We start from the raw sequence: 57,136 nt of genomic DNA on the forward strand, positions 1-57,136 counted from the left end.
GGTCGAGGAGCCCCGAGACGAACGCAGGGTGGATGCCAGGCGTCTGAGTGCGGCCTGCGGGGAGGCCCACCTCGGCCGCGGACTCGATGGCCTCGGTGTCGAGATCCCAGAGCACTTCCATGTGGTCGCTGACGAAGCCGAGAGGAACGATGACGACGGCCTTCGCGCCCGCGGCCGAGGTGGGCCTCCCCGCAGTCCGCACTCAGACGCCTGGCATCCACCCTGCGTTCGTCTCGGGGCTCATCGACCTCGTCCTCGAGCGCGTCGAGGGGACACCCGCTGCTGAGCGCCCGCACCTCACGGATCTCGGCCCCTGGTACGACGTCGCGCGCCCGGGCGACTGCGAGAACGTGCGGCTCGGATTCAAGCCCGCAGCCGCCGGGATCGCCCCCTGACGGGCGCGTCCGTCGGCGCTTCTAGGATGGTCAGCATGCGCATCCACATCGCCACAGATCACGCCGGCCTCGAATTCTCGACGCGGTTGCAGGAGCACCTGCGCTCGCTCGGGCACGCGGTCGTCGACCACGGACCCGTCGAGTACGACGCTCTCGACGATTACCCGGCGTTCTGCATCCGTGCGGCGCAGGCCGTCGTCGCCGATCAGTCGGCGGGTGTCGACGCTCTCGGCGTGGTCTTCGGCGGCTCGGGCAACGGCGAGCAGATCGCGGCGAACAAGGTCCAGGGCATCCGCGCCGCCCTCGTCTGGAACCTCTCGACGGCAGAGCTCGCCCGCGAGCACAACGACGCCAACGTGATCTCGATCGGCGCCCGTCAGCACAGCTTCGAGGAGGTCGTCTCGTTCATCGAGCGCTTCATCGGCACGCCGTTCTCCGGCGACGAGCGGCATGTCCGTCGCATCAGGCAGATCGCCGATTTCGAGCGCAACGGATCCCTGTTGCCCGACCCGCGAGCCTGACATGCCCGAGGGTCACTCCGTCCACCGGATCGCCCGGCAGTTCGACCGCAACTTCGTCGGCAGGACGATGCAGGCGTCGAGTCCGCAGGGGCGCTTCGCCGAGGGCGCCGCGGTTCTGGACGGACGCGAAGCGGTGAGCGTCAAGGCGGTCGGCAAGCAGATGTTCCTCGAAACCGAGGGCGACCTCTGGCTGCGCGTGCACCTCGGACTCTATGGAGCGTGGGACTTCGCCGGCGAGATCCTGCTCGATCCGACGATCGCCTCCGCCAACGGCCGCATGGGCCAGACGAACCAGCGCGGGACCGATCTGGATGCCGCGATCCTCGACGACGCCGGCGAGAACTCACTGGCATCCATCGGCGCACCGCGCCGCACCCGCGTGCACGTGCGCATGTCGGAGCAGACCAAGGGGCTCGCCGACGAGGGCGCCCAGTGGCCGCCCCCGGTCGTCGGCCAGGTACGGCTGCGGCTGATGACCGACATCACCGCCGCCGACCTGCGCGGGCCCACCGCCTGCGAGCTGCAGACGCCGGACGAGATGCTCGCCACGGTGGCGAAGCTCGGTCCGGATCCGCTCGTGGGCGATCCGGCTGAGAACGAGGAGCGCTTCGTGCGTGCCGTGCGGCGTCGCGGCGTGCCGATCGCCCTGCTGCTCATGGACCAGTCGGTGGTCAGCGGCATCGGAAACGTGTACCGCGCCGAGATGCTCTATCGCGCCCGGCTCAACCCGCACACCCCGGGCAAGCAGGTGCCGGAGGAGCTCGTCCGCGAGCTCTGGCGCGACTGGGCGCACCTGCTGCCTATCGGCGTCGAGACCGGCCAGATGATGACCATGGACGACCTGTCGCCGCAGGATTACCGCGCCGCGATGGCGAGCCGCGACGACCGCCACTGGGTGTATCACCGGGCAGGACTCCCGTGCCGGACCTGCGGCACGGAGATCGTGCTCGAAGAACTCGGCGCGCGCAAGCTGTACTGGTGTCCCCGCTGCCAGGCGTGATTAGGTGGAGCCGTTCTCTGCACCGCGGGACTGACAGGAGCCTCATGGATCTCACCGGACTTCAGCAAGCTCTGGAAACGCTCTCGGGCTGGATCTGGGGCCCGTGGCTCCTCATCCCGCTGCTGCTGGGGACCGGGCTGTATCTGACCATCCGCCTGGGCGGGTTGCAGTTCATCCGGCTCGGCGCCGCGCTCCGTCTCGGGCTGATCAAGCGCAAGGATCCGGGCTCGGACGGCGACATCTCGCAGTTCCAGGCGCTGACGACCGCCCTCGCAGCGACCGTCGGCACGGGCAACATCGTCGGAGTCGCGACGGCGATCGGCATCGGCGGCCCCGGCGCGCTGTTCTGGATGTGGATCACGGGACTGCTCGGCATGGCGTCGAAGTACTCGGAGGCGTTCCTCGGCGTCCGCTTCCGCAAGACGGACGACGCGGGCGAGAAGAGCGGTGGTCCGCAGTACTACCTCGAACGCGGCATCCCGAATCGCTTCGGCAAGGTCCTCGCCCTGTTCTTCGCGATCGCCGCCGTCTTCGCCTGCTTCGGGATCGGCAACATGACGCAGGGCAACTCCATCGCCACGAACATGGAGAACAGCTTCAGCGTGCCCACGTGGGTGACCGGGCTCGTGCTGACCGCGTTCGCGCTGATCGTGCTCGTCGGCGGCATCAAGTCCATCGGCCGGGTGACCGCAGGTCTCGTGCCGATCATGATCATCTTCTACGTCCTCGGCGCGCTGTACATCCTCATCGCCAACATCGGCGAGGTGCCTGCCGCGTTCGGCCTGATCTTCACCGACGCGTTCACGGGCACGGCGCCGATCGGCGGCTTCGCCGGCTCGGCGATCATCATCGCCGTCCAGTTCGGCGTCGCACGCGGAATCTTCTCGAACGAGTCGGGCATGGGCTCGGCAGCCATCGCGGCGGCGGCCGCCAAGACGAGCCACCCGGTCCGCCAGGGTCTCGTGTCGATGACGCAGACGTTCATCGACACGATCATCGTGGTCACGTGCACGGGTCTGGTGATCGTCACCACCGGCGTCTGGAACATGACCGACCCCGAGACGGGCAAGCAGATCAGTGCGGCGCTCATGACCGGTGAGGCCTTCTCACACGGGCTGCCCGGTGAATGGGGCCATTACATCGTCACGATCGGTCTCGTCATGTTCGCCGGTTCCACGATCCTCGGCTGGTCGTACTACGGCGAGCGGAACGTCGAGCGACTGTTCGGGCGTCGTGCGGTCGTGCCGTTCCGCATCGTGTTCTCCCTGGTCGTGTTCATCGGATGCACCGTCCAGCTCGGAGTGGTGTGGGCGTTCTCGGACGTCATGAACGGGCTGATGGCGCTGCCGAACCTCATCGGCCTGCTCGTGCTGTCGGGCCTGATCGCGCGCGAGACGAAGCAGTATCTGCGCAACGATCCGAAGCTCGAGGCATCGCAGGAGCAGATCGACGCGTTCATGGCCGGCACACCCGGCTGGGACGAATGGAAGACGCAGGCCATCCCGTTGCCGAAGCAGCGCTGAGCCCCGCTCGGCTCTCGCCCTCGCCTGGCGCTTAGGCTGGAGCCATGCGCCAGAATCCGAGCTTCGCGATGACCGATGTGGCCGAGCTGCGCCGTGTCATCGGCGAGAATCCGTGGGCCACGCTCGTCGGTCGGGATGCCGCCGGCATGACCGCGTCGCACTACGCGATCCTGCTCGACCCGGAGCGCGACGACCTCACGGTCGTCGGCCACGTCGGACGCCCGGATGACCTGGCGCTGGGCCTCGGCCGGCCCGAGCAGGAGCTCATGGTGATATTCCAGGGCCCGCACGGTTACATCTCTCCGGGCTGGTACGGAGACGTGGCGGCCGTCCCGACCTGGAACTACGTGGCCGTGCACCTGTCCGGGGTCCCCGAGGTGCTGGTTGCCGAGGAGAATCTCCGGGTCCTGGAACACCTCGTCGACCACTTCGAGAACCGCTTCCCGTCTCCGCGCGGCATGTGGACGCCGCCCAACGACGAGGCGTTCGTGCGCCGGCTCGAAGGCGGGACGATCGGGTTCCGCCTGACGCCCACGCGGGTGACGGCCAAGCGCAAGCTCAGCCAGAACAGGCCCGACGAGATCATCGAGAACGTGATCCTCGAGCTGTCGCGCGATGAGTCCCATCCGAATCCCGCGCTGGCGGCCGAGATGCGGCGCGCGCACGATGCTCGCCTGGCCGCACGGGCGCAGCAGGCATGACGGCATCCGACGGAGTGTCCGCGATCCGAAACGCGCGGATCGTCGGCCCGGGGCAGGAGCATCTGCCGAGCGATGAGCCCGTCGACATCCACCTGGCGGGGGAGCGCATCGTCGACATCGCTCCTGCCGGAGCGCTTCCGGTCGCAGGCGAGGCGATCGACGCACAGGGTTCCTGGGTCGTGCCCGGTCTGTGGGACAACCATGTGCACACGCTGCAGTGGGCACTCGCGTCCGAGCGCGTCGCGCTGCGGGAGACGGCGTCAGCGGCTGATGCCGCGGCGCGCATGGCGACGGCGGCACCGCTCGCGGACGGTCGCCGGATCGGCGTCGGATTCCGTGATGCGCTGTGGCCGGACGCGCCGTCGCTGCCGGTCCTGGATGCCGCGACAGGCGCTGCGCCGACGTACCTCATCAACGCCGACGTGCACAGCGTCTGGCTGAACTCGGCCGCCCTCGCGCGCGAAGGCTTCGACTCGCCGGACGGAATGCTGCGCGAGGACGATGCCTTCGAGATCTCGAAGCGGCTGAACGCCGTCGATCCAGCCCGCGGCGATCGGGCGGTGGCGGCGGCCGGCGACGTGGCGGCTTCGCGCGGCGTGACGGGTCTCGTGGACTTCGACCTGGCCTGGAACGCCGACGCGTGGCGGCGTCGCGTCGACGGCGGATTCGCTTCGCAGCGCGTCGAGTTCGCCGTGTACCCCGCGGACCTCTCGCGGGCGATCGCGGAGGGGCTCCGCACCGGTGAGGCCCTGGACGGATGCGACGGGCTCGTGCACGTCGGCTCGCTCAAGGTGATCACGGACGGATCGCTCGGCACGCGCACGGCGGCGTGCTCGCAGCCGTACCCGGGCGAGGAGGCCGACCACGGCGTGCTCAACGTCTCGCCGGACGAGCTCGTCGATCTGCTCACCCGCGCCACCGGGAACGGGCTCGGCGTCGCTCTGCACGCGATCGGAGACCGTGCCGTGTCTTCGGCGCTGGGCGCGGTGACGGCGACCGGGGCGACCGGCACCATCGAGCACGCGCAGCTCGTCCGCCACGCGGACGTCGCGCGCATCGCACGACTGGGGCTTTCGGCGAGCATCCAGCCCCAGCACGCCCTGGACGACCGCGATCTGGCCGGCGCCTACTGGGCGGAGCAGACGTCACTCGGTTATCCGATGGCCACTCTGCTCCGAGCGGGGGTTGAGCTGCGTCTGGGGTCTGACGCCCCCGTGGCGCCGCTCGATCCGTGGCAGGCGATCGCCGCGGCCGTGCACCGCACGGACGACGAGCGGGATGCCTGGCATGCCGAGGAGCGTCTCTCGTTCGACGAGGCGATCCGTGCGAGTGTCCGGAGCGCCGTCAGGCCGGGGGAGCGCGCCGATCTGGTGGTGTGCGCTGCGGATCCGCGCACGGCATCGGAGGGGACTGTGCGCCGAATGCCGGTGGTGGCGACTCTGCTCGGCGGGCGGGTCACGCACTCGGGGTGAACCGACTTCAACCTGAGGTTGAAGGTTGGAGTCGAATCTGTATTCAAATGTCGGTGGCCCCGAGTTGAATGGATGCATGGCCACCGAAGCGATGACGTCACCGGAGCTCAACGCTCTCCTTGACGACCTCGTCGGCACGATCGCGTCGGTCGATCAGACCATCAACCAATTGGTCGCGGTCAAGACTGCCATGCTCGCGACGGCCGCGCGGATCGCCGACGACGAGCCCTTCGACTCCGTCGATTCGCGTGAGCTGGCGCATCGGGCGGTGGCAGCCGAGATCGCCGCCGTCCTGCGCATCAGTGACCGCGTCGTCGAGGGCCAGATGGGCGATGCTGCGCTGCTGGCGACCGACTTCCCGCAGACGGCCGCCGCGTTCGGCCAGGGGCTCATATCGCAGGCTCATGTGCGGATCATTCTGGCTGCGGGCGCAGCCCTCGAGACCGCCGAACGCCGCAGCGCTTACGAGCGGGAGGTTCTGCCGCGAGCTGAGGGCGAGTCGCCGAACAGGCTTCGTCCCTTCGCGAAGCAGACAGCCGAACGACTACGGGCGGTGTCCTTCACCGAGCGCCATCGTGAAGCGCGCGAGCGTCGCGCTGTGTGGACGCGGGAGTGCGATGACGGCATGACTGAGCTCGTGCAATACGGGCCGAGCGCCATCATCCACGCCGAGCATGACCGACTGACGCAGATGGCGCGCACGGTGAAGCAGGAGAACGCGCGTCTGGCAGGCAGCGTGGCAGAAGACGACTTCACTGACGAGCGAACTCTGAATCAGCTCCGATTCGATCTTCTCGCCGATCTCGTGCTCACGGGCACGCCGACGGGGCACAGCACAGAAGACGGCCTGCTCGGCGAGATCACGGCGCATATCGACGTGACCGTGCCGGTGCTGACGCTGACGGATGCCGACGACCACGCGGCGGCAGCGCATCTCGAAGGCGTCGGTCCGATCGATCCTGCGACGGCGCGGATCCTCACGGGCAATGCGCCGGGCTTCGATCGCGTGCTCACCGATCCGGTCACAGGATCCGTTCTCGCCGTCGACCGGTACCGGCCGTCCGCCGAGATGCGGCGGTACCTGCGAGCGCGGGATCGTCGCTGCCGGTTCCCCGGGTGCCGGATGCTCGCGCGCCTGTGCGACGGCGACCACACCATCGACTACGCGCTGGGCGGTGCGACAGAGGTCGGCAATCTCTCCGACCTGTGCCGGCGACATCACGTCACGAAGCACTGCACCCCGTGGAAGGTCCGACAACTCGGCGGTGGGAGCCTGGAATGGACCAGCCCCACCGGCAGGATCCACGTCGACCGGCCACCCGGCATGGCGACGAGCGTCACCTTCGACGATGTGCAGGAACGCATCCCCGAACCTGCGCCGTTCTGAACACGGAGCTACGAGGCGGGGCGGTGTCATGGGTTCCGCGATGCACCAGGTACCGTCATAGGGTGACATCCGCTCCGCAGACCTCTCCGTCCTCCCGCGCCCAGCGCCGCCGCGACCGATCTGCGGAGCACGCCGCATCCAGCCGTTTCATCCCGCATGTCCAGGGCCTGCGCGCGATCGCGGTGCTCTTCGTGGTGCTCTACCACTTCTGGCCGGGGCGCCTCAGCGGCGGATACGTCGGGGTCGACATCTTCTTCGTCATCTCGGGCTTCCTGATCACGGCGCACCTCGCACGAGAGCTCACCTCTACGGGAACCGTCAACCTCGGCCAGTTCTGGGCGCGCCGCGCTCGGCGTCTGCTGCCGGCGTCGCTCCTGGTCCTGCTGTTCTGCGCTGTGGCCGCGGCCACTCCGCTGCTGACTCCGACGTCGGCGATGCCCGCCGAGGTGCGCGAGATCCTCGCCTCGACGTTCTACGTCGAGAACTGGTACCTGGCGTTCAACTCCGCCGACTACCTCGCCCTCACCGGCGAGCCCACGACCGTCCAGCACTACTGGTCGCTCTCGCTGGAAGAGCAGTTCTACGTCCTGTGGCCGCTCATCATGCTGCTCGCGGCATGGATCGCAGTGAAGTTCTTCCGCGGCTCCCGTCTGCGCGCGGCGATCATCGCGATCGGCGTGGTCTCGGCGGCATCGTTCATCTTCTGCGTGGTCTACACGATCACCGACCCAGCGCCGGCCTACTTCGTGACGTTCGGACGCATGTGGCAGTTCGGAGTGGGCGCACTGATCGCGCTCGTCCCGCGCCTGCGCGTCGACAACGCGGTCCTCAGCTTCGTGCTCGGCTGGGCGGGCATCCTCGTCCTGCTCTACACCGCTTTCACGTTCGACGGGCAGACGCCGTTCCCCGGTTACATGGCGCTGCTGCCGACGCTCGGCGCCGCCGCGATCATCGCGGCATCCAACACGGAGCGCTGGTGGTATCCCACCCGGCTCCTCGCGATCCGTCCCATGCGGTTCACCGGCGACATCTCGTACAGCCTGTATCTCTGGCACTGGCCGCTCATCATCATCGCGCCGTCCGTGCCGTTCTGGGGCCTGACGATCTACCACCGCGTCGCACTGCTGGTCATCTGCTTCGTGCTCGCCTGGCTGACCAAGCGGTTCGTGGAGGATCCCGTCCGCTCCTGGAAGCCGCTGACCTCCCGCAGGCCGCGCGTCACGCTCTGGGCCTCGCTGGGTGCGATGATCCTCGTCGCAGCCGTCGCCGCAGGCGGCTGGGCGGTGAATGCTCCCACGTACCAGCAGGGCGTGCAGGCGATCCAGGACGTGCGCGAGAACCCGCCGGCGTGCTTCGGGGCGGCGAGCGTCCTCGACGATTCCTGCACCACAGACGCGCCCGACACGATCCTGCCCGCACCCGGGTTCGCCGGCGCGGACCGCCCGGACGAACCGCAGTGCTTCATCCAGCTCAACGACTCGCGCCCCGTGTCGTGCGAATTCGGCTCCGACGCTGCCGATGCGCCGCGGATCGCGCTCGTCGGCGACAGCCACGCCTACCAGCTGCTGTCCACCTTCGAGAGCATCGCCGATCGTGAGGGCTGGCACCTGACGACGTACTTCAAGGGCGCGTGCCCCTGGAACACGACGCCGCTGTCGACCGCCGGATCGTTCGGCGCTGCCTGTGCGGACTGGCGCGCCGGCGTCGAGTCGGAACTCGCAGACAGCGAATTCGACGCGGTCTTCACAGCAGCGATCTCCAACACGCCGTACGCGGCCGCCGGCCACGACTCGGCGTTCGATGCCGCCGTCGCCGGGTATCGGGAGGCGTGGTCGACCATGACGGACCGTGGCATCCCGGTCGTCACAGTCGTCGACAATCCCGGATGGGAGACCGACCCGAACAAGTGCCTCCGGACACGTCCGCAGGCCGACTGCAACGGTGCGCGCTCCGACGTCCTCGTCGAGCACGACCCGATCCGGGATGCCGCCGACGGCGCCGAAGGCGTCACACTGCTCGACTTCACCGACGTGTACTGCGACGACGACACGTGCTTCCCGGTCGTGGGCGGCGCGAACCTCTACCGCGACCAGGACCACCTCACCGTGACGTTCGTCGACACACTCGCCCCGCAGTACACCGCAGCGCTGAAGGCAGCGATCGAGAACGGCGTCGGCTGAGCGACCACAGAAAACGGCACCGGAGAACCGGTGCCGTTTTCTGTTGACAGTGAAGCGCGGTGCTTACTCCGCGATGTGAGCGAGCAGGAACCAGCGGTCCTTCTCGAGGCCGCGCATGATCTCGATCGCGACGTCCTGGCTCGTGAGGTCGACCTCGTCGAGACCATCGATCGCGGCCTTCGTGTCGACGAGGATCGCATCGATGTCCGCGATGACGTTGCGGATCAGCTCTGCCGACTGCGTGAAGCCGGCGGGCACGGCGGAGGATGCGCCCTTCTCGGCGACGGCCTTCACCCGTGCGTCGATCGGGAGACCGAGGGCGACGATGCGCTCCGCGGCCGCGTCGGCGAAGCCGCCGGCGTTCGTGACGACCGAGTCGAGGAGTTCGTGGACGCCGATGAAGTTGGCGCCGCGGACGTGCCAGTGCGCCTGCTTTCCGCTGATGGTCAGCGCCTGGAGCCCGAGGACGACGGGGGTGAGGAACTGCGCCGCGGCGGTTGCCACGGTCGGGTCGCTCACGGTGGTGGAAACGGTCTGCGCCTTGCTCATTGTTCTTCCTCCAGTACGGCTTTTCGATGCCTGATGGATACAACGCTACTCAGCCTGGAGCATTCCGCAAGCAAGCAAAGGCTGGGCTTAGCGGCCCGAAAATCCGCGGAATCACGCGGAAGTCAGGATAGTCTCGCCTTATGAGCATCTCGTCGTCGGCATCCGTCCTCGCCCTTGCAGACCGAACGCCCGATGTCGCCGAAGACGCCTTCGTCGCTGACGGCGCTCGGATCGTCGGGGAGGTCAGGCTCGAGGCGGGATCGAGTGTCTGGTACAACGCGGTTCTCCGCGGCGATTCGGCGGGCATCGTCGTCGGGCGGGGGAGCAACGTCCAGGACAATGTCTCGGTGCACGTCGACAGCGGCCACGGCGTCGTGATCGGCGAGAACGTCTCGATCGGGCACAACGCGGTCGTTCACGGCTGCACGATCGGAGACGGGTCCCTCATCGGAATGGGCTCGGTCATCCTCAGCGGCGCGGTCAGCGGCAGCGGATGCCTGATCGCCGGCGGGGCCGTCGTCCTGGGTGGCACCGAGATCCCGGACGGCTCGCTCGTCGCCGGCGTGCCGGCGAAGGTCAGGCGGGAGCTGACCGAGGATGAGCGGGCTGATCTCGTCCGCAACGCCGAGATCTACCATGAGCACCTGCGCACGCACGCGCAGGCTGCACCGCTCGGATAGAGTGGATCCGCTAGGGCGGTGGCCAAGCTGGTCAAGGCAGCGGGCTCATAACCCGACGATCGTGGGTTCAAGTCCCACCCGCCCTACCGAACGTCCGCTACAGCGGCCGCGCCGTGATGGCTTCGTTCCCGAGGTCCTTGCGCGCGGTGCGCAGGCACTTGGTGCACAGCAGCTCGACCGTACGCGGATGGTCCTCGCCGCACGTGCAGTCGATCGTCACGCGCCACTTGGCCCGGCGCCCGCACGGAGCGTACGCCTCCTCGTCGCCGTGATCGCACTCGCACTCCACGGGCACGTCCTCGTCCCAGCCGAGAGCGAGGTCGGCGAACTCCAGGTCCATAGGAGCATCCTGCCGCATCACATCACGTTCCCGATATAGGAGTACTTCACGAACACCTCTGCGGCGATCCCGGATTCTTCGAGAACGCCCTGCAGCGCGTTCATCATGTAGTTCGAGTCCCACCCCATGTAGAGGAAGTGCGTCTCATCGAGCGCGTCCCAGTGGCCCTTCCATGCCGTGCCGGCGTAGATCGGCCCGCCATGGGCAGCGCTGTAGGCCAGGGCGGACTCCCGATCGTCCGTCCACGCCCGCCGGAACACCCGGTTGAACAGCGCACGGACATCCTTGACCTCCCAGTGCTCGCCCCGGTACTCGACGTAATCGAATTCGCGGTCCCATCCGGCGGGCCACCCGCGCCGGCGAACGGCATCCAGAACGGGCGTCAGGCCGTCGTCGTCGATCTCAGGCAGCGCGGGGCGCGCCCAGATCCGCAGGAGGGATGCCGCAAGCCGAACCGTGCGCTCCGTGATCGCCGCCGTGCCCCACGAGGCCGCATCGGCAAGAGCCCGCGTCTCGTCGACGGAGCTGCGGGCATAGGCGTCGCGCTGCTTGTCGGCGAACGACGCCCCGAACACGCGCTCGGCGAGGCCCTGTTCGAGCAGGGTCAGGTTCCCGAGTGTCGGTGCCAGCGCGCGGTGACTGTTCTGCTCGTCCTCGGAGTACTCGCTCCAACGGCGCTTGCCGTCGCCGGACCACGCCTCACTCGGCATGAGGGGGACGATGTGCTCGATGTCGACCTCGGACGTGTCATCGACGCCCTCGAGGCGCCCGAGCACGTACGCCGCGTGCGGCAGCTCGACGTATTTGAGCACCGCGCTCACGCGCTCGTCCGAGGGGGTGATGCGCGCGAAGGCGCGCATCAGGGCTCCGCGACCCTCCACCCGCGCGCGGCAGAGGCGGGCGATCAGGCGCTCGGGGGGCAGCCCGACGAGCGCTCGGCGCAGGTAGAGCGCCTGCGTCCACTCGAGCGTCTCGAGGAGCTCCTCGCGAGGGATCAGCCCTCGGACGTGGTCGCTGTAGGCGCTCATCGCGAGAGGGTAGGCGGCACGACCGAACGTGTTGATGTACCCGAGCTGCCGGCGGATCTCCTCGTCCTTCTCTCGCGAGGGATCGAGCAGGATGCCGTAGATCTCGGCGTAGTGGCGCCAGACCTCGGCATCCGCCTGGAGATGCGCGACGTCGACGCTCGGGAACGAGCGCCGGAACGCGGCATACACGCCGTGCTCGCCGTCCGCCGACACCTCCCGGCCGGTCGTCATGACGAGGTAGTGCCGCCAGAACGCGCCGATCATCTCTCCGGTGTGCTGCTCGATCGGCAGCCAGAACCGTTCCTCGACATCGAGCTGCTCCGCGTGCGTGAGCCCCATGAGGATGTAGTTGTGGATCAGCTCGTGATCGCGCAGCGGCTCGCCGGTGGAGTTCAGGCTCTCGAAGATCTGCTGGGCGTTCGCTTGCGCGCCCAGGGTGATCGAGACGTGCTCGAGCCGCTGCAGGCCGCGCCAGATGGCCGGCGCTTCGTCCGCGTGCACCTGGCTTCGGAAGAACGCGTAGTTGTCGTCGAAACGCGACTCCCGCTCGGCGTCGTCCCGGCGGTCGAGGACGACCGACTCGTAGAGGTCTGCCCAGGCGTCGTGCGGTCGCAGCTTCGTGCGGGTGCTGTCGTCGGCGCGCACGATCACGCGCTCGAGCGCGTGGGCCATCACCGGGTCGCTGTCCTGCACGGTGTGGTGGAGGGCTGCGACCAGCAGCATGATCGTCGTGAGGCGCTGCTGTCCGTCGATGAGGATGAGGTCGCTGTCGGCGTCGTCCTCGGCCGAGAGGATCGAGCCGATGAAGTGGCGATGCGCGTCGCCTGCTGCCGCCACGGCGCGGATGTCGGCGAGCAGCCGCTCGCATCCGCCGATGTCCCAGCGGTACTGGCGCTGATACACCGGCACGACGATCGTGGTGCCGGGAGCGGAGAGCCAATCGATGGTGTTCACCGCGTTCGCTTCGACATTCGTGGCGGTTGCCATGTTGTTCGCTTCAGCTCCTCACATCGGCGGCTGCGGACGCTCCGCCGTGAACGAGTCTAGTCGGGGGCGGATTTTCACGGCCGCGTCCAGGGGCGTCGGAGGAGCCCGATGTTAGGCTCGCCTTATCAGGGCCTGTTAAAACGTGCTGGCCCCCGATGAAAGGACATGACTCGATCATGGGATACATCAAGTCCGCAGCGCTCGAGGACAAGGGCTTCGTCGTCCTCGACAGCTACAACCAGGAGCTCGACCCCCAGGAGTGGCTCGACATCGAGTACAACGACTGGAAGTCCTCCGGTGACACCCGCTTCGCGCCGCTGGCCAGCGCCAAGGGCGACATCGAGTGCAACGGCTTCTGGAACCACAAGCCGCCGCGCACCGACAAGGACGGCGTCTGGATCCCCTCGCAGACCGAGAAGGCGCCCAACCTCACCCGTCGCGCGCAGGAGCCAGGCGCCAACGTCGGACGCTGCCGCGTGATCGAGCTGCAGCCGACGCCGTACGGCGAGTGCCTCTACAACCTCCACCAGGACGACAACAACCGTCTGAACCCCGACGGCACCGGCTGGGTGGTCCGCGGGTTCTTCAACCTCACCGACGACAAGGACAGCTTCTTCGTCCTCCGTGAGAACCGCACCGACCCGAGCATCGAGTACCGCATCGCTCTGCCCGCCGGGGCTCAGCTGATCGTCGACACCCAGCGCCTGTGGCACGCCGCCACGCACGTCGGCACCGAGCCGCGCTACTGCCTGATCACCTCGTGGACTTCCGGCCCCGAGCTGGACGCCTACATCGAGAAGTACAACGGCACCGATGACGTGCCGAACGTCGAGGTCCCGCAGGACGTCCTCGAGGCCGGCTACGCCGAGCAGGCCCGTAAGGATGCCGCACGAGCCGCGTACTACGCGGCGAAGGGCCAGCAGGCCAAGCTCGCCATGAGCGAGGCCTGACGCACTTCGAGGTCTGACACACCGCACGGAAACCGCCGAATCACACGCTTGTGATTCGGCGGTTTCTGCGTCATAATCGCCGTATAACCGCATAAGAACGCCACTCTCGTGGATCAGGTCGTAGGGGAAGACGCACCTGATGAAACGGAGAGATCATGGCGACGGCATACGCACGCGGAGTGGTGTTCATCCACTCCGCACCTCGCGCGCTCTGCCCGCACCTGGAATGGGCGGTCGGACGCGCCATCGGTCGTGCGGTGAACTTCGACTGGGCCGACCAGCCCGTGCTCGAGGGATCTCGTCGCGCCGAGTTCTACTGGGACGGCCCGGTCGGCACGGGCGCCGCTCTCGCGACCGCGATCCGCGGATGGGAGCACCTCCGGTTCGAGGTCACCGAGGACCCGACACCGCGCAGCGACGGCGGGCGCTGGCTGCACACGCCCGATCTCGGCATCCACTACGCGCAGACGGACGCCGCCGGCAACATCGTCGTCGGCGAAGACCGCATCCGCTACGCGATGGAGATCGCAGCGGGCAGCGCCATCGAACTGCAGCGCGAACTCGACGTCGCCCTCGGCTCCGCATGGGACGAGGAGCTCGAGCCGTTCCGGCACGCCAGCGACGACGCCAGCGTCGTCTGGCTGCACAAGGTCGGCTGACGCACAGCTCGGGGCGCGGGGAGGCGCAAGTATCGGCGGCCGGTGTTCATCCCGGCGGCTGAGAACGCGAATCCCGCGCCCCGCCATCAGTTCGGCCCGCGCCCCGCCATCAGTTCGGATGGACCAGCCGGAATCGCTCGCAGAGAACCGGCATGTCCGGCTCGAAACCGCGCGGGTTCCCGGAGTGCTCGCGCCAGAAGCGCTCGTGCACGGCGCGCCAATGTCGCAGCGTCCGATCGCCTTCCCCCTCGGCGTGCGCGTGAGATTCGGGCACCCGGTGAAACGGCACGGTCTGCAGGTCGGTCGTCTCGATCACGGCACGCGGAACACCAGAGCCGTCCAGGATGATGCTGAACTCGCCCACGACGGGCAGGGGGTCCCCGGTGGCCTCGTAGTCCCAGATCGACGACGCCGTCCCGGTCTTCGTTCCGGCGAGGACGAGCTCGAGGAGACCGTCGGCGTGCTCAGGGGTCGCACCGAACGCCCATGCCTCGGGGACGGGTTCAGGCAGGTCGGGACGAGCCCGCCGCAGTTTCTCCCAGAAGGCGTCGTGCGCGGGGACCGCGTCCATCAGCCTTCGTAGTCCGTGAACGCCACCACGGCGTTGTGGCCGCCGAAGCCGAAGGAGTTGCTGATCGCGAGCTGGGGGCCGTCGCCCAGCGGCTGCGCATCGCCGGAGACCCGCAGCGGGATCTCGGGGTCCTGCGTGGTGATGTTGATCGTCGGCGGAGCGACGCGGTCACGGATGGCGAGGATCGTGTAGATCGCCTCGAGAGCGCCCGTACCGCCGAGCAGGTGACCCGTCGACGCCTTGGTGGCCGACACCGGGATCTCGTGCACGCGATCGCCGATGACGTTCTTCAGCGCGATGTACTCGTTCGGGTCGCCGACCGGGGTCGAGGTCGCATGCGCGTTGACGTGGGTGATCTCGTCGGGAGTGCGACCGGCAACCTCGAGCGCCAGGCGCACGGCGCGCTCGGCGCCGCGGCCCTCCGGGTCGTTCGCGGTGATGTGGTACGAATCGGCGGTCACTCCACCGCCGACGAGCTCGGCGTAGATCTTCGCGCCACGCGCCTTGGCGTGCTCCTCGGTCTCGAGGATGAGCACTCCGGCGCCCTCGCCCATGACGAACCCGTCACGATCGACGGAGTAGGGGCGCGATGCGGTGGCCGGGTCGTCGTTGCGACGCGACAGTGCCTGCATGGACGCGAAGGACGCCACCGTGATGGGGTGGATGGCCGACTCGGTGCCGCCGGCGATGACGACGTCGGCGAGCCCGGACTGAAGGTGCTCGTAGGCGTTCACGAGCGATTCCGTGCTCGAGGCGCAGGCCGATGCGACCGTTCGTGCGAAGGCGCGCGCCTGGAAGTGCAGCGACAAGTTGCCCGCTGCCGCATTGGGCATGAGCATCGGCACCGTCATCGGCATGACGCGGCGCGGGCCCTTCTCGCGGAGGGTGTCCCACGCGTCCAGCAGGGTCCACACGCCGCCGATGCCTGTCGCGAAGTCGATGCCCAGGCGCTCCGGGTCGACGTCGGGGGAGCCCGCGTCCTCCCAGGCCTCCATGGCCGCGACCATCGCGAACTGCGACGACGGATCCAGACGCTTCGCCTGCGGGCGGGCCAGCACCGTCTCCGGGCGGACGATGGCCTCGGCGGCGAACGTGACGGGGAGGTCGTATTCGGCGACCCAGTCGTGCTCCAGCGAGCGGCCACCGGAGACTCCGGCGAGCAGGTTGGTCCAGTTCTCCGGCGCGGTGCCGCCGATGGCGGAGGTGGCGCCGATGCCCGTGACGACGATGCGCTTGGTCATGTGCGTGTGGTTCCTTAGGTGAGGGGGCAGGAGGATGCCACGCCCCGCGGGTGCGGGGGTGGCATCCGTCAGGTGTTACTCCTGGCCGGCGACGATGAAGTCGACCGCGTCCTTGACGGTCTTGAGGTTCTTGACCTCGTCGTCCGGGATCGTGACGCCGAACTTCTCCTCGGCGTTGACGACGATCGTCATCATGGAGATCGAGTCGATGTCCAGGTCGTCCGTGAAGGACTTCTCGAGCGCGACCTCGGAGCTGTCGATGCCGGTTTCGTCGGTCACGAGCTCGGCGAGGCCGGCGAGGACCTCATCGTTGGTGAAAGCCATGTGGATTTCCTCTTTCTTGCGGTTGGGTTCGGAACCGTGCCCAGTCTAGGGAACGGCATGCGGGGTTCAGGGGAGGACGACGACCTGCGCGGCGAAGACGGGCCCGGCGCCGAATCCGATCTGCAGGGCGAGACCGCCCGACAGCTCGGGGTGCTCGGCCATCAGCCGGTGGCTGGCGAGCGGGATCGAGGCGGCCGACGTGTTGCCGGTCGTCTCGATGTCGCGGGCGATCACCGTTGTCTCGGGGAGCTTGAGCTGCTTGGCGAACTCGTCGATGATGCGCATGTTCGCCTGGTGCGGGATGAACGCCGCGAGGTCCGCAGCCTCGACACCGGCGACCTCGAGAGCCTCACGGGCGACCTTGGCCATCTCCCACACGGCCCAGCGGAAGACCGTGGGGCCTTCCTGGCGCAGGGTCGGCCACGGCACGTCGCCGGCGCCGTCGCGGTAGTCGATCAGCGTGTGGTTCATGCCGACGGCATCCGCCTTCGATCCGTCGGAGCCCCATACGGCCGGCGCGATGCCGGGCGTGTCGCTGGGACCGATGAGGGCGGCGCCCGCGCCATCGCCGAGCAGGAACGAGATGCTGCGGTCTGCGGGGTCGACGATGTCGGAGAGCTTCTCCGTACCGATGACGAGAGCATGCTTCGCGGCACCGGCCCGGATCAGTGCGTCGGCCTGAGCGATCGCGTAGGCGTAGCCCGCGCACGCGGCGTTGATGTCGTATGCCGCCGCGGGGTTCGCGCCGACGCGGTCGGCGACGATCGCCGAGACGGACGGCGACTGCTTCGGGTTGCTGATGGTGGCGACGATGACCAGATCGACGTCGGATGCCGCGACCCCGGACTTCTCGATCGCCTCGGCGGCCGCGATGGCCGCGAGGTCGATGGCGTCGGTCTCCTTGACGGCGCGCGTGCGCGTCACGATGCCCGTGCGCTGACGGATCCACTCGTCGCTCGAGTCGATCGGGCCGATGAGGTCCTCGTTCGGCACGGCGATCTCGCCGCGCGCGGCGCCGTAGGAGAGGATGCGCGTGTACTGCGGGCCGCTCGTCTGCTTGAGTGCGGGGGTCATGCTGCGGCTCCGTTCAGCAGCGCTGCGGCCGCATCGAGGTCATCAGGGGTCTTCACGGCGACGACGGGCGTACCCCGCAGTCCGCGCTTCGCGAGGCCCGTCAGGGCGCCAGCGGGTGCGAGCTCGATCATGCCCGAGATGCCGGCATCCGCGAAGGCGGCCATGCACAGATCCCAGCGGACAGGGGAGGAGACCTGTTCGACGATGAACTCGAGAGCCTGCGCGCCGGAGGCGACGACGGAGCCGTCCCGGTTCGTCCAGAGCGTGACTCCGGGATCGGAGGGCGCGGTCCCTGCGACCGCGTCACGGAGCGCCTCGACCGCAGACGCCATGTACGAGGTGTGGAACGCGCCCGCGACCTGGAGCGGGATGACGCGGGTGCCCTTGACGGGCTCCTCCGCGAGGGAGGCCAGAGCCGGCAGCGACCCTGCGGCGACGATCTGTCCGCCGCCGTTGTAGTTCGCAGGCGTGAGCTCGAGTTCGGCGAGCCGGTCGAGGACGGCCTGCTCGTCGCCTCCCAGCACCGCCGACATGCCGGTCGGGGTCTGGGCGGCGGCATCCGCCATCGCCCGGCCGCGGATGCCGACGAGACGCATGGTCTCCTCGGCCGGGATGACGCCCGCGCCGACGATGGCGGCGAGCTCGCCGACCGAGTGCCCGGCGATCCCGTCCGCGGTGCGGCCGGCGCGATCGACGACGGCCTGCAACGCGATCAGCGAGGCTGCGACGATGAGCGGCTGAGCGATGCGCGTGTCGCGGATCGTGTCGGCGTCCGATTCGGTGCCGTGCAGGATCAGGTCGACATCGGCGGCTTCGGAGTAGCGGCGGAGGCTCTCCTCGACGCCGTCGAGTTCGAGCCAGGGTGTCAGGAAGCCGGGGGTCTGAGAGCCCTGTCCGGGGCAGGCGGCGACAATCACCTCCCCAGTCTGCCAACGATCAGCCCGAAACGGTGGATGCACCCTCACAAGATTCGTGGATTCGTTTGTGCGTGGCGTACATCGTCGCGATCAGCGCGTCCGGCGGGCGGCCGGCCGGCGCCGGACGGTATCGGCGGTTCCGATCGATCCGAGGATGAGCGCGGTCTGCAGGATCAGCGCCTCGCGGGGTCCGGTGGCATCCCAGCCGATCACCTCGCTGACGCGCTTGAGGCGGTAGCGGACGGTGTTCGGGTGCACGAACAGCTCGCGGGCAGTCGCCTCGAGGGAACGTCCGTTGTCGAGATAGCTCCACAGCGTCGTGACGAGGTCCGTCGAGTGGGCCTGGAGCGGACGGTAGATCCGCTCGATCAGCGTGTGCTTGGCGAGCGGATCGCCGGCGAGAGCGCGCTCCGGCAGCAGAGCGGCGGCCTCGACGGGCCGTGGCGCCGTGCGCCATGCCCGGGCGGCGGCGAATCCGGCGAGTGCCGCGCGGGCGCTCTGGCCGGCATCCACGAGAGCGCGACCGGGGTCCGAGCACGACGTATCCGGGTCCGAACGACGGCTCGAGCCGCGTCGCGATCTCGTCGAACGCGAGCTCGTCCTCCGCATCCTCCTTGCCGGGTGCCTGAGCGCGGCCGAGCACGAGCACCAGGCGCGACCCCTGCACGCCGATGAGGACGTCGACGGCGAGCTTGCGTGCGGTGCGGCGGACGTGATCGACGTCGAACTGCGGGGGAGTCGTGCCGACCAGCACGCACACCTCGCCGTGACCGTGCCACCCGAGGGCGGCGATGCGGCTGGGCAGCTCCTCGTCGGCCTCGCCGGTGAGGATGGAGTCGACGACGAGGGCCTCGAGCCTGGCATCCCACAGACCGCGCGCCTCGGCGGCGCGGGCGTAGACATCGGCGGCGGCGAAGGCCACCTCGCGCGAGTACAGCAGGATCGCCTCGCGCAGGTGCTCGCCCTTGCCGGCGACCCGTTCCTCCGTCACCTCGACGGTGACGCGGATGAGCTGGAGCGTCTGGGTCAGGCTGACGCTGCGCAGAAGCTCACGGGGAGCCGTCGCGAAGATGTCGGCGGCGATCCATGGCGTCGAGGTCGGGTCGTCGTACCACTGGATGAACGAGGTGATGCCGGCCTGAGCCACCAGCCCGACCGCGGAGCGGCGGGCCGGTGGCATGTCGGCGTACCAGGGCAGCGTGTCCTCGAGGCGCTGGATCGTGGCCGTCGCGAGATCACCCGAGATGCGGCGGAGCCAGGCGAGCGTCGCGGCCTTGTCCATCGACGCCGGAGACGATGCGGTCACACCCGGCTCAGCTTTCGCCGCCGGCATTTCCGCTCGTACCGGCATTCACGTTGTGCAGGTCGTACTTCGCGATCGCCTGAGCGATGACCGAGCGGTCGACCTTGCCCTGATCGGCCAGACCCTGCAGGGCGCGGACCACCATGGACGGACCGTCGATCTTGAAGAAGCGACGGGCGGCCGCACGCGTGTCGGCGAAACCGAAACCGTCGGCGCCGAGCGTGTAGAAGTCGCCCGGAACCCACTGACGGATCTGGTCCTGCACAGCGTGCATGTAGTCGCTCGTGGCGATGAACGGGCCCTCGGCCGACTGCAGCTTCTGCGTCAGGTACGCGACCTGCGGCTCCTCCTCCGGGTGGAGGAAGTTGTGCTCGTCGGCGGCAAGGCCGTCGCGGCGCAGCTCGTTCCAGCTGGTGACCGACCAGACGTCGGCGACGACGCCCCAGTCGCTCTGCAGGAGCTCCTGGGCCTCGATCGCCCACGGCACGCCGACACCGGACGCGAGCAGCTGCACGCGGGGTCCGTCGCCGGTGCCCTCCGAGACGCGGTGGATGCCCTTCAGAATGCCCTCGACGTCGACGTCCTCGGGCTCCGCAGGCTGCTTGAGCGGCTCGTTGTACACCGTCAGGTAGTACATGACATCGGGGTCGGGGTGCGACCCGCCGTACATGCGCTCGATACCCGCCTGCACGATGTGGGCGACCTCGTAGCCGTACGCCGGGTCGTATGTGACCGTCGCCGGGTTGGTGGATGCGAGCAGCGGCGAGTGGCCGTCCGCGTGCTGTGTGCCTTCACCCGTGAGCGTGGTGCGTCCGGCGGTCGCGCCGATGACGAAGCCGCGGGCCATCTGGTCGGCGGCCGCCCAGAAGGCGTCACCGGTGCGCTGGTAGCCGAACATCGAGTAGAAGATGTAGATCGGGATCAGCGGCTCGCCGTGCGTCGAGTACGACGTTGCCGTCGCGGTGAGCGCGGCGGTGGCGCCGGCCTCGTTGATGCCGACGTGCATGATCTGACCCTGCGGGCTCTCCTTGTAGGCCAGGAGCAGCTCGCGGTCGACGGCGGTGTAGTTCTGGCCGTTCGGGTTGTAGATCTTCGCCGACGGGAAGTACGAGTCCATGCCGAAGGTGCGCGCCTCGTCCGGGATGATCGGGACGATCCGCTCGCCGAAGCCCTTCACGCGCAGAAGGTCCTTGAGCATGCGGACGAACGCCATCGTCGTGGCGACCTCCTGGTTGCCCGAGCCCTTCTTCGGGAAGGCGTAGTCCTTGTCCTCGGGGAGTGCGAGATCGACGTGCTTCGTGCGGCGCTCCGGCAGGAAACCGCCGAGCTCGCGACGGCGCTCGAGCATGTACTGGATCGTCTCGTCCTGCGCACCGGGGTGGAAGTACGGCGGCTGGTACGGGTTCTCCTCGAGCTGCGCGTCCGTGATCGGGATCTGCATGGTGTCGCGGAAGAGCTTGAGGTCGTCCAGCGTCATCTTCTTCATCTGGTGGGTCGCGTTGCGGCCCTCGAAGTGCGGACCGAGGCCGTAGCCCTTGACGGTCTTGGCGAGGATGACCGTCGGCTGGCCCTTGTGCTCCATCGCGGCCTTGTACGCCGCGTACACCTTGCGGTAATCGTGACCGCCGCGGCGCAGCTTCCAGATCTGGTCGTCGGTGTAGTCCTTCACCAGGGCAGCGGTGCGCTCGTCGCGGCCGAAGAAGTTCTCGCGCACGAACGCGCCGCTCTCGGCCTTGTAGGTCTGGAAGTCGCCGTCGGGGGTGACGTTCATGAGGTTCAGCAGCGCGCCCTCGGTGTCACGGGCGAGCAGGTCGTCCCACTCGCGGCCCCAGACGACCTTGATGACGTTCCAGCCCGCGCCGCGGAAGTAGGACTCGAGTTCCTGGATGATCTTGCCGTTGCCGCGGACCGGTCCGTCCAGGCGCTGCAGGTTGGCGTTGATGACGAAGGTCAGGTTGTCCAGGCCCTCGTTCGCGGCGACCTGAAGCTGGCCGCGCGATTCGACCTCGTCCATCTCGCCGTCGCCGAGGAACGCCCAGACGTGCGAGTCGGCGACGTCCTTGATGCCGCGGTTGGCGAGGTACTTGTTCGTCATCGCCTGGTAGATCGCGTTGATCGGACCGAGGCCCATCGACACGGTGGGGAACTGCCAGAACTCGCGCATCATGCGCGGGTGCGGGTACGAGGGCAGGCCGTTGGGCGCGCCGGACTTCTCCTGGCGGAACGCGTCGAGCTGCGCCTCGGTCAGGCGCCCCTCGAGGAATGCGCGAGCGTACATGCCGGGGGAGGCGTGGCCCTGGTAGAAGATCTGGTCGCCGCCGGAGGGGTGGTCCTGGCCGCGGAAGAAGTGGTTGTGTCCGACCTCGTAGAGCGAGGCCGCCGATGCGTAGGTGGAGATGTGTCCGCCGACGCCGATGCCGGGGCGCTGTGCGCGGTGCACGGTGATGGCGGCGTTCCAGCGGATCCAGTGCCGGTAGCGGCGCTCGAGCTCTTCGTCACCGGGGAACTCGGGCTCGTTCTCCGAGGCGATGGTGTTGATGTAGTCCGTGGTCGGGACCATCGGCACGTTCAGGTGCAGCTCCTTGGAGCGCCCCAGCATGCTGAGCATGATCTCGCGGCCGCGGCCGTGGCCCTTGGCCTCGACGAGCTCGTCGAGCGACTGCTGCCATTCGCGGGTCTCTTCCGGGTCGCTGTCGAGGGGGCCCTGGGAGTACGGATCCTGATCGTGGACGGTCACGTGGAGCCTTTCGTCAAGCTGGCAGGTCTTGCCAAGGAAACGGGAAGCGACACGGGGGAGTGTTGTCGTCTCCGCACAACGCGCGCTGTTCTCTCAGCCTATCCCTCTTCGCCGCTCGCGTCGCCCACGAAGACGCGCCGCTAGACTGGACGGGTCAGGGCCTTTAGCTCAGCTGGTAGAGCGCCACGTTTACACCGTGGATGTCGTCGGTTCGATCCCGGCAGGGCCCACCCAATCGGACGTACTAGAACCGCTGAAATCGGTAGATGTTGGTTCGGGTACGAGGGCGGCGAACGGCTCAGCGAGCCGGATCGTCGCCCTTTCGTCTTCGCTGATCTCGATGCCGTTGGTCAGTGCTTGGTTGGCCAGGCGCTTGCCTTGGTCGTCGGTGCGGGCGTAGAGGGTGGCGCAGTCGACCAGCAGGCTGAGCGCGGTGCTCAGTTGCTTGCGTGATCCCTCGTGCTGGTCGTGCTCGGTCGCGAGCCTGCGGTCGATGTCCGCAAGGCCGGTGCGGATGCGGTCTTGGTGACGCTTGAGGGTCTCCAAGTCGATCGCGTCGGCGAAGTGCGCGGCGAGCAGCTTGTCGCTCTCGTTCTGGAGGCGCTGACGGTTCGCGGTCAGTTCGGCCAGTTCGTCAGAGCGGGAGGCGAGGCGTTCATCGAACGCGGCCTCGACCTGTGCCGCGAGCGCGGCGTAATCCTCTTCGGTGATCGCGATCTCGCGGTAGCAGTCAGCAACGAGTTGCTCGGCGATCCCAACCGGCACCGCGCGGCGGGTGCAGCTCTTCCGCTTCGAGGCTCGCCCGGAGCAGACGTAGTAGGCGTAGCGGACGCCCTGACGGTTGGCCGGGAAGTCCAGCTGCATCCGCGACCCGCACGACCCGCAGAACAGCGAGCCTTTCAGGTAGTGGTCGTGGGTGCGTCGCCGTTCGGAGGCTTTCTTGCGCGAGTCGAGCAACCGTTGCACCTGTTGCCAGGTCTCGACATCGACCAACGGCTCGTGCGTGCCGGTCTGTTCCGCGCCTTTGTAGCGGACGATCCCGATGTAGTACGGGTTGCGCAGCAGATCGAAGAACGTCGAGCGCCCAACCGGGCCCGAGGGTCGCTTCGGGGTCGGCACGCTGGTCAGCCCGCGCGCGGTCACGTCCGCGAGCAGATCAACGACGGTGCGTTCCCCGGCGGCGTACTGCTCGAACACCCACCGCACCAGCGGTGCGCGTTCGGCGTCGATCTCGACGGTGCGGTACTCGCGGCCCTGCTCATCACGCTTGCGGACGTTGAGGTAGCCGATCGGGGCGCGCATCGGGGTGCCGCCGGTCTCGAACTTCTGCGTCAACCCCTTGGTGACCTTGCCGTCGCCACCACGCCTCCACCTGCCCGGCATCAGTGGTTGCCTCGTGGAAACCACGCTCAGGAATCGGGCGTTTCCCGTCTGGCGCGCACGGGAAGACCGGCACATCGAGCCGGGCCAGCTCGCGCGCAACGAGAGGCAGCGGTACGCCCTCGCCGAGCCGGGAGAACACCGCAGCGACCGACGAAGCCCGGCGCGCGATCACGTCCTGCGCCGTGCGAGCGTCGCGTACCTCAGCCATCGCCAGACCTCCTTCCGCCGGAGGCCACCCCGTAGCGGGGCGACCGTACGACCGTGAGGTACGTCGGGAGGATCACGCAGACGAGACGGACAAGGAAACGAGACTCTGACCGTCAGGCTTCGTGAAGAACCCGACGAGTCTCTACCGGACTACCAGTCAATCCGCGCCAGAAACGACGGGAGGTCGACGGTCTCGAAGAAGCGGCACAGAGTAACCAGAACGGGCACATCGCTCAGACGGTCTGTGCGCGCATCTGGCGGTAGTGGCCGGGGGTGACGCCGACGTACTGGCGGAACAATCGGGTGGCATGGGAACGGGAGTGCCAGCCGACTCGCAGCATCGCAGCCGCGACCGTTAGATCGGTCTCGCGTAGATATTTTGCCAGGTGCTCGGCGCGGAGCATCGTCAGATACGCCAGCGGGGTCTTGCCGTAGGCCTCGACGAATACGCTGGACAACCGTGACGGCGACAGATGCACCTCGGCGGCGAGATCGTCCAGCGTCCACCGGCGTGCGGGGTTCTCGCGCAGCAGGGCAGCGGCCCGGCGTGCCTCGACCCGCAGCGGCGCGAACCGGCGATCACGCGGGAGCGTGGGCCGGATATGCGCACGCTGCGACGGCGAGATCCGCACCGGGGAAACGGTGATGTGTGGGGCGATGACGTAGGCAACCTGGAACCACAGCGCCTGTATCCGCAGGTAGTGCCGCACGAAGTCGCCGTCTACACTTAACGCGACCAACTCGTCCAGCCAAGGCATGAGCATCCCGGCGCGATCCTCGCCCAGCCGGAGAATCTGCGCGGGCTCGGAATAGATGGCGTCCGCGAAACCCTGCGCGTCGAGCCGATCGCAGACGAACCCGGCGTACTGCCACCGCACCTGGTCAAGCACATAGTCGGTATCGAGATAGACCGTGGTCACGGTGATGTGGCCCTCCGGCTCGCTTCCGCACAGGACGTTCGCTCCGAGCAGCACCACATCACCGGACTTGATCGGTTGCTGTCCGAACTCACTGAACAAGAAGGCAGAACCGTCGCGGACGACGATAACCCTCACGCAGTCGTAGGCGACTGGACCAATCGGACGATGGATGGTGCGCGTCCGAGCAATCAAGGCGTCGTAACATGTCATGTCGGCCCACAGCGCTCTCGTGATGCCGGCAAAGGAAGACCAGGCCGACCGCTATCGGTGGCTCTTGCTTTTCCGCGTGGTCGCGATGATGACCCATCTCACGGCGTTGCAGCAGCGACTCACGGACACGCTGATCTCGCTGGTGTCGAGTGTGGATCGCATCGCGCGTCCAATCATGCTCATGACGTTCCTCTCATGACTTCACGAGTCTGGCTATGGCGTCGGACGCTTCCTTGAGCTTTACTTCGGCCTCAGTGCCGTCGTGCTGGATAGCTCCGGCGACGCAGTGTCTGAGGTGGTCATCGAGCAGTCCGAGAGCGACGTTCTCCAGCGCGGAAGTGATCGCACTGATCTGGGTGAGGATGTCGATGCAGTAGGTGTCCTCCTCGATCATCCGGTGGATGCCACGGGCCTGACCCTCGATGCGTCTGAGCCGTGCGAGATAGCGTTCCTTCTCCGTGATGTAGCCGTGAGTCACCGGTGCGGTGGCGATGCTCGGGGTGTCCATATCGATGGCCTCCTAACGGGCGCGGTTCGGCCGACGCATGGTCATGCGGCACGGTCGAGGATTCTGGCAGTGCTGGCTTGCGGGGTGAGGTCGAGCCTGCGCAGCAACTGGGCGTTGAGGGCGACGACCACGGTGGAGACGGACATGAGGATCGCGCCGATGCTCATCGGCAGCACGAACCCGATGGGTGCGAGGACGCCCGCGGCCAGCGGGACGGAGACGAGGTTGTAGCCGGCCGCCCACCACAGGTTCTGCTTCATCTTCCGGAACGTCGCCCGTGAGAGCTCGATTACCGAGAGCACCGATCGCGGATCGGAGGAGGCGAGAATGACGCCCGCCGATCCGATCGCCACGTCCGTGCCCGCTCCGATCGCGATGCCGACGTCGGCCTGGGCCAGCGCCGGGGCGTCGTTCACGCCGTCGCCGACCATGGCGACCTTGCGGCCCTCGTCCTGGAGTTCGGCGACCTTGGCGGCCTTGTCCTCCGGTCGCACGCCCGCGAAGACCCGGTCGATGCCGAGATCCTTCGCGACGGTGTCGGCGACGGCCTGGGCGTCGCCGGTAATCATCACGACCTGCACCCCGGCTGCATGGAGCGCATCGACGGCTTCGCGGGACTCGGGCCGGATCTCGTCGGCCAGCCGCAGGGCGCCGATGACCTCGCCATCGGCGAGCACATGCAGGATAATCGCACCTTCCTCGCGCCAGGTGTCGGCGACGGGGAGCTCGTCCGCCTCGTGCTGGTCGAGCAGGTACGGTCCGCCGACCTCGATGACGCTTTCATCGACGGTGGCCTTGACACCGACTGCCGGGGAGGACGAGAAGTCCGTGGCCGCGGGCACGTCGAGTTTCCGGGTGCGGGCCGCGCCGACGATGGCCCGGGCGAGCGGGTGCTCGCTGTCGGCCTCCGCGGCGGCGGCCAGCGCCAACACTTCGTCCTCGGTTCGGGTGCCGGAGGGATCGATGGCGGTCACCGTCGGCTCGCCCTTAGTGAGGGTGCCGGTCTTGTCGAACAGCACCGCGTCCACGGTGCGCATGGACTCCAGCGCGAGACGGTCTTTGATGAGCACTCCGCCGCGGGCGGCGCGTTCGGTCGCGATCGACACCACCAGCGGGATCGCCAGGCCGAGCGCGTGCGGGCAGGCGATGACCAGCACGGTGATCGTGCGGACCACGGCGGCGTCGGGCAGGCCGACGAGCGACCAGATGACGGCGGTGATTGCCGCCGCGCCCAGGGCGAACCAGAACAGCCACGCGGCCGCGGTGTCGGCGATCCGCTGCGCGCGGGAGGAAGACGCCTGTGCGTCGGAGACGAGCTTCTGGATACCGGCGAGCGCGGTGTCGTCGCCGGTCGCGGTGACCTCGACCCGCAGTCCGGAGTCGGTGGCCACGGTGCCGGCGACCACCTGATCCCCGGTCTCCCGGCGCACCGTCTTGGACTCGCCGGTGACCATCGACTCGTCCATCGAGGCCGACCCGTCGACGATCTTTCCATCGGCGGGCACCGAGGATCCCGGACGGACTATCACCACGTCGCCGACAGCCAGATCAGCAGGAGCGACCTTCACGATATCGTCGCCGTCGATTCTCTCGGCTTCGTCGGGCAGCAGCGCGGCGAGGGAGTCCAGCGCGGAGGTGGTTTGGGCGAGCGATCGCATCTCGATCCAGTGGCCGAGCAACATGATCACCACCAGCAGCGCCAGCTCCCACCAGAAGTTCAGTTCGTGGTGCAGGATGCCGAGGCTCGCACCCCAGGACGCGAGGAACGCGACAGTGATCGCCAACGCGATGAGCAGCATCATCCCCGGTCTGCGGGAGCGGATCTCGCTCAGCCCGCCCGTCAGGAAGGGCCAGCCGCCCCAGAAGTAGACGACCGTGCCCAGCACAGGCGACACCCAAGACACCCATGCAGCTTCGGGCAGGTGATAACCGATGAGGTGGGCGAACATGTCGTTGAAGCCCACAACCGGGACGGCGAGAACGAGCATGATCCAGAACAGGCGCCGGAACTGTCCGACGTGATCTCCGTGTCCGGCATGCCCGTGACCATGTCCGCCGTGACCCTCGTGGTGGGCGTGAGCGTCATGGCCGTCGTGGTGGCGGCCGGAAGCCTCGCCGTGACCCTGGTGATGGTCGTGCGAGTGGTGACCGGCGTGGGTGTTCGGCTCGTCGTGGTGCGCGTGCTGAACGTCCGCGTGCTCAGGGTGGGCGTGCGATCGTGTCGAGGGATCGTTGCTCATGGTCTCGTCTCCTTTGTTCGTTACCCCAGCCCAGAGGCGAGACCGGGGCGAAGGTTCCGCGCTCCCGTGCAGGTCCGGTCGTCGGGAGCGCGGAACCAGATGCCGTCAGGCGGCGTTCGCGTAGCGGTCGGGATCAGCGTCGAACAGGGGTCCGCAGGCGGCGCAGCAGAACCAGTACCGCTGGCCCTGGTAGTCGCGGTAGAGACCGGCTTCCTCCGCCTGCGCCTTGACGACGGGGGTGCCGGCCATCACCTTGCATTCGGTCATCTCATCGGCCGGAGTCTGAGCGATGGCCTCCGCACTGGGTGTGTGTCCGCAGCAGCTCCCACCGCTCGAGGACGTGTCGGTCAGGTTCAGGTTCTCGTGTGCAGTCATCGTGCTTCCTTTCGTGTTGTGTCAATGACGGGTGGGTCAGGCGTTCACCGGTTCGCGAGCCGGTGTCGGTCCGGCGGGTGCCGGAGCGCTGGTGTCGTCCGCGCGGGCCTTGAAGGTCCGCAGCCGCAGGCTGTTGGACACGACGAACACGGACGACAGGGCCATGGCCGCGCCGGCGAGCATGGGGTTGAGCAGCCCGAAGGCGGCGAGCGGGATCGCGGCGGTGTTGTAGGCGAAGGCCCAGAATAGGTTCGTCTTGATCGTTCGCAGTGTGTGCCGGGCGAGCCGGATCGCGTCGGCGGCGGCCCGCAGGTCGCCGCGCACCAGGGTGATGTCGGCGGCCTCGATCGCGACATCGGTGCCGGTGCCCATCGCCAGGCCCAGGTCGGCTTGGGCGAGCGCAGGGGCGTCGTTGACGCCATCGCCGACCATCGCGACGACCTTGCCTTCTGCTTGCAGCCGGGCGACGACATCGACCTTGTCCTTGGGTAGCACCTCGGCGATCACCTGCTCGATGCCGACCTCGGCGGCGACCTGCTCGGCCACGGCCTGGTTGTCGCCGGTGAGCAGCACCGGGGTCAGACCGAGTTCGGTGAACTGGGCGATGGCCTGCTTGCTGGTGGGCTTGATCTGGTCGGAGACCACTAGCACGCCACGGGCGGCACCGTCCCAGCCGATCGCGATCGCGGTCTTGCCCTCGGCTTCCGCGGCCTGCTTCGCGGCACGGAGGTCTCTATCGAGGTGGATCGACCAGTCCGCCAGCAGGGACTCACGGCCGGCGACGACGGCATGACCGGCGACGACGCCCTGGACGCCCTTGCCTTCGATGTTCTCGAAGGATTCCGGGGCGGGCAGCTCGCCCACCTCGCTGGTCGCTCCGGTGGCGATGGCCTGGGCGATGGGGTGCTCGGAGTAGTCCTCCAGGCCGCCAGCGATGCGCAGCAGCTCGGCCCGGTCCACGCCGTCGGCGGTGATGACGTGGGTGAGGGTCATCTTGCCGGTGGTGACGGTGCCGGTCTTGTCGAGGACGATCGTGTCGACCTTCTTGGTGGACTCCAGTACCTCAGGCCCCTTGATGAGGACACCCATCTGCGCGCCCCGTCCGGTGCCGACCAGCAGCGCCGTCGGGGTCGCGAGACCGAGGGCGCAGGGGCAGGCGATGATGAGCACGGCGACGGCGGCGGTGAAGCCCGCGCTGAGCGGGAACCCGGCCCCGATCCATGCGCCCAGGGCGCCGACCGCCACGGCGATGGCGATGGGCACGAACACTCCGGAGACCTTGTCGGCCAGGCGTTGAATCTCGGCCTTGCCCGACTGGGCATCCTCGACGAGCTTCGCCATCTGCGCCAGCTGCGTATCCGAGCCGACGCGGGTGGCCTGGACGACGAGCCGACCGCCGGCATTCACCGTCGCGCCGGTCACGGCGTCGCCTTCGCTGACCTCGACGGGCACGGATTCGCCGGTGAGCATCGAGGCGTCGATCGCGGAGTTGCCCGAGGTGATGACCCCGTCGGTGGCGATCTTCTCGCCGGGCCTCACCACGAACTCATCACCCACGGTCAGCTCATCGATGGAGACCCGCTGCTCCTGACCATTGCGGAGAACCGAGACTTCTTTCGCGCCGAGTTCGAGCAGGGCGCGCAGGGCGGCGCCGGCGCGTCGCTTGGAGCGCTTCTCGAAGTAGCGACCGAGCAGGATGAAGGTGATCACCCCGGCGGCGACTTCGAGATAGATGTGCCCGAGCCCGTCGGAACGGGAGATGGTGAACTCGAAGGGGTGCACCACGCCCCGGTCCCCGGCGGTGCCGAAGAACAGGGCGACCAGCGACCAGATCATCGCCGCGGTCGTGCCCACGGAGATGAGGGTGTCCATCGTCGCGGCGCCGTGCCTGAGGTTCATCCAGGCGGCCTTGTGGAACGGCCAGCCCGCCCACACCACGACCGGGGCGGCGAGTGCCAGAGAAGCGAAGCCCCAGTAGTCGAACTGCAGCGCGGGGATCATCGCCATCGCGATGACCGGCACCGCCAGCACCGCGGAGCCGATGAGCCGCTGCCGCAGCGACCGTAGCTCGGCGTCCTCACGGGACTCGCCTCCCTCACCATCCTTGGGTGTTTCGCCCTTGGGGGTGGGGAGCTCGGCGGTGTAGCCGGTCTTCTCCACCTCGGCGACGAGCAGCTGCGGATCGTAGCCCTCGGGTGCGGTGACGCTGGCCTTCTCAGTCGCGTAGTTCACGCTCGCGGTCACTCCGTCGAGCTTGTTGAGCTTCTTCTCGATCCGGTTCGCGCACGACGCGCACGTCATGCCACCGATCTGCAGCTCGATCCCGGCAGCGCGGGCACCGGCCGCGGTGGCGCTGTCAGTGCTCATGGTCTCCTCCTTCCTCATGCCCGCCGGCGCCCTCGTGGCTGCCGCCGTCCGGCGATGCCTCGCCGGTGGTGTCCACCACGAGCGGGGCGGTATGCACCTGCCCGTCGATCTGGAAGTCGAGGAACAGCAGGTACCGGCCCGGCGTGGGCGCGGTGGCCTCGAACACGATCTCCGGCCCGGAGGTCTCACCCGCTTCGGGGGCGTCGCCGTGCGGGTGGACGTGCAGATAGGCCAGGTCCCCGTCGCGCAGCGCGACGAGGTGCCCGAACGCTCCCAGATAGGGCTCGAGCGCGGTGACCGGCTCACCGTCCTGAGTGATCGTCATCGTCAACTCCGACCCGGAACCGGCGACCAGATCGCCGGACACGGCGACGGTGTATCCGTCGACCGTGGTCTCGGTCACCGGTCCGTCGGCGGGAGCGGGCGCGTAGTCCCCGGCGACCTGCACCGAGGTCGACAGCGTCATGCCCGAGCCGGTCTCGGTAGGCACGAAGTCGGCGAACACCCGGTAGGAGCCGGCGGCCTCCCACTCCCACGGGATCGACCAGGCACCCTGGTTGTCGCGTTCGGGGTGGACGTGGCGGAAGTGCTGCCCGTCGGAGCGCACCACGATCAGGTGCAGCTCCTTCTCATGCTCCAGCTCGAAGTCGGTGACCGGGTGCCCGTCGGGCCCGGTGACCGTCAGCGACAGCTCACCGTCCTCGCCGGTCGCGGTCGGGGCGGTGACGCCGGTGAGCTGGTAGCCGTCCTGCGCCAGCCCCAGGCCCAGCGACGCCGCATCGGCGCCGGAAGTGTGGCCTGCGTGGGGGTCGTCGCCGGTCATGTCGTGTCCTTCCGTGTGGTTGTTGTCGGTGGTCTCTTCTGCCCAGGCCTGCACAGTGGAGTCGGGGACGATCGCGTTCGCCGTGAAAGCGGCCACGGCGAACACGGCCACGAGAACCAGCCCGTACAGGCCCAGCCGTGCAGGGGCTTTCATCTCAGCTCCTGACGGCGGTGTAGCCGGCCTCATCGACCGCCGCGATCACCGTGGCGTCCTCGATCGGCTGCTCGGCGGTCACGGCCAGGCGCCCGGTCTGAGCGCTGACCTCGATCCCGGTGACGCCGGGGATCTCGGAGACCTCGCTGCGGATCGCGGTCTCGCAGTGCCCGCAGCTCATCCCGGTCACCTGGAACTCAGTGGTGGTCGTGCTCATGATCAAATCTCCTTCACTCGTGTCTGACTTCTGTAACCATATACCCCAGGGGGGTATTCCCTAGTTGGTAGGTGCTTCTTCGGTTTTCTGCTGCGCTTGCCCGGTGGGGCGGATGTGGCGCAGGCGGGTGGCGGCGATGATCGCGGCCACCGCGGCGATGACCGCGGAGACGATCGCTGCCATGTTCAGGCCGCCGGAGAAGGCCGCCTGTGCGGCGGCGATCAGCTGTTCGCCCAGCGCGTCGGGCAACTCCGCGGCGGTGGCGAGGGCGCCGTCGATACTGTCCGAGGCGGCGGCCGCGGCCTCCGGGGTGAGCCCGTCGGGCAGGGAGCCGTCGATTCGATTGCGGTAGGTGGCGAGGCCGACGCTACCGATGACGGCGACGCCGAGCGAGATGCCCAGATCGTTCGCCGTGGTCGCCAGCCCCGAGGCGCCGCCGGTCTTCTCCGGCGGCACCGAGCTGACGACAAGGTCGGTCGTCAGCGCCATCGAGGGCGCGACGCCGGGGTAGGTGATGACGAAGCTCGCGATCACCAGCGCCAGCCCCGTGCCTGCGTCGAGCTGGGTGAACAGGATGTAGCCGACCACCTGCGTGAGCAGGCCGATCGCGATCACGTTCCCCGGCCGGAACCTCCGTGCGAGCACCGGCGAGAGGGTCGAGACGACGATCAGCACCGCGGCGGCGGGCAGGATCGACAGCCCGGCCTGGAGCGGCGAGAGCCCCTGCACCTGCTGGAGGTACTGGGTGAACAGCGAGTACACGCCGCCCAGTGCTGCCGCCGACAGCAGGAACACCGCGAGCGCCCCGGAGACGGTGCGGTTGGTGAACAGGCGCACGTCCAGCAGCGGCTGCGTGGCGCGCAGCTGCCGGAGCACGAACCACAGCCCGATCAGCGCGCCCGCGGCCAGCAGGCCGACCGACGGCCAAGCGGGCTCCTGGGCGGCGAAACGCTTGATGCCGTAGATGATCGCGAGCAGACCACCGACCAGCAACAGCGCGCTGAACAAGTCGATCCGCGCAGACGGGTCGCGGTGCTCGGGCACCAGCAGCGGTGCGCCGATCGCGACCAGCGCCATGATCGGCACCGCCACCAGGAACGTCGCCTGCCACCCGAACCCTTCCAGGAGTAGGCCGGACAGGAGTGGACCGAGGGCGACGCCGGCGGAGATGCCGCCCGCCCAGACGCCGATGGCGACGCCGCGCTGCTTCGCGTCGGCGAAGAGCACGAAGATCAGGCCGATCGTCGCGGGCACCATCATCGCCGCAGCCAGTCCGAGGACGGCTCGCCAGACGATCATCAGCTCGGGGATCGTCGTCAGCGCGGCCGCAACGGAGACCGCGGCGAACAGGATCGCACCGATGACCATCAGCAGCCGCTTGCCCACTCGGTCGCCGAGTACGCCCATCGCGACGAGGAAGCCGGCCATGACGAAGCCGTAGATGTCGAGGATCCACAGCAGTTGCGTGCTCGTCGGGTTCAAGTCCGCAGCGAGGTTCGGGGCGGCCAGGAACAGGATGGTCAGCATCATGAACAGCAGAGTCGAGGGAATCACCAGGATCGCCAGACCCCACCACTGCTTTGCCCCTGCCCTGGGGGCGGGTGTGCTCGTATCGCTCATGTCGCGCCCCCTGTGATCGTGCGTGTCGTGTTCATCGCCGTGTCTCCTCTCCTTCGTCCCGCCGCCGGATCGGGCGACGACACCGTAACTCGGTCATCGGTGTACAGGTTGCAACAGCTACACTATCTCATACATTCCAGTACGACTTGAGAGGTGGAGCATGCCGACGAAGAAGGCCCAGCCTGCCGGCGGCGCTCGGCGCGGCCCGGCGACAGCGACCCGCGCGGCCAACCAGCGCGCCGACGCGCAGCGCAACCGGGCGAAGATTCTGGCCGCGACAGTGACCGCGATCCGCAAAAGCCCCGACGCTTCCGTCGCAGACATCGCTGCCGAGGCTGGAGTGGGCCGGGTGACGCTCTACGGGCACTTCCAGACTCGCGCCGAGCTCATCGAGGCAGCACTGGTGGACAGTCTGGAACGTGCCGAGGACGTGCTCAGTCAGATACCCCTTGATGGCGACCCGCGTGCGGCCTTCCAGCGCTTGGTTGCATCCAGCTGGATGTTCGTCGACCAGTCTCGCGCCCTGCTCGCTACAGCGCAGAAGGAACTCTCCGCCGCCCGCATTCGCGAACTGCACGAGAAGGCCGAGGCGCGCATGCGCGGGCTGCTGCTGCGCGGACAGCGCGAAGGCGCCTTCCGCGCCGACCTGCCGGTGTCCTGGCTGCTGACTACCACGCACGTCGTTCTCAACGGCGCGGCCGAGGAGGTGCGCACGGGCCGGATCGACCCCGATGATGCGCCATGGTTCATCGACGCGATCCTGCTGCCCGCGTTCGCGCCCACAGCGACCACTCAGGGCGACGGATGAGCGCCGCGAGGGTCGGGATCATCGGCGCCGGGGCCGCTGGAACCAGCGCCGCCAGACTCCTGCACACCCAAGCCCCGGAGATCGAAGTTGAGCTCTTCGCCCGCACTGGCGAGAAGCCCGCCAATCGCACCCTGGTCACCAAAGGCGTCATGTCGGGGCTGCTTGAACCCGACCAAGCGACGCTCCCAGACACCGGTGCGTCACTTGTTTCGGACACCGTGCGCGGCCTCGATCCCCGCACGCGCGAGCTACGTCTCGACTCCGGCGCCACCCGTATGTTCGACGCGCTCATCATCGCCAGCGGCAGCAGACCTCGCCTGCTCGACGAGGACATCCTCGGCCGTGACGAAGCTCTCCACTCGGGGCGCCTGACCACCCTGCACTCGATGGCCGACGGTGCTCGCGTCCGCGACCGACTCGCGAGCAGACCCGCATCCCGTGTCCTGCTCCTCGGCGGCGGTATCCTCGCCTCCGAGGCCGCGTCTTTGCTCACCGACGCCGGCCACGACGTGGCCCTGATCGCGCGTTCGCTCGTCCCCGGCGCGAACGCGATCGGTGCGCACGCCGCCAGGCGCGTCCTCGATCTGCACCACCCCCAGCACGCCGCCTACCTCGGGGTCAATCCGCGCGCGATCCGCACCCACCCCGACCGCATCTCCATCACGCTCGACCGTAGCGGCACCAAGGTCGACGGCGACCTGGCGATCGTCGCCCACGGCACCCTGCCCGCAGCCCCGGCTCCCTGGACCGGACCTGACGGCATCCCGGTCGATAGCCGGCTGCGCTCGATGCACGCGCCGCGCCAACGGATCTACGCCGCGGGCGGCGTCGCCGTGCACCACTATCCCGGCCACAGCTCGTACCGGATCGATCACTGGGACGACTCGGTCGCCCAGGGAGCCCATGCGGCCAAGACTCTGTTGCACGACCTCGGCCTGGACGACGATCCCGGCATCTACCTGCCGTCTTCGCCGTTCTCCGCACGCGTCCACGGACACACCCTGGTCGGAGCGGGGTATCCCGCTTTGGGGTCCAGTACGCAAATCGTCTCCGCCGACCCCTTGCTCACGGCGCACTACCTCGGAGATACCCTCGTCGCTCTCACAGGGATTGACGCCACCGGCCTCGTCCGCGACTGGATACCTCGGCTGCACCGGCGAGCACCGACTCGCCCCTGATCGACAAGCCGGATCGCGGGCGCCTCGGCAAGCACGACGCGCAGGTGGCGGGCGGAAGCATTCGTTCCGCCCGCCACCTGCGCGCTTATGCGGTGCGCACACAGGCGCACTGGGACGCCGCGAGGGTGCCTTCGGCGGCTTCGGTCTCCTCACGGAGCACCAGGTCACCGACCGCGCCTTCTCCGGTGGCATCGGCGGCCTCGATAGTCTCGGTTTCCTTCTCGCGGGGCCAGAGCATCTGCGCTGTGACGGCACCGCCGATGGCGAGAGCGGCAAGGATCGACCAGGCGAGAGTGAAGCCGGACGCTGTGCCTACCCATCCCGCGATCGGGTAGGTGACGAGCCAGGCCAAGTGAGACAGTGAGAATTGTGCCGCGAAGGCCGCCGGGAGCTCGCGCTTCGCGACCGAACCTCGGATGACGCGTCCGGTGGGCGTGACGATCAAGGCCATGCCGCCGCCGATGACCACCCAGATCGGTGCCGTGATCATCCAGGAAGCCGCCTGGATGGCGGTCATCGCGACGGCCGCCAGCACGCCAGCAAGCAGAACTGCGGCACCGGTCATCATCACGACCCGCTCGGCGATCCGATCGAGCACGCGTGGCAGGAACAAAGCGACCAGCAGTGTGCCGCCGCCGGAGGCTGCAAGCATCCAGGCGACGTCGGCCTGCGTGCCGCCCAGTTGATCTCGGACATAGTTGACCGTATTGACCACCACGATCGATCCGGCTGCGGCGACCACCACGTTCAGGGCCATGACGCCGCGCAGACGAGGAGTCGCGAAGAAGACCTTCACGCCCGAGGTGACCCGGTTCCACGCATCCGCGTGCCCGCTTGGTGCCGCATTGGGGATGCGAGTCGAGAGCACCAGGACGGCGGAGAGCACGAAACCTACCGACGTGCCGACGAACAACCAGTTGAACGTCATGAACGTCAGAGCGACCGCCGCGAGCACCGGGCTGAGCAGGCTCTCCATCGTGTAGGCCACCTGCGACGCGGACAGCGCCCGCGTGTAGTCGGACTCCTCGACCACGATATCGGGGATGACCGCCTGGAACGTCGGCGTGAACGCAGCAGAAGCCGCCTGCAGTACCCCGATGAGAACGTAGATCTGCCAGATCTCCGTGACGAACGGCAGAGCGAGCACCACGGCCGCGCGCGCCACGTCGAGCAGGGTCAGGAACATCCGCCTCGGGAGCCGGTCGGCATAGGCCGCAGCCAACGGCGCGATCAAGACGTACATGACCATCTTGATCGTCAGCGCCGTCGCAAGCACCGCCCCCGCGCTCGGACCGGCGAGCTCGTAAGCGAGCAGACCGAGGGCGACGGTCGCCAACCCCGTCCCGAACAGGGCGATGATCTGCGCACTGAACAGGTGACGGAAGTCGCGGATCGCGAACAAACGCATAGGGATCTCCTGACCTTCGTGGAAACTCTCCACCATCAACCTAATACCCCCTAGGGGTATTCCCGTCAGTCTGGGCACGGCCGAGTGGGAAGCTGCTCGGCCGGACGCGGAGCCAGTCGACCTCGGCCGCGCCGATCGCTCCCGCCGTCGGCAGATGCACATCGGGGGCCGGTAAACTGCGGTGTATGGCGGTGACGGCGGCAGCGCAACCCGGGAGGGGTCTTCAGGGCTTCCTCCGGCGTGTGATGCTCGGAGGGTTGCTGGTGGCAGCGATCGTCCTCGGGCTGCTGGCCATGCATACGCTGAACCTGCACGGCACCCCGGCCGCCCACGCGCCCGCCACAATCTCGGTCGCCGCCAGCGACGCCGTGGGCGCCCATCACAGCGCGGCGGGCGCCCATGAGTCCGGTGGCACGGCCAGTGACCTCGGTGGTACGTGTGCGGACTGCGGGGGTAGTGACCATCTGGGCATGGCGATGGCATGTGTGCTCGCACTGCTGCTCGTCCTTCTCATCCTGGCGCCGCCTCAACTTCTGCCGGGATGGATGCACACCGCGCCCCGGCCGCTCCTCGTGGCGCGGTTCATCGACCAGCTCCGATCTCGGGCGCCGTCGCTGCACGTTCTCTGCATCAGTCGCACGTGATGGATCGGTGAACCAGGCGCACATCAGCGTCGACGGTTCCCCTCTCCCATTCACGCGGTGCCCTCTCGGGGTGCCGCGCCACTGAAGCGACTGTTGATATTGGAGAACACTCATGCAGTTTCGTACCGCGGCGACCGCCGCACTCGCCCTCACTGCTGCCCTGGTCCTGGCCGGCTGCTCGGCCGGAAGCGACAACGAGGGCTCGATGCCGGGCATGGACCACGGCTCGTCCGAACAGACAGCCGACGCCAACGACGCGGACGTGATGTTCGCCTCGATGATGATCGTGCACCACGAACAGGCCATCGAGATGAGCGACATCGTCCTCGCCAAGGAGGATGTCAACCCCGAGGTGATCGAACTGGCCGAAGCGATCAAGGCCGCCCAGGGGCCCGAGATCGAACAGCTCCAGGGGTGGCTGGACGACTGGGGCGTCGATTCCGAGGAGCAGCAGATGGACGGCATGGACCACGGCGACGGCATGATGACCGAGGACGACCTGGCCGCCCTCGAATCGGCCGACGGACCCGAAGCATCGCGCCTGTTCCTGGAACAGATGATCGCCCATCACGAGGGAGCGGTCGAGATGGCCCAGACGCAAGTCGCTGACGGCAGCAACCCCGACGCCATCGAGCTCGCGCAGACCATCATCGACGCGCAGACCACCGAGATCCAGCAGATGCAGGACCTCCTGGCCACCCTCTGATCGACCATCAGGGTCGGTGCCGCGGCGAGAGCGCCCGGCACCGACCCTTCCGACACTCTTGAAGGATCGCACCATGCCCCACCCCGCCGCGCCTCACCGGCGAAAACTGATCGTCGCCGCCGCCGCGACGCTCGCCGCCGCCCTCGTCCTCACCGGATGCGCCACTGCACCCTCGCACGAACCCGCGTCGCCCTCGACCAACAGTCAGGCCGTCGACACCGGCTTCCTGGCGGACCACGACCTTGACGGCCTGGACGCCGCAGAGGTCATCGAACGGCTCGACACGATGCCCGTCGCCGACCGACCCACTGATCTGATCGCATCCGTGCAGCCGGATGCGCTCGTGCTCACCGACGACCAGAAGCGCGAGACACGTCTGCCGATGCCCGAAGACGAGGTGTACATCTCGGTCGCCCCCTACCGGGAACAGACCCACGACTGCTACTTCCACAGCCTCACCACCTGCCTCGGCGAACTCGCCAACACAGCAGTCCAGGTCACCCTCACCGGCGAAGACGGAGACGTGCTCCTCGACGAGGTTCGGCAAACCTACGACAACGGGTTCGTTGGCATCTGGGTGCCCCGCGGCATCAAGGCAACGCTCACGATCGAACATGAGGGTCGGACGGGCACCGTGACCATTTCAACGATGAACGAGGATGATGCGACCTGCATCACCACGCTGCAGCTGACCTGACAGCTCGACGGCCCGAATGTCCGGAGACACCCAGTCCTTCGTAATGTTTCAGAAGGTGAACGTCCCCCACGGAGCCGTAGTTAGAGGCTAGAGCGCAGTGGGCATTCTCGGAGCTGCACCGACAGTAGAACGCTGCCAACGTCGCTGCGATGTGGTCCCTACGCGGTGGTCCCTCTCATAGAGACTGACACCCACCACTGAGTGCTGCGTCGCTGCCCGTTCCGGCTCTGCCGTTATGACAACTCGATCGAGACCGCTGTTCCCAGACCGCTGCTTCTCCACACGGTTGGCACTAAGAGTGCGGGTCGCGCGCAGCACGCGCACCTGACCTCCGAGATCGCCCCTCCTGTGACGGTCTCGGGGAGGGGCCGTCGTGGTGATGACGATCCGGGTCATGTCGTCCGGCAAGGGCTATGAGTACCTGCTGAAATCGGTCGTCGTTGGCGACGGTGACCGGGAGATGAGCAGCCCGCTGACCCGGTACTACACCGAGTCGGGCTGTCCGCCCGGAACGTGGGTCGGCACCGGCCTGATGAGCCTCGACGATGGGCGTACGCCAGCGTTGGTCGAGGGTGACACGGTGACCGAGGAACACTTGGCCCGACTGCTGGGCGAGGGCATCCACCCGGTCACCGGGGAGAAGCTCGGCAAGAGGTTTCCGGCGTTGCAGCCGCCGCGCGAGCGGATTGCAGCCCGTTTTGCACGCCTCGATCCCGGATTGCGTGGCGAGGCGCGGGAAGAGACCGTGCAGCGCATTCGCGAGGAAGAGCTTGCGAAGACGCCTCGCACCGCTGTTGCAGGCTTTGATCTCACGTTCTCGCCGCCAAAGTCGCTCAGCGCGATCTGGGGCGTGGCAGACGCGGGCACGCAAGCACTGATTGCGCAGGCGCATCACGCCGCAATGCGCGACACCATCGGGCTACTGGAGGATCGCGTCGCCGCAACCCGCGTCGGTGCGGGCGGGATCGCGCAGATGCCGATCATGGGCGTGATCGCTACCGCGTTCGACCACTACGACAGTAGGGCGGCCGACCCGCAGCTGCACACGCACGTTGTCGTGTCGAACAAGGTGCAGGGCGAGGATGGGCGGTGGAGGTCGCTGGACTCGCGCCGCCTGCACAAGGCGACGGTCGCGCTCTCGGCGTCGTACAACGCCTTTCTCACCGACCACACCGCCCGGCTGCTCGGCGTGGAGTGGGTGCCTGTTGATCGGGGCAAGGACCGCAACACCGGGTGGGAGATCGAGGGTGTACCGGCGGCGCTGATCGCTGAGTTCTCCCGCCGCACTACCGGGGGTAGCGACGGCGCGGAGGGTATCGAGCAGGTCAAGAACCGGCTGATCGAGCAGTACGTGGCCGAGCATGGGCGGCAACCCTCTGCCGCGACGGTCGCGATCCTGCGGCAACAGGCGACCCTGGAGACTCGGCCCGAGAAGGAACTCCACTCGCTCGCTGACCTCACAGCCGACTGGCGCGAGCGCGCCGAGCTCGTGCTCGGAGAGGACGCACCCACCTGGGCGCAGCACCTGCTCGATCGGGATGCAGCAGAGGCCCGGCTACGTGCAGACGACCTCGGCCTGGAGCAGATCGACGATCTCGCGTCCGTGGTGCTGATGGAGGTAGCGAATCGACGCGCAACCTGGGGGCGATGGAACCTGCACGCCGAGACCATGCGGCAGATCATGGGCGTCAGGTTCGCCACGACCAGCGATCGAACCCGTGTGCTCGATCAGATCGTCGCCTATGCCGAGGCGGAATCGCTCAGGCTCACCCCTGAGTACGACCGCGCACTTCCAGCGCACTACCTCGACGGGGAGGGCAACAGATTCCAGCCCGTCGATCGGGTCGCCTACTCCAGCCAGGACATCCTCGATGCCGAGCAGCGGCTCCTGCACCACAGCCAAGACGAGACTGGGCCGTCGCTGACCGCGCGGCTCGTTGCCCGGCACACCTCCCGCAAGATCAGGGGCGTCCGCCTCGACCCGGATCAGGCCGCCGCCATCACGCGCATCGCCCGATCCGGCCTGACGCTCGACCTGCTCGTCGGCCCAGCCGGTTCCGGCAATACCACATGTTGGGTTTGACGCTACTACTCGCTGATGTCGATGACGTTTCCGTTGCGCGGGAGGGTACCCCTGAACGTGAGGGGCACGGCTATGGCGCGCTCGATATCGAGGGTGGTGATCGCCTGGATGTGAACGTGCGGCTCGGTGCTGTTGCCGGAGTTCCCGCAGCCCGCGAGTTCGGCGCCTATCTGCACGCGCTGTCCCGTCCGGACTCCCAGGCTGTCTTGTTGGAGATGGCAGAGGGCGACCACGACACCACCGGTCTCGATGAGCACGTGGTTACCGGCAAGTGCGATCCACCCTGCTCGGGCTCGGCGCTGCTGGGTGAGGGCGTAGCCGAGAGACGGTAGTCCGCGGTATGCGGGGTGGTCGGGTTCGGTGTCGTGCGTGGCGACGACGATGCCCTCGACAGGTGACAGGAGCATGCGTCCGAAGCCGGGGAACTTCTCTGCCGGTTCGGGTCGTATGAGCGATCTGAACGTGATGGGTGCGGTGCGTCCGGCGTCATCCGCGGGAACGAAGTCGATGGCGTAGGACGTGGCCAGCAGCGCCGTTCCGTGGCTGGGCACTCGGTTGGCGGGGCTGTTCTGGACGAGCCACCTGCCCGTGAACGGGTACTCCAGATCGATAGAAGTAGCCACGCGGCTCCTTTCCATCGCCTGGTTTCAGCCCCACGCACGGCACGGCACGGGACGCACTCTTACACCGTTGCGTACTGCCCATTCTCCCATCGTCGGCGTAGCGGCGACCGCTGAGCCGGTGTCGTTCTGATTCCGAAGGTCAGCCGCACCAGAGGGGATCAGAGCCCGCGTCCTGGGCCGTCACTGCGTGGAGTGCCGCGGTGCGCGTCGCGGTCGAGCGGGTCCCGCTTCGTCAGGTCGTGACGGAGGTCGCGGATGAGTGTCGTCGCGGTGTCGAGCCGTGTTCCGTAACGCTGGGCGAAGTCGGTGAGCAGCGGCGCTCGTGCTGCGCGGCTCTGTGCGGCAAGCCGTGCGCCTTCCTCGGTGAGTTCGAGCACGACGGCGCGACCGTCATTTTCGGAGCCGGTTCGCACGACGAGGCCGTTCTCGACGAGGCGGGAGATGAGTCGACTCGGGTGGCCCGACTCGGCGACCAGATGCGCGGCGAGCTGTTTGAGGGTGACGGGGCCGAGGTCGTCCAAGGCCATGAGTGCTTCGGCCTGCACGCAGGTCAGCCCGAGCGGCCGGAACAGCGCGGCCAACGCGGCGTTCAACTCGGTGACGAGGCTCTTGACCTCGAACGAGAACGCGAGCACCGCAGCCGCATCCGATTCGTGTGACATGTCATCTATATCCGCTACTCTTGACTACATGACATGTTACCTAAACGATTCGACGCTCGACCGGGATGCAGTCCGCGTGGAGCGGTTCGGGCTCGCTCACGCGACGGCGATCCGAGAGCGGGTTGCGCGGAAACAGAGCGGTCGCCGTGCTCTCGTCCGCGTCACTCATGCCTCGGTGGGGGTGACCGACGCGATGGCCGTCAGGGGTGACTATCTGCTCCAGCCCGTGCGGGGGTTCGTCCCCGGCTACGACTTCGTGGGCGTCATCGAACGCCTGCCTGCGGGGGATCGCTCCGGCCTGCACGTCGGGCAGCGTGTCGCGGGCATCCTGCCCCGGATGGGCGCCCACGCAAGTCTCATCAGCGTCGCACCGTCGCTGCTGGTGCCGGTGCCCGACCTCCTCGACAGTGCGACCGCGGCGACGATCCCGCTGGATGCGGTCACCGCGCTGTTCGCCATCGACGCGCTGGCGATGGCCTCGGGAACGATCCTCGTGCAAGGCGCTGGCGGCGCAGTCGGAGCTTGGGCCGCGCAGCTCGCTGCCGCCCGAGGACTCACCGCCTACGGCACAGCGTCGCCGCGCTCCCACGCTTACGCCGAACGGTTCACCGACTCGGTGTACGACTACGACGACCCCACGTGGATCGACCAGATACTCGACGCGACGACCGGGGGCGTCGACGGAGCCATCGACCACACCGGCAGCCGATCCGTGCGCAGAGCCGTAGGCGCGGGTGGTCGTGTCGTGCGCACGGCATTCGGCGGGGCACCCGGACAAGGGCGCATCAGCACCGCCGCAGGCTTCGCCGCCTCGACGCTGCGCCGTTACGCGCGGCCGGGCGAACGCGTCTGCTCCGTGCCGATCCTCGTTGCGACGCAACGCGCCCGCTATCGGCAGGCACTCACCGAACTCTTCACCGCCGTCGGCAACGGCACACTCGTTCCGCCCCGCCCGCGGATCATGCCGCTCGTACAGTACCCGGATGCCCTGGCTTCGGCCACAAGAGCGGCTCCGGGCGAGAAGACGATCCTGACGACGCAGGAGACATAGACCAGACGAACGGTGTACCGCGGCCCCGTTCGGAGTAACGTCCGAACCGCTTTACAGTCCGCGCGTTGGCCCCTCCCGTCGCGGATCGGAGCGGCGGGCTTCGTGCTCGAACGGGTCACCGAGTCGCCGTGCCCGCGATGCCGCTTGGCGCTTCGTCTCCTCCTGCTCGGCGCGGGTGGCCTCGATCAAGCTGGCGGCGTCGCCCGTGGGGAGGCTACGGAGTGTCTCCGCCTGAGCGCGGGAAGCAGCGGCCCTGGCACGGGCGTCGTGGGCGTCGCGGTGTGGGCTGACCGTGCTCATGCCGAACTGGGCACGGCGGGCTTGATCGGTCCCGAGTTCCTGGACCAACAACGCTCTCCGCTCGTGCTGGTGTCGCTGGCGTGTTGCCAGGCGCTTGGCACGGGCCGCTTCGACGGCACGGTCGGCGTCACTCACGCGGGGGTCGCTCTCGGCTCGGCGCGCGGCGGCCTGGGTTGCCCAGGCGGGCAGCGATTCGGGGGTGCGGGGCGGCTCGCCCCAGGCGTAGCGTATCTGCGCCGTCACGGTGTGTGTTTGTTCTGTCGCGGCGTGGTGCTCGGTGCGGGCCTTGCGCCTGCCGAACCTCCCCACCGTGGAGAGGCGAGCACTCGCGGCCGCCTCGTTCTTGATAGCGGCGAGGTAGACCGCACCGTCCTGCTCGGCGCGTGCGGTGAGCGGCGCGGTGACCTCGACGCGTACACGCGCGGCGGTGTCCTCAGCCTGGCGAAGTGCCGCGGTGCCCTCGTCGTCCTCGGCTCGGTGCGCGGCGCGTTGGGCATCGAGGCGTGCGGCGATCCGCTCCCACCGTTCTGCCGCCCGTTCCGCGCGTTCGACCTCGTGGTCGAGGCGTGCGAGTTCGTCGGTGACGAGCCTGACGGGGCCGTCCGCGACGAGACCCTGCACTGCCTCGACAGCCTGGGCGGTGGCGTGGTCGAGCCCCCGGTCAGCGGAGTCACGTTCCATCGCCTCTACGAACTGCGCCCGCGCGTTCGTCAGGTCTTCGGCGACGATGTGGAGCTGGTTGATCTGGCGGCCTCGGGTCATGCCGACGTAGACACCTGCCGCACTGGTCGCCTCCGACAGGAGCGTGTGCGAGGCGTCCACGGTTGCGCCTTGGACGCCGTAGGCGGTCGCAGCATAGGACAGATGCGCGTGCTTGCTCACATACTCGGCCGGGAGCATGACCGTGCCCCGGTGCTTGAGGCTGCTGCCGACCTCGCGGGCGTAGACGGTGCCGTCGTCGGTGACGTGCTGGACGATCCATTGCTGCCGGTTCGCCGCCCCCAGGTCGCTGCTGTTCTTCCGCGTCTGGATGAGGTCACCAGCCCCGATAGCCAGCCCATCGCTGCCGGTCACTGTGGTGGTGTCGTCGACCTCGCCGCGCTCGACCCGTCCGGCGCGGATGCGCTCGTTCAACCCGGTGGTTTCGTCGTTGGTGGCGACGGTGATCGACTCGCTGTCCCGAGCATGGATAGTGATGTGCTCACGCGCCCGCTCATCGTCCGTGTGCAGGATGACGAGGTTCATCGCGGCGAGTCGGTCGAACACTGCACCGGGGTTGGCCCGGTCGCGCATCGCCAGCGTCAACGAGGCGTACTCGGCGTCAGCGAAGCGGTGCAGTTCGCTCATGTCGTAGGTACGGCCCCTGATCTGCGCGGCCATGTCGAGCACCCCACCACGTCCAACCGCGGGGAGCTGGGCGCGGTCGCCGACGAGCGCGACCGTCGCGCCCGCCTCGGCGGTGATGGTCAAGAGGGCTCGGGCGGTGTCTTGGTCGAGCATCCCGGCCTCGTCCATGATCACCCGCTCACCCCGGCGCAGCACCGCATCGCGCGGCGGGCCGGTGTAGGTGCTGCCGGTTACAGGGTCGAGGTCGCCTACCGTGAGGCGCGTCCACACGCCGTCGTCGTTCCATCGCCACCCGTGCGCGTGCACGAGCGCTGCAACGCTCGTGGCGGGCACGCCGAGTTCGTCATGGGCGACCTGCGCGGCCCGCAATGTCGGCGCAACAACACGCGCACCTCGGCCGTGCTCGGCTGCAACCTCGATAGCAGTACGGAGCATCGTGGTCTTCCCACTGCCTGCGGCTCCTTCCACGATCACCAGCGGGTCGGTCGACGCGACCGCGGCGGCGGCGACCGCCTGCCCGGCGTCGAGTCCGGCGGCTTGCGTGGCTTGGGTCACGTCGGGGTGTCCCGGCTCCCGCTCCGGCGTCGCGGCGGTGAGTTGATCGCGCAGTGCGGTCTCGGCAGCGATCACGTTCAGGCTGGTCAGGTGCGCCACGTGCTTTGGCGTCGGCGCGCCTGGCGGCAGGATGGAGAAGCAATCCTCTGTGGCGAGGTTGGTGGCCAGGTCGATGAGCTCCCGCAACTCCACGGGAGTTGCTTGCACGCTCGCCTCGGTGATGATCCTCGTGACGTGCTCCTGCACGGTGTGGGGTGTCCAGGACGATGCGGCAGCGGCGCAGCGATCCAGCGCACGACTGGCGACCTCCTGCACCGTCAGGTCATCCACCGATACCGCCGGGTGCGCGGCACGACGGTTGAGGTTGTCGGGGTCGTATCCGGCCTCTACGAGTTCCTGCCGCCACCACTGCTCGTCTTTGAGGTCGGTGGGCTTCTTCCCGGGCCGCTGGAACGCCCACGCGGCATCCTGCATCCTCGCCGTCAGCGCCGGACCGGGAGTCTCGCTGGGATGCTCCGCCTCCCACTCGGCCACCATCCGGTTGAGGTTCCGCTTGATCTGCGCCGACCGCTTCGACATCACAGCGTTGAACGGCTCCAGCTCGGTCACCTCACCGGACACCGGATCTAGCGTCAACCCGTGATCTGCGAGCGTGGCGGCGAGCTGGGGGTGCGCGGCGATCACCGCGGTGCCGAGAGCGCGGATCGCGCCCTGCTGCTTGAACAGGGCCGCGGTGGTCAGCGCCCGCCACTTCCCGCCCGCCCACACCCTCGTGCCGATCTGGAAGTGGATATGCCGGTGCGGATCACCCGCCCGGCTCGTCTTGTGGGTGATCGCGACGGTCTGCATGTGCTCGACCGGCAGGACTTCCTGCGCACCGCGCGGCCCGGCCAGGGTGACCGAATGCTGGCCGAGGAACCGTTGAATCTCCTGCGCTGCGTCCCGCTGCGCGGCGTCCAGCGCCTCCGACACCGCGGGGTGCAGGGCGGCGGCGACCGACAGGGACTTGGGGGCGTTAATCGTCATCTCGGCAAACAACGGCGATCCCTTCCGCACCGCACCGGGCTTGCGTGGGACACCCATCGACTCACCCGTTTCCGGGTTGATCCAGTCCACCCACCCCTCGTACTCGTCAGCGGTCAGTGAGCGGGTGGCGGTGACCTCGCCGGTGGAGTCGATCACGGCGTACTCGGCTACGGCGTTGTCCGCGCCGAGGTAGTACTCGTCGGCGCGGGAACGGTCAGCCTCGACATACCGGCGCGCGGCAGCACCGCTGCCGCGGAACAGGAGCACGCCGCCCTTCATCCTGGCCTCCCTCATGAGTGGTCTCATGAGGGAGGTGTGCACCACGGCACCGCCGTAAAATGCGTGCATCACTGTGGGGGCGATGCGTTGGGGCGACAGAGAAGCAGTGATCCCGGAGAGGTTCAGCGGCGAGGGCAGGGGTCTCGGAGGAGGAACTCCTGTGTGCTTAGTGACGGGCAGAGATGTGGCCGTGGAGGAAGGCGCGGACGCCAGCATCGGAGAGCCGGTGTAGTTCCGCTACGGGGAGTGGGATGGCCCCGTGGTAGGTGCGGGTGGTGATGTCTCCGGCGATGAGCTGCACCAGGTGGACGGCGGCGAGGTCAGCGTCAGTCACGGTCAGGTGTCCGGCCGTGGCGATGCGGCTGAGGTGTTCGGCGATCTCTTTACGTACACGGAGCGGACCGACTTCTTGCCAGGCTCGGAGTGTGGTCTCGGCGATGTGTCCGGCATCTGCATGAATCTGTCGCACCAGCGCGAAGTGCGGAGCATGCTCAGGTGCGGGAGACGCCCACACACGTCCGAACTCGATCAGGTCGTCTTCGATGTCCACGATCTTGCCCAGGTAGCGACGTACGGTCGCGATCTGCTCATCTGCGGTGCGTCTGGCGCTGTCAACGATCACTGCCTCGAAGAGGGCAGCCTTGTCGCCGAACTGGTTGTAGATCGTCCGTGTTGACACTCCTGCTCTCCGAGCGATGGTGTCGATGCTCGCACGGGTGTATCCGTCCTCGGCGAACACCAGCAGTGCGCCGTCGAGAAGCGCACGCCGTTTGTCGACACGGGTGCTCCTCGGTGGGCGCTCCTTGGGGTCAGCGCTGTCCTGTCCTCGGCTCATGCCCCTCACCCTACTACAACGATGCTTGTACTGACTGCAATGATCGTTGTACCTTGGAGGGGCGGGTCGGCGCGCGACGCGCACGAACGAGACGGAGGGAACCAGATGATCAGAGTCGCAATCGTGATAGCGAGCACTCGACCGGGGAGGCGAGGAGATCAGGTCGCCAGATGGGTGCATGAGCAGGCCGCCGCCCGCACCTCGCAGGATGCCGGGGTCGAGTACGCCGTGGTCGACCTCGCCGAGGTGGGTCTGCCGTTGCTCGATGAGCCGGTTCCCGCGGCTATCGGTGATTACCGAAACGATCACACCCGCCGATGGGCCGACCTCATCGCTTCATTCGACGGGTTCATTTTCGTGGTGCCCGAATACAACCACGCCATCCCCGCGGCTTTGAAGAACGCGATCGACTATCTCTTCGCCGAGTGGCATGACAAGGCCGCGGCCTTCGTCAGTTACGGGCTTAACGGAGGGGTTCGTGCGGTGGAGCAGCTGCGTATGACGCTCGCCGAGGTCAAGGTCGCCTGTGTGCGCAGCCAGGTCGCGTTGGCGCTCTTTACCGATTTCACCATCACTGACATGACTGAGCCGGGCACCTTTGCCCCGGCGGAGCATCATCTGCCGACACTGGAGCGGATGCTCGGCGAGCTGATCGAGTGGACTCGCGCAATGGCTACGCTCCGCCAACCGGCGGGTACGACCTCTCTTGCGCAACGATGACGCGAGGCATCATGGCCGACACCGCAACCAGCATCCGAGCGACACCGCGTGGTGCAGTGACGCTCACTGTTGTGCTGCTGGGCTTCCTCGCGCTTCCGATGTCGATGTCTGGTGCTGGAGTTGCTGTGCCTCGAATCGGCTCCGACCTAGACGCTAGCGGACCGGCAGCACAGTGGGTCGTCACCGCCTACTTCCTGACCGCTTCATCCTTCATGCTCGTGGCCGGGTCTCTCGGTGACGCGATCGGCAGACGACGCATCTACCGCGCCGGTGCTATCGCATACACCCTCGGATGCGTTGGTGCCGCGCTCGCCCCAAACATCGCCGTCCTGCTGGCTGCCAGAGTGCTGACCGGGCTCGGAGCAGCAGGCGTGATGGCAGGTGGCGGGGCCATCCTCGGAGCGACATTCACAGGCGCAGCCCGCGCTCGGGCGTTCGCGGCGATGGGCACCATTTCCGGTCTCGGCCTCGCCCTCGGCCCGTCGCTCTCCGGCTGGCTGGTGGATGGGCTGGGCTGGCGACTCGGGTTCGGCGCGTTCGTCCTGCCCGGTCTCATCCTGATCGCCGGAACTCTGTTGATGCACGAGACCCGCGCGGAGACGACTCCGCGCATCGACGTCGCGGGTGCGGCCGCGTTCATCGCGGGGCTTGCTGCCCTCATGGTTGCCGTCACGCAGGGCTCCTCACTCGGCTGGACGTCTCCCGCCGTCCTCCTCCTGTTGGCCTGCGTGGCACTCCTGCTGACTGCCTTCGTGGTCATCGAGCGTCGCGCCGCCAATCCGATCCTCAACCTCGCGTTGCTGCGCCGTCGGGGGTTCATGGGGTGGCTGCTGGCCGCGATAACCATGTCCGCCGGTTTCGGTGGTGTCTTGAACTTCCTACCCAGTTATCTCCAAGACCCGGTTGGATTGACTGCCGCGAACGCCGGGCTGGTCCTGATGTTGCCGACCCTGCCGATGATGATCATGCCCGCCGTGGGCGGCTGGCTCGTCAGCAAGGGCACCTCGCCGGTGCTGGTCATCACTGCCGCGCTGCTCGCAATCGCCGGAGGCAATGCCTTGCTCGCGACCTTGCACCCGGCCACTACACCGCTCGACCTGGCGTGGCCCCTGGTGTTGCTTGGTGCGGGTGTCGGTCTGGCGTCGGGGATCATCGACGCCCAGGCGATGAACGAAGTCAGCGAGAAGCAGGTCGGGATGGCTGCGGGGATGCTCAACACCGTCCGCGGCACCTCCAACGCTCTTGTCCTCGGTCTCTTCGGTTCAGCGCTCATCACGATCCTGACTGGAAAGATCGGCTCCGCAGAACTCGCAGGACAGGTCGCCACGGGCAACCTCCCGAACACGGCGGATGCAGAGTTCTTGGCCTGGCAACTCACCGACACTTGGCGAATCGTCCTGATCGCACTTGCGATTCTGTGCGTCGTTGCCGCCATCGCCACCAACGCACTCGTACGCCGTCCGCGCCATAGATGAGCGCGACGATCGGCCTGACTATGCCCTGGACTCGACACGAGCGGCTTCGACAACGCTGCCGCTTTCGAGGCCGCAGACACGTCGGCACTGAGTTCAATGCGGCAGGCTTCGGTCGGCACTCATCAGCGGGCCTCGGTGCTACGAGATTGCCCTACCCAACTGTTCATGCACAGCTCGCGCGCTGCCCAGGATCGCCGCCTTGATATGACGCACGCGGCGCGCTTGCTAACCGGCGGCTGGTGTAGGGGCGTGCTGACGAGACGTCCCGGTATGGGTGCTGGTGGCGCACCTCCCTTCTGGGAGGCGTCACCGTGGACGAGCACACTTCACCCGCCAGCGACGATGCTGCGGGACCGGCTGGCCCGGCCAGCCACGGATTCCAGAGCCCCGAGGGACTACGTGCCCTGTTGATCCGCTTGCATGAAGCCGGGCCTGGTGCCTGGCGGGGCGACCGTGAAGCGGCGGAGCTAATGCGATACACGGCAGTGAGGTATCGGCGGCTGGCTCGCAGATACGGGATGGATGCCTGGGAGGTCGCTTCGATGGCGTTCGAGGTCATGCTCGCCCCCTCAACGCGCAACGCGGGGAATCCGTGGGCTGTTGTCACCCACGCCGTGCAGATCACCTGTCTCGCGGAGGCTCGTGCTGCCGGGCTGTTGGTGGCGACCAGCAAGGCCCGCCGCACGCCCAGGATCGCCGGATTCCACGACGCCGTTCGGTTCGCTGAACGAGAGGGCCTGACCGACTACCATCCCGCGTTCGCCGTCGCTGCCGACAATGACGACCCGGAGCCCGGCGAGGACGACGGGCAACTCACCGCCGTGCTGTCGGAAGTGGTGGGGTTGTTCGTCTCGGCGGGCTGGGATGCCGCGCTCGTGGCCGACTGCGTGGTGCATGTCGCCTATCGGCTGGCCGATCTGCCTTCGAGGTCCCGTGCAGTGGAGGTGCTGCGCCGCGACCGCACCGTGCCGGTCCTGCTGGGCCTGCCGCCACGGTCTTGGACCGCGTTGCTGCGGATCGTGTTGGGGCATCCCGCCGCGAAGCACTCCGGCACACCGACCGGCGACGGCCTACTGCTGCGCCTGCTCAGCGGCGAACTACCGGACCGCCTGCGTGACGACGACACTCTGAGAGACGCGATCCGCGCCGCCAACCCCAACCCGACGCCTGAACCGTGAACCTCGTCAGAGCACACTCTCTGGGTGGCGTCGAGGGGCCCCGTCATCCACGAGAACCAACATGTAGCAGATTGATCACTCCATGACCGCTATATGTAGTGGTTTCGAGTGCGCACCTGTCAGGTATGACGACCACAGCAGCGCACAGCACCCCCGAAACTTCTCTGACGCCCTCGGCTCGTGAGCGGCGGGGCCGGACCCCGAGCGGGCTGCCGCCGGGTTTCGATGTCGTGGCGTGGACGATGGAGGCGTGTGAGCGTTCCGCGGTGCCGGTCGGGGTCACCGATCCGGTGACACTGGCCAAGCTCCGCATCCTCACCCGCCCCGAGAACTGACCCTCCACACGCGAGCACCGCCGTCCTTCCTGCCAGGGTGGCGGCGCTCTCGCCCGGGGCGGGTCAGGCTTTGAAGGTGAGTTCCACCCGTTCGGGCCGGAACCTCGCCCCGCGCTTACCGGGCTCTGCGGGTTTGACGGTGAGGGTGTCGATCAGGGCGGCGATGATCGCGCGCTTCTGCGGGATCGACCACTCCACCTCCCACGCCGCCCGCAACGCTTCCTCGTCGCCGATGGGGATGCCCTTCAATGCCGAAGACTTCGCGCTACGACCCAGCACGAGTTCGGCGTTGCTGATGGTCGCGGTGGCGGCGGTCTTGGCGGCGTGCAGTTCGGTGCGGGAGAGCAGGCCCGCGCCGTAGTCGCGGGCCATGTCCTCCATGCGCTGACGGGCGGCGGTGATCTGTTCCATCGCCGCCGACACCCCCGCATCGGCGCCCGGTGCAGTGGTGGGAAGTGTGGTCGCGGCCAGGCGCGCGATCATGGCCTCGCTCACCAGGGTTTCGATGCCGTGCGCGGACACGACGAGCCCGCCACGCTCGGGCCTGCCGGGCAGGGGTAGGCAGCGGTAGAAGCGGCGCTTCCCGATTGAGGTCTCGCCCCGGTGCAGGCCGGAGGAGACGAGGGTGTTGCCGCACTTGGCGCAGGTGATCAGCCCCGCCAGCAGGCTCTTGGATGAGCGGCCCACCCGCCGGTCGGGGTGGTTGAACACCGCCCGGATACGCGCCGTCTCTTCCGGGGTGATGATCGCTTCCCAGTTCCCCGGCCCGAGAATCGCCCGGTCACGGCGTTCCCACGTCGCCGTCGTCTTCGATGCTGGTTCGTAGGCGCGTTGCCCCGAAATCCTGGCCGAGCACAGGATCGAGCCGACCGTGCTCTCGTGCCACACGTTCAACCGGCTCTTGCCCTTCGACGGCGGCACCGGCCCGCCCTCGCGGTTGAGCCACCGGGTGATCTGCCGCACCGACTGGCCCGCGAGGAACCGGTCGGCCATCTCCCGGATCACCGCGGCCTCCTCCGGGATCAGGACCCCGCCGACGCCGTACCCGTACTTCGCCCCGCCATGCCAGTCGCCTCGCTCGGCCTTCTGCTGATTCGCACGGCGGATGCGGTCTGCTTTGTGCCCGGACTCGTAGGAGGCGATCGCCACGAGCTGCCTGGCCATCAACCGGCCTTCGTGGGTGTTCAGATCGAACGCGCCGCCCTTGACCGTCTCGATGCGGATCGGATGGGCTTCCACGAGGTCGATGAGGTCTTCCAGCTCGCGCGGGCGACGGTAGAGGCGATCCACATGCCACGCCACAATCCGCGACGGCCCCAGCTTCACGCGTTCGAGGAGGTCGAGATAGCCGGGGCGCTTCTTGCCCGAGTAGGCGGAGATGTCGTTGTCCATGAACACCGCCGGATCGGTGATCCCGAGCCGGACGCACAGCTCCAGGCAGTCCTGGCGCTGCCGCTCGACTCCGGCCTCCGCGCCGGTACGATCCTCACTGATACGCAGGTACACCACCACCTGCTCCACACCGCTGCTGCTTGCTGCTGTGCCGCCCATGACGACCTCCCCTTGTCGCCTGGTAGGTACGCCGGTCAAACCCGACACGTCGACAAGACCACCGCGCTACGCGCCTTGCATCGGGCATGGACGGCAGCGCACGGCCAAGACTCCGTGATCGGCCTCGCGCCCTCGGCGGCCGCCGCCGAAGTCCTCGGAGACTCGCTCGGCGTTCGGGCCGAGAACACAGCCAAGTTCCTCCATGAACACCATCACGGGCGCTGGAACCTGGAGTCCGGGCAGCTCGTGCTCGTGGATGAGTCCTCCCTCGCCGGAACGCTCGCGCTGGATCGGATCGCCGCGCACGCGGCGGAGGTCGGGGCCAAGGTCGTGCTCATCGGGGACTGGGCGCAACTGTCCGCCGTGGAGACGGGCGGGGCGTTCGGGACACTCGTGCGCGACCGCCACCAGGTGCCCGAACTCACCGACGTGCGCCGCTTCGCCCACGACTGGGAGAAGACCGCGAGCCTCGGCCTGCGCCACGGACGACCCGACGCACTCAAGAGTTACAACGGGCAAGGCCGGCTGATTGAGGATGACGCCGAGACGATGCAGGATGCGATCTACACGGCGTGGCGTGCCGACCGCGATGCCGGGCTGAGGACGCTGATGATCGCGGGCACCGGCGAGATGGTCGCCGAACTGAACGAGCGCGCCCGCGCCGACCTCCTCACCGCTGGTCGCGTCGAAGCCGAAGGGGTCCGGCTGCATGACGGCACCACTGCCGGGGTCGGTGATCTGGTCGTCACCCGGCTCAACGACCGCCGCCTGACCACCGGCAGGACGTGGGTCAAGAATGGTGACCGCTGGCAGGTCACCCACCGCTACGAGGACGGCTCTCTTGCGGTGCGTCGCCTCGGCAAAGGCGACCAGCCACGCGGCAAAGCACTCGTGCTACCCGCGAAGTACGTCCGCGAAGAACTCGAACTCGGCTATGCCAGCACCGTCCACCGCGCCCAAGGAGCCAGCGTCGACACCGCGCACGCGCTCGTCGATCCGGAGAAGGCGGCGCGGGAGTTGTTCTACGTCGCCATGACGCGAGGCAAGCACCGCAACCACGCCTACGTCATCGTGCCCGACCCGCACGAGGTCGAACCCCACCTCGACCAGCGGGGGCCGCTGACGATTCTCGACCGCCTCGCCGAAGTCCTGGGGCGCAGCGACGCTGACCTGTCGGCGACCGAGACGCTGAAACTCGAGGTCGACCGCCACACCTCGCTGTCCACGCTGATGGACGAGTACGACGTGCTCGCCCGCGAAACCCAGATCGACCGCTGGGCGACCCTGCTCGATGTCGCACCCTTCGCCGAGGACGTGGCCGACGACGTGTTCACCAGCCCCTACTACGAACGCCTCGAAGCAGCACTCGCCCGACACGAAGCCGCCGGACATCTCGCCTCCGTCGCACTCAACGCCCTCGCGCCACGACTGACACCCGGCGACGAGCAGACCGACCCGGCTGCGCAGTTGGCGACCATGCTCGACCAGGCGACCGGCCAACTGTCACCGGGCAAGAACCGTAGGCGTCGGGTCGCTGGGCTCATCGCCACTCCAGCCCGGCCCATCCCCGACGACATGCAGACGGCGCTTGATGAACGCCAAGCACTCATCGAAGCCCGCGCCCGGCGACTCGTGAACGACGCTGAGCAAGCCGGGGCCGCGTGGCTCTTGCCGCTCGGCAAGCCTCCCTCTGTGTCGAGAGCGCGAGCACAGTGGCAGACCGAGGCGGCCACCATTGCGCTGTACCGACACCGCTACGACATCGGCGGCTCGTCACCGTTGGGCGACGCCAAGAGCATCCGCACCCCCGAACAAGCCGCTGAACGCCGTGCGGCGCAGGCCGCTCTCGTCCGGCTCCGGCAGCTCAGCACACGCACCGCCAGTTCCCAGCGCCCGAGCATCGACCAAGCACCCCGTCTCTAGCTGGTGCTCGGTTCTTCCTGCGCGCGGGAGTGCTTCTCTCGTAAGCTGGTGCTATGTGACCGTGCTCGCGAGGAGGAGTCCCATGTTGACCGAAGAGGACGCCTCCGGAAGAGGTTCCCCACAGCTCTCAGACCCATGCGTACCTGGCGTGACTATTCGCATCGACGACGGAGCAGGGCGGTGAATGAAGTGAGCGACGCCCAGTCATCTACCGACGACGGTCCGCGCGGAGCACGCTGGGTTCGTGCGGCTCTACAGGTGAACCCCTACGGATACATTGGCAACCCCTCGCCGTCCAAGACCTTCGTTGATGAGGCGACCTACAACGCGGCGCTGATCGCTGAACTCAAAGCTCAGCAGATCGAGCTGATCGCTATCACAGACCATTGGAACGCGAGTAGTGCGTCTCAGCTAATCGTCGACGCGGAAGCAGCAGGCATCGTCGCGCTTCCTGGCTTCGAGGCGAACACCTCTGAAGGCATCCACCTGCTGGTGATATTCGAGCGTGGCACCGCGGTTGAGCAGGTCACTGCAGCAATCGGCGCCTGTGGGCTGACGCCTGGCGCGGCAAAGGGCACTACGAAGAAGTCATACGGCGACATTCTGACGGACATGTGTGCCCAAGGCGCACTAGTAGTCCCAGCACATGCCAATGTTGCAAACGCCGGGCTACTGAGTCGAGCCAAAGGCGATACTCTCGCCGAGATGGTGAAGCACCCTGACCTGCTCGCCATTGGCATCACTCCATCCGCAGCCCCGCTTGGCGACCAAGCCAAGATCCTCAAGGGCGTCAAGCCCTACGATCGACCACACTCACTCGTCGCCGTCCATGCGGATGACGTCTCCGACCCTGCGACGCTGGCCTCTGCTGGTGCGAGCACTTGGTTCAAGATGAGTAGTCCGAGTTTGCTTGGACTACGCCACGCAGTGAAGACCCCGGAGACACGGGTTAGCACGGTCGATCCGGCATCGACGTCACGTGTGCTGCTCCGCGAGATTTCATGGGATGGCGGCTACCTCGACGGTCAGAAGATCCATCTTGCCGAGGATCTCACCGCTCTCATTGGTGGTCGGGGCACCGGCAAGTCCACCGCTATCGAGAGTCTTCGCTACGTGCTGGAGATTTCGCCCATCGGCCAAGCATCAAGCGATGACCACAAAGACATGGTCAAGAATGTGCTCGGCGCTGGAACGGTCGTCTCGCTCGTTGTAGACGTCGTAACACCGAGTCCCGCACGTTTCACAATCGAGCGCACCATCAACAGTCCGGCGATCGTCCGTGACTCCAGCGGTACGCAAACGAATCAACGACCACGCGATATCGTCGGAAACCTCGAAATCTTCGGCCAGCACGAACTCGCCGAACTGGCTCAAGACAAAGACCTCATGGCGGAACTCGTCGCGAGAGTGGCCGGGAAACCAGCATCGCCCGCCGAACGAGACCAGCTTCTGAAAGACCTGGCCGACAACCGGGACGCACTCGCGAAACATGAGCGGGATCGCGAAGCGCTGGAAAACGAACTCGCAGACATCCCTCGCCTCACCGAAAGCATGGAAGCGTTCGAGAAGACCGACCTTGCTGCGAAGCTCGACCAGAAGACACGGCTAGACAAGGACGAGGCGGTTCTCACCGAGGTGTCTGAGCGGGTCCAACAGGTTGAGGACCTCATCAGCGGTTGGGGGCTTGAGCCTCTGGCCGAAGAGCTTCGCGCAGAGCTCGTTGATGTCGATGACTCGCCACGTAAAGGCACGCTACAGAAACTCGCGCCGGCGCTCGACACGCTCGCCAAGGCGCTGGAACAGGCCGCGACAACGGCACGTTCCGCCGTGGACGACGCGAAGAAAAAGGTCGAAGCGACCGCACAGGCTTGGAAGGACGGCACCAAGACCGAGAGCGATGGCGTCGCGGCAGTCCTGCGCGAGTTAGTCGAACAGGGACACAAGCCCGACGAGTACCTAACCTTGCAGTCAAACCTGATTCGACTTAAGAAGCGAGCAGAGAAGCGGGCCACCTTCGATAAGGAGAAAAAGAAGCTCCTCGAAGCACGAACCAAGCTGCTCCGCCAGCTCTCCGATATCGATAAGAAGACCGCGTCCGATCTGAAGAAGGCAATCAAAGCGTCAAACGAAGCAACTACCGGCGCTGTCATAGTGAAGCCCATCGCCTCACCAGATCGAAGCCAAATAAAG

General features: G+C 67.7%; 49 protein-coding genes, 2 tRNA genes and 3 pseudogenes (1 of these 54 cut by a window edge). 27 read left to right on the forward strand and 27 right to left on the reverse strand.

Annotated features, from left to right (window positions below):
• Positions 1-169, reverse strand: a pseudogene (locus HWX58_RS06170) (ferrochelatase); the annotation flags it as partial.
• A gap of 1 nt (position 170) precedes the next feature.
• Between HWX58_RS06170 and HWX58_RS06175 the strand changes: the two are divergent.
• The 8 genes and pseudogenes from HWX58_RS06175 to HWX58_RS06210 all read left to right on the forward strand — a co-directional run.
• Positions 171-395: pseudogene (locus HWX58_RS06175) on the forward strand (ferrochelatase); the annotation flags it as partial.
• Between the two features lie 35 nt (positions 396-430).
• Positions 431-916 carry a ribose-5-phosphate isomerase gene (locus tag HWX58_RS06180; RefSeq protein WP_175986168.1) on the forward strand — a complete coding sequence of 162 codons (486 nt, stop codon included), beginning with the start codon at positions 431-433 and terminating at the stop codon, positions 914-916.
• A 1-nt stretch (position 917) separates the two neighbouring features.
• Positions 918-1,916: an Fpg/Nei family DNA glycosylase gene (locus HWX58_RS06185; protein ID WP_175986169.1), complete on the forward strand. Its 999-nt coding sequence runs from the start codon at positions 918-920 to the stop codon at positions 1,914-1,916.
• A gap of 44 nt (positions 1,917-1,960) precedes the next feature.
• Positions 1,961-3,439 carry an alanine/glycine:cation symporter family protein gene (locus tag HWX58_RS06190; protein WP_175986170.1) on the forward strand — a complete coding sequence of 493 codons (1,479 nt, stop codon included), beginning with the start codon at positions 1,961-1,963 and terminating at the stop codon, positions 3,437-3,439.
• Positions 3,440-3,483: 44 nt separating this feature from the next.
• Positions 3,484-4,140: an FMN-binding negative transcriptional regulator gene (locus tag HWX58_RS06195; protein WP_175986171.1), complete on the forward strand. Its 657-nt coding sequence runs from the start codon at positions 3,484-3,486 to the stop codon at positions 4,138-4,140.
• The gene (locus HWX58_RS06200; RefSeq protein ID WP_175986172.1) at positions 4,137-5,612 is read left to right on the forward strand and encodes an amidohydrolase; all 1,476 of its coding nucleotides are present in this window, start codon (positions 4,137-4,139) and stop codon (positions 5,610-5,612) included. Before HWX58_RS06195 ends, HWX58_RS06200 begins: the two co-directional genes overlap by 4 nt.
• Before the next feature lie 76 nt (positions 5,613-5,688).
• Positions 5,689-6,999 (forward strand): HNH endonuclease signature motif containing protein, encoded by a 1,311-nt coding sequence (locus HWX58_RS06205; RefSeq protein WP_175986173.1) that lies wholly within the window; start codon positions 5,689-5,691, stop codon positions 6,997-6,999.
• Positions 7,000-7,061: 62 nt separating this feature from the next.
• Complete coding sequence (locus HWX58_RS06210; RefSeq protein ID WP_250646128.1) at positions 7,062-9,179, forward strand: acyltransferase family protein; 2,118 nt, start codon at positions 7,062-7,064, stop codon at positions 9,177-9,179.
• A 63-nt stretch (positions 9,180-9,242) separates the two neighbouring features.
• Here the strand turns inward: HWX58_RS06210 and HWX58_RS06215 are convergent, their stop codons facing one another.
• Entirely contained in the window at positions 9,243-9,728 is a 486-nt protein-coding gene (locus HWX58_RS06215) for a Dps family protein (RefSeq protein ID WP_175986175.1), read from the reverse strand.
• A 140-nt stretch (positions 9,729-9,868) separates the two neighbouring features.
• Here HWX58_RS06215 and HWX58_RS06220 point away from each other — a divergent pair, with 140 nt between their 5' ends.
• Positions 9,869-10,408 carry a gamma carbonic anhydrase family protein gene (locus tag HWX58_RS06220; RefSeq protein WP_175986176.1) on the forward strand — a complete coding sequence of 180 codons (540 nt, stop codon included), beginning with the start codon at positions 9,869-9,871 and terminating at the stop codon, positions 10,406-10,408.
• Positions 10,409-10,420: 12 nt separating this feature from the next.
• A tRNA-Ile gene (locus tag HWX58_RS06225) sits at positions 10,421-10,494 on the forward strand.
• A gap of 11 nt (positions 10,495-10,505) precedes the next feature.
• On the opposite strand, the gene HWX58_RS06230 is transcribed toward HWX58_RS06225, so the two are convergent.
• Positions 10,506-10,748: a hypothetical protein gene (locus HWX58_RS06230; protein ID WP_175986177.1), complete on the reverse strand. Its 243-nt coding sequence runs from the start codon at positions 10,746-10,748 to the stop codon at positions 10,506-10,508.
• 17 nt (positions 10,749-10,765) lie between these two features.
• Complete coding sequence (locus HWX58_RS06235; protein WP_175986178.1) at positions 10,766-12,763, reverse strand: DUF262 domain-containing protein; 1,998 nt, start codon at positions 12,761-12,763, stop codon at positions 10,766-10,768.
• Positions 12,764-12,939: 176 nt separating this feature from the next.
• Between HWX58_RS06235 and HWX58_RS06240 the strand changes: the two genes are divergently transcribed.
• Positions 12,940-13,713, forward strand: coding sequence for a hypothetical protein (locus HWX58_RS06240; protein WP_175986179.1), 774 nt, complete (start codon positions 12,940-12,942; stop codon positions 13,711-13,713).
• Between the two features lie 155 nt (positions 13,714-13,868).
• Positions 13,869-14,372: a DUF3145 domain-containing protein gene (locus tag HWX58_RS06245; RefSeq protein ID WP_175986180.1), complete on the forward strand. Its 504-nt coding sequence runs from the start codon at positions 13,869-13,871 to the stop codon at positions 14,370-14,372.
• Between the two features lie 109 nt (positions 14,373-14,481).
• On the opposite strand, the gene HWX58_RS06250 is transcribed toward HWX58_RS06245, so the two are convergent.
• The 7 genes and pseudogenes from HWX58_RS06250 to aceE form a co-directional block, all read right to left on the reverse strand.
• Positions 14,482-14,943: an ASCH domain-containing protein gene (locus HWX58_RS06250; RefSeq protein ID WP_175986181.1), complete on the reverse strand. Its 462-nt coding sequence runs from the start codon at positions 14,941-14,943 to the stop codon at positions 14,482-14,484.
• Positions 14,943-16,184, reverse strand: a complete 1,242-nt coding sequence (locus tag HWX58_RS06255) for a beta-ketoacyl-[acyl-carrier-protein] synthase family protein (RefSeq protein ID WP_175986182.1) — start codon at positions 16,182-16,184, stop codon at positions 14,943-14,945. The genes HWX58_RS06250 and HWX58_RS06255 overlap by 1 nt, the downstream gene beginning before the upstream one ends.
• 75 nt (positions 16,185-16,259) lie before the next feature.
• Complete coding sequence (locus HWX58_RS06260; protein WP_175986183.1) at positions 16,260-16,508, reverse strand: acyl carrier protein; 249 nt, start codon at positions 16,506-16,508, stop codon at positions 16,260-16,262.
• Between the two features lie 66 nt (positions 16,509-16,574).
• Positions 16,575-17,582, reverse strand: a complete 1,008-nt coding sequence (locus HWX58_RS06265) for a beta-ketoacyl-ACP synthase III (RefSeq protein WP_175986184.1) — start codon at positions 17,580-17,582, stop codon at positions 16,575-16,577.
• Positions 17,579-18,499: an ACP S-malonyltransferase gene (locus HWX58_RS06270; RefSeq protein WP_175986185.1), complete on the reverse strand. Its 921-nt coding sequence runs from the start codon at positions 18,497-18,499 to the stop codon at positions 17,579-17,581. Before HWX58_RS06270 ends, HWX58_RS06265 begins: the two co-directional genes overlap by 4 nt.
• A 90-nt stretch (positions 18,500-18,589) precedes the next feature.
• Positions 18,590-19,781, reverse strand: a pseudogene (locus HWX58_RS06275) (PucR family transcriptional regulator).
• A gap of 31 nt (positions 19,782-19,812) precedes the next feature.
• Positions 19,813-22,539: a pyruvate dehydrogenase (acetyl-transferring), homodimeric type gene (gene aceE, locus HWX58_RS06280; RefSeq protein WP_175986186.1), complete on the reverse strand. Its 2,727-nt coding sequence runs from the start codon at positions 22,537-22,539 to the stop codon at positions 19,813-19,815.
• Positions 22,540-22,696: 157 nt separating this feature from the next.
• Here aceE and HWX58_RS06285 point away from each other — a divergent pair.
• Positions 22,697-22,769: transfer RNA gene (locus tag HWX58_RS06285), tRNA-Val, on the forward strand.
• On the opposite strand, the gene HWX58_RS06290 is transcribed toward HWX58_RS06285, so the two are convergent.
• The 3 genes from HWX58_RS06290 to HWX58_RS06300 all read right to left on the reverse strand — a co-directional run bounded on the left by HWX58_RS06290 (position 22,729) and on the right by HWX58_RS06300 (position 25,259).
• Positions 22,729-23,841: a recombinase family protein gene (locus tag HWX58_RS06290; protein ID WP_175986580.1), complete on the reverse strand. Its 1,113-nt coding sequence runs from the start codon at positions 23,839-23,841 to the stop codon at positions 22,729-22,731. The two genes, HWX58_RS06285 and HWX58_RS06290, sit on opposite strands and share 41 nt — an antisense overlap.
• Positions 23,801-24,130, reverse strand: a complete 330-nt coding sequence (locus HWX58_RS06295) for a bifunctional DNA primase/polymerase (RefSeq protein WP_175986187.1) — start codon at positions 24,128-24,130, stop codon at positions 23,801-23,803. The genes HWX58_RS06290 and HWX58_RS06295 overlap by 41 nt, the downstream gene beginning before the upstream one ends.
• Positions 24,131-24,362: 232 nt before the next feature.
• Entirely contained in the window at positions 24,363-25,259 is an 897-nt protein-coding gene (locus HWX58_RS06300; RefSeq protein WP_175986188.1) for a helix-turn-helix transcriptional regulator, read from the reverse strand.
• On the opposite strand from HWX58_RS06300, the gene HWX58_RS06305 reads away from it, so the two are divergent.
• Entirely contained in the window at positions 25,258-25,458 is a 201-nt protein-coding gene (locus HWX58_RS06305) for a hypothetical protein (protein ID WP_175986189.1), read from the forward strand. The two genes, HWX58_RS06300 and HWX58_RS06305, sit on opposite strands and share 2 nt — an antisense overlap.
• Here HWX58_RS06305 and HWX58_RS06310 read toward each other — a convergent pair.
• The 7 genes from HWX58_RS06310 to HWX58_RS06340 form a co-directional block, all read right to left on the reverse strand.
• Complete coding sequence (locus tag HWX58_RS06310; protein WP_017883419.1) at positions 25,453-25,767, reverse strand: metal-sensitive transcriptional regulator; 315 nt, start codon at positions 25,765-25,767, stop codon at positions 25,453-25,455. The genes HWX58_RS06305 and HWX58_RS06310 overlap by 6 nt on opposite strands.
• Before the next feature lie 41 nt (positions 25,768-25,808).
• On the reverse strand, positions 25,809-28,007 hold the full coding sequence (locus tag HWX58_RS06315; RefSeq protein ID WP_175986190.1) for a heavy metal translocating P-type ATPase: 2,199 nt from the start codon (positions 28,005-28,007) through the stop codon (positions 25,809-25,811).
• Positions 28,008-28,112: 105 nt separating this feature from the next.
• Positions 28,113-28,382, reverse strand: coding sequence for a YHS domain-containing protein (locus HWX58_RS06320; protein WP_031289811.1), 270 nt, complete (start codon positions 28,380-28,382; stop codon positions 28,113-28,115).
• 36 nt (positions 28,383-28,418) lie between these two features.
• Positions 28,419-30,749: a heavy metal translocating P-type ATPase gene (locus HWX58_RS06325; RefSeq protein ID WP_175986191.1), complete on the reverse strand. Its 2,331-nt coding sequence runs from the start codon at positions 30,747-30,749 to the stop codon at positions 28,419-28,421.
• On the reverse strand, positions 30,739-31,725 hold the full coding sequence (locus HWX58_RS06330; RefSeq protein ID WP_017883415.1) for a DUF8832 domain-containing protein: 987 nt from the start codon (positions 31,723-31,725) through the stop codon (positions 30,739-30,741). The genes HWX58_RS06325 and HWX58_RS06330 overlap by 11 nt, the downstream gene beginning before the upstream one ends.
• Position 31,726: 1 nt before the next feature.
• The gene (locus tag HWX58_RS06335) at positions 31,727-31,942 is read right to left on the reverse strand and encodes a heavy-metal-associated domain-containing protein (protein ID WP_031289808.1); all 216 of its coding nucleotides are present in this window, start codon (positions 31,940-31,942) and stop codon (positions 31,727-31,729) included.
• 60 nt (positions 31,943-32,002) lie between these two features.
• Positions 32,003-33,562, reverse strand: a complete 1,560-nt coding sequence (locus tag HWX58_RS06340; RefSeq protein ID WP_175986192.1) for an MFS transporter — start codon at positions 33,560-33,562, stop codon at positions 32,003-32,005.
• A gap of 160 nt (positions 33,563-33,722) precedes the next feature.
• Between HWX58_RS06340 and HWX58_RS06345 the strand changes: the two genes are divergently transcribed.
• Together HWX58_RS06345 and HWX58_RS06350 are read left to right on the forward strand one after the other, a co-directional pair.
• On the forward strand, positions 33,723-34,370 hold the full coding sequence (locus HWX58_RS06345; protein WP_017885407.1) for a TetR/AcrR family transcriptional regulator: 648 nt from the start codon (positions 33,723-33,725) through the stop codon (positions 34,368-34,370).
• Positions 34,367-35,548: an FAD-dependent oxidoreductase gene (locus tag HWX58_RS06350; protein ID WP_175986193.1), complete on the forward strand. Its 1,182-nt coding sequence runs from the start codon at positions 34,367-34,369 to the stop codon at positions 35,546-35,548. Before HWX58_RS06345 ends, HWX58_RS06350 begins: the two co-directional genes overlap by 4 nt.
• Positions 35,549-35,633: 85 nt before the next feature.
• Here HWX58_RS06350 and HWX58_RS06355 read toward each other — a convergent pair whose 3' ends face one another.
• Positions 35,634-36,956, reverse strand: a complete 1,323-nt coding sequence (locus HWX58_RS06355) for an MFS transporter (RefSeq protein WP_017885405.1) — start codon at positions 36,954-36,956, stop codon at positions 35,634-35,636.
• A gap of 263 nt (positions 36,957-37,219) precedes the next feature.
• Between HWX58_RS06355 and HWX58_RS06360 the strand changes: the two genes are divergently transcribed.
• From HWX58_RS06360 to mobF (HWX58_RS06375), 4 genes are all read left to right on the forward strand, one after another.
• Positions 37,220-37,600: a DUF6153 family protein gene (locus tag HWX58_RS06360; protein WP_250646129.1), complete on the forward strand. Its 381-nt coding sequence runs from the start codon at positions 37,220-37,222 to the stop codon at positions 37,598-37,600.
• A gap of 112 nt (positions 37,601-37,712) precedes the next feature.
• Positions 37,713-38,306, forward strand: a complete 594-nt coding sequence (locus HWX58_RS06365; protein ID WP_175986194.1) for a DUF305 domain-containing protein — start codon at positions 37,713-37,715, stop codon at positions 38,304-38,306.
• Positions 38,307-38,379: 73 nt separating this feature from the next.
• On the forward strand, positions 38,380-39,003 hold the full coding sequence (locus HWX58_RS06370; protein WP_175986195.1) for a CueP family metal-binding protein: 624 nt from the start codon (positions 38,380-38,382) through the stop codon (positions 39,001-39,003).
• Between the two features lie 379 nt (positions 39,004-39,382).
• Positions 39,383-41,086 carry a MobF family relaxase gene (gene mobF / locus HWX58_RS06375; protein WP_250646145.1) on the forward strand — a complete coding sequence of 568 codons (1,704 nt, stop codon included), beginning with the start codon at positions 39,383-39,385 and terminating at the stop codon, positions 41,084-41,086.
• Between the two features lie 5 nt (positions 41,087-41,091).
• On the opposite strand, the gene HWX58_RS06380 is transcribed toward mobF (HWX58_RS06375), so the two are convergent.
• The gene (locus HWX58_RS06380; RefSeq protein WP_175986196.1) at positions 41,092-41,709 is read right to left on the reverse strand and encodes a M23 family metallopeptidase; all 618 of its coding nucleotides are present in this window, start codon (positions 41,707-41,709) and stop codon (positions 41,092-41,094) included.
• A 158-nt stretch (positions 41,710-41,867) separates the two neighbouring features.
• On the reverse strand, positions 41,868-42,371 hold the full coding sequence (locus HWX58_RS06385; protein WP_175986197.1) for a MarR family winged helix-turn-helix transcriptional regulator: 504 nt from the start codon (positions 42,369-42,371) through the stop codon (positions 41,868-41,870).
• A 28-nt stretch (positions 42,372-42,399) separates the two neighbouring features.
• On the opposite strand from HWX58_RS06385, the gene HWX58_RS06390 reads away from it, so the two are divergent.
• Positions 42,400-43,422, forward strand: coding sequence for a zinc-binding dehydrogenase (locus tag HWX58_RS06390; RefSeq protein ID WP_175986198.1), 1,023 nt, complete (start codon positions 42,400-42,402; stop codon positions 43,420-43,422).
• 51 nt (positions 43,423-43,473) lie between these two features.
• On the opposite strand, the gene mobF (HWX58_RS06395) is transcribed toward HWX58_RS06390, so the two are convergent.
• Together mobF (HWX58_RS06395) and HWX58_RS06400 are read right to left on the reverse strand one after the other, a co-directional pair.
• A complete protein-coding gene (mobF, locus tag HWX58_RS06395; RefSeq protein ID WP_175986199.1) occupies positions 43,474-46,944 on the reverse strand; it encodes a MobF family relaxase in 3,471 nt (1,156 codons plus the stop codon).
• Positions 46,945-47,095: 151 nt separating this feature from the next.
• On the reverse strand, positions 47,096-47,764 hold the full coding sequence (locus tag HWX58_RS06400) for a TetR/AcrR family transcriptional regulator (protein WP_175986200.1): 669 nt from the start codon (positions 47,762-47,764) through the stop codon (positions 47,096-47,098).
• 105 nt (positions 47,765-47,869) lie between these two features.
• Here HWX58_RS06400 and HWX58_RS06405 point away from each other — a divergent pair, with 105 nt between their 5' ends.
• The 4 genes from HWX58_RS06405 (at position 47,870) to HWX58_RS06420 (ending at position 51,472) form a co-directional block, all read left to right on the forward strand.
• Entirely contained in the window at positions 47,870-48,484 is a 615-nt protein-coding gene (locus tag HWX58_RS06405) for an NADPH-dependent FMN reductase (RefSeq protein ID WP_175986201.1), read from the forward strand.
• A 71-nt stretch (positions 48,485-48,555) separates the two neighbouring features.
• On the forward strand, positions 48,556-49,959 hold the full coding sequence (locus HWX58_RS06410; protein WP_175986202.1) for an MFS transporter: 1,404 nt from the start codon (positions 48,556-48,558) through the stop codon (positions 49,957-49,959).
• Between the two features lie 518 nt (positions 49,960-50,477).
• Complete coding sequence (locus HWX58_RS06415; RefSeq protein WP_250646130.1) at positions 50,478-51,137, forward strand: exopolyphosphatase; 660 nt, start codon at positions 50,478-50,480, stop codon at positions 51,135-51,137.
• 125 nt (positions 51,138-51,262) lie between these two features.
• Positions 51,263-51,472 carry a hypothetical protein gene (locus HWX58_RS06420; protein WP_175986204.1) on the forward strand — a complete coding sequence of 70 codons (210 nt, stop codon included), beginning with the start codon at positions 51,263-51,265 and terminating at the stop codon, positions 51,470-51,472.
• A 63-nt stretch (positions 51,473-51,535) separates the two neighbouring features.
• Here the strand turns inward: HWX58_RS06420 and HWX58_RS06425 are convergent, their stop codons facing one another.
• Positions 51,536-53,023, reverse strand: coding sequence for a recombinase family protein (locus HWX58_RS06425; protein WP_175986205.1), 1,488 nt, complete (start codon positions 53,021-53,023; stop codon positions 51,536-51,538).
• 12 nt (positions 53,024-53,035) lie between these two features.
• Here HWX58_RS06425 and HWX58_RS06430 point away from each other — a divergent pair, with 12 nt between their 5' ends.
• Both HWX58_RS06430 and HWX58_RS06435 read left to right on the forward strand, forming a co-directional pair.
• Complete coding sequence (locus HWX58_RS06430) at positions 53,036-54,946, forward strand: ATP-dependent DNA helicase (RefSeq protein ID WP_284690600.1); 1,911 nt, start codon at positions 53,036-53,038, stop codon at positions 54,944-54,946.
• A 180-nt stretch (positions 54,947-55,126) separates the two neighbouring features.
• Positions 55,127-57,136, forward strand: the 5' portion of a protein-coding gene (locus tag HWX58_RS06435) for a TrlF family AAA-like ATPase (protein WP_175986206.1). The gene runs 639 nt beyond the window's last position; 2,010 of the gene's 2,649 nt are visible here — the first part of the coding sequence; it begins with the start codon at positions 55,127-55,129; its stop codon lies off the right edge, out of view.

Origin of the sequence: Microbacterium tenebrionis (genome assembly GCF_903645325.1) — a bacterium.
Lineage (GTDB): Bacteria > Actinomycetota > Actinomycetes > Actinomycetales > Microbacteriaceae > Microbacterium > Microbacterium tenebrionis.

Bases quoted from the DNA above. Each gene is read 5' to 3' on its own strand.
- HWX58_RS06180 (WP_175986168.1), top strand. From the start codon at position 431: ATGCGCATCCACATCGCCACAGATCACGCCGGCCTCGAATTCTCGACG.
- HWX58_RS06185 (WP_175986169.1), top strand. From the start codon at position 918: ATGCCCGAGGGTCACTCCGTCCACCGGATCGCCCGGCAGTTCGACCGC.
- HWX58_RS06190 (WP_175986170.1), top strand. From the start codon at position 1,961: ATGGATCTCACCGGACTTCAGCAAGCTCTGGAAACGCTCTCGGGCTGG.
- HWX58_RS06195 (WP_175986171.1), top strand. From the start codon at position 3,484: ATGCGCCAGAATCCGAGCTTCGCGATGACCGATGTGGCCGAGCTGCGC.
- HWX58_RS06200 (WP_175986172.1), top strand. From the start codon at position 4,137: ATGACGGCATCCGACGGAGTGTCCGCGATCCGAAACGCGCGGATCGTC.
- HWX58_RS06205 (WP_175986173.1), top strand. From the start codon at position 5,689: ATGGCCACCGAAGCGATGACGTCACCGGAGCTCAACGCTCTCCTTGAC.
- HWX58_RS06215 (WP_175986175.1), bottom strand. From the start codon at position 9,728: ATGAGCAAGGCGCAGACCGTTTCCACCACCGTGAGCGACCCGACCGTG.
- HWX58_RS06220 (WP_175986176.1), top strand. From the start codon at position 9,869: ATGAGCATCTCGTCGTCGGCATCCGTCCTCGCCCTTGCAGACCGAACG.
- HWX58_RS06230 (WP_175986177.1), bottom strand. From the start codon at position 10,748: ATGGACCTGGAGTTCGCCGACCTCGCTCTCGGCTGGGACGAGGACGTG.
- HWX58_RS06235 (WP_175986178.1), bottom strand. From the start codon at position 12,763: ATGGCAACCGCCACGAATGTCGAAGCGAACGCGGTGAACACCATCGAT.
- HWX58_RS06240 (WP_175986179.1), top strand. From the start codon at position 12,940: ATGGGATACATCAAGTCCGCAGCGCTCGAGGACAAGGGCTTCGTCGTC.
- HWX58_RS06245 (WP_175986180.1), top strand. From the start codon at position 13,869: ATGGCGACGGCATACGCACGCGGAGTGGTGTTCATCCACTCCGCACCT.
- HWX58_RS06250 (WP_175986181.1), bottom strand. From the start codon at position 14,943: ATGGACGCGGTCCCCGCGCACGACGCCTTCTGGGAGAAACTGCGGCGG.
- HWX58_RS06255 (WP_175986182.1), bottom strand. From the start codon at position 16,184: ATGACCAAGCGCATCGTCGTCACGGGCATCGGCGCCACCTCCGCCATC.
- HWX58_RS06260 (WP_175986183.1), bottom strand. From the start codon at position 16,508: ATGGCTTTCACCAACGATGAGGTCCTCGCCGGCCTCGCCGAGCTCGTG.
- HWX58_RS06265 (WP_175986184.1), bottom strand. From the start codon at position 17,582: ATGACCCCCGCACTCAAGCAGACGAGCGGCCCGCAGTACACGCGCATC.
- HWX58_RS06290 (WP_175986580.1), bottom strand. From the start codon at position 23,841: ATGCGCGCCCCGATCGGCTACCTCAACGTCCGCAAGCGTGATGAGCAG.
- HWX58_RS06295 (WP_175986187.1), bottom strand. From the start codon at position 24,130: ATGGCTGAGGTACGCGACGCTCGCACGGCGCAGGACGTGATCGCGCGC.
- HWX58_RS06305 (WP_175986189.1), top strand. From the start codon at position 25,258: ATGTCGGCCCACAGCGCTCTCGTGATGCCGGCAAAGGAAGACCAGGCC.
- HWX58_RS06300 (WP_175986188.1), bottom strand. From the start codon at position 25,259: ATGACATGTTACGACGCCTTGATTGCTCGGACGCGCACCATCCATCGT.
- HWX58_RS06310 (WP_017883419.1), bottom strand. From the start codon at position 25,767: ATGGACACCCCGAGCATCGCCACCGCACCGGTGACTCACGGCTACATC.
- HWX58_RS06315 (WP_175986190.1), bottom strand. From the start codon at position 28,007: ATGAGCAACGATCCCTCGACACGATCGCACGCCCACCCTGAGCACGCG.
- HWX58_RS06320 (WP_031289811.1), bottom strand. From the start codon at position 28,382: ATGACTGCACACGAGAACCTGAACCTGACCGACACGTCCTCGAGCGGT.
- HWX58_RS06325 (WP_175986191.1), bottom strand. From the start codon at position 30,749: ATGAGCACTGACAGCGCCACCGCGGCCGGTGCCCGCGCTGCCGGGATC.
- HWX58_RS06330 (WP_017883415.1), bottom strand. From the start codon at position 31,725: ATGAAAGCCCCTGCACGGCTGGGCCTGTACGGGCTGGTTCTCGTGGCC.
- HWX58_RS06335 (WP_031289808.1), bottom strand. From the start codon at position 31,942: ATGAGCACGACCACCACTGAGTTCCAGGTGACCGGGATGAGCTGCGGG.
- HWX58_RS06340 (WP_175986192.1), bottom strand. From the start codon at position 33,562: ATGAGCGATACGAGCACACCCGCCCCCAGGGCAGGGGCAAAGCAGTGG.
- HWX58_RS06345 (WP_017885407.1), top strand. From the start codon at position 33,723: ATGCCGACGAAGAAGGCCCAGCCTGCCGGCGGCGCTCGGCGCGGCCCG.
- HWX58_RS06350 (WP_175986193.1), top strand. From the start codon at position 34,367: ATGAGCGCCGCGAGGGTCGGGATCATCGGCGCCGGGGCCGCTGGAACC.
- HWX58_RS06355 (WP_017885405.1), bottom strand. From the start codon at position 36,956: ATGCGTTTGTTCGCGATCCGCGACTTCCGTCACCTGTTCAGTGCGCAG.
- HWX58_RS06365 (WP_175986194.1), top strand. From the start codon at position 37,713: ATGCAGTTTCGTACCGCGGCGACCGCCGCACTCGCCCTCACTGCTGCC.
- HWX58_RS06370 (WP_175986195.1), top strand. From the start codon at position 38,380: ATGCCCCACCCCGCCGCGCCTCACCGGCGAAAACTGATCGTCGCCGCC.
- mobF (WP_250646145.1), top strand. From the start codon at position 39,383: ATGACGATCCGGGTCATGTCGTCCGGCAAGGGCTATGAGTACCTGCTG.
- HWX58_RS06385 (WP_175986197.1), bottom strand. From the start codon at position 42,371: ATGTCACACGAATCGGATGCGGCTGCGGTGCTCGCGTTCTCGTTCGAG.
- HWX58_RS06390 (WP_175986198.1), top strand. From the start codon at position 42,400: ATGACATGTTACCTAAACGATTCGACGCTCGACCGGGATGCAGTCCGC.
- mobF (WP_175986199.1), bottom strand. From the start codon at position 46,944: ATGAGGGAGGCCAGGATGAAGGGCGGCGTGCTCCTGTTCCGCGGCAGC.
- HWX58_RS06400 (WP_175986200.1), bottom strand. From the start codon at position 47,764: ATGAGCCGAGGACAGGACAGCGCTGACCCCAAGGAGCGCCCACCGAGG.
- HWX58_RS06405 (WP_175986201.1), top strand. From the start codon at position 47,870: ATGATCAGAGTCGCAATCGTGATAGCGAGCACTCGACCGGGGAGGCGA.
- HWX58_RS06415 (WP_250646130.1), top strand. From the start codon at position 50,478: ATGGATGCCTGGGAGGTCGCTTCGATGGCGTTCGAGGTCATGCTCGCC.
- HWX58_RS06420 (WP_175986204.1), top strand. From the start codon at position 51,263: ATGACGACCACAGCAGCGCACAGCACCCCCGAAACTTCTCTGACGCCC.
- HWX58_RS06425 (WP_175986205.1), bottom strand. From the start codon at position 53,023: ATGGGCGGCACAGCAGCAAGCAGCAGCGGTGTGGAGCAGGTGGTGGTG.